This is a genomic window from Vibrio wakamikoensis (assembly GCF_050337275.1).
Lineage (GTDB): Bacteria > Pseudomonadota > Gammaproteobacteria > Enterobacterales > Vibrionaceae > Vibrio > Vibrio chaetopteri.
Genome location: NZ_JAKJST010000026.1, coordinates 1 through 57,671 on the forward strand (window position 1 = coordinate 1; position 57,671 = coordinate 57,671).

Here is a 57,671-nt window from a genome sequence, read left to right on the forward strand (position 1 = left end):
GTATTAGTGGCTGGGCTACCTGGATTCGAACCAGGGAATGCCGGCATCAAAAGCCGGTGCCTTACCGCTTGGCGATAGCCCAACAGATTGTTTCAGATGTCAATCACATCACTCTATATTTCAAGAGAAATAATGGTGCGGAAGGAGAGACTTGAACTCTCACACCTTGCGGCGCCAGAACCTAAATCTGGTGCGTCTACCAATTCCGCCACTTCCGCATCAATTTTGTAGTCATAGTCGACGATTGGTGAGTCAACTAGACGTTGTATTAGTGGCTGGGCTACCTGGATTCGAACCAGGGAATGCCGGCATCAAAAGCCGGTGCCTTACCGCTTGGCGATAGCCCAACTGGATTGTTTGATATGTCAATCACATAGCTCTTTATTTCTAAAGAAAGATGGTGCGGAAGGAGAGACTTGAACTCTCACACCTTGCGGCGCCAGAACCTAAATCTGGTGCGTCTACCAATTCCGCCACTTCCGCATCAATTTTGTAGTCATAGTCGACGATTGGTGARTCAACTAGACGTTGTATTAGTGGCTGGGCTACCTGGATTCGAACCAGGGAATGCCGGCATCAAAAGCCGGTGCCTTACCGCTTGGCGATAGCCCAACAGATTGTTTCAGATGTCAATCACATCACTCTATATTTCAAGAGAAATAATGGTGCGGAAGGAGAGACTTGAACTCTCACACCTTGCGGCGCCAGAACCTAAATCTGGTGCGTCTACCAATTCCGCCACTTCCGCAACAAACTTTGTAGTTAAGAGAGTAATTGGTATAACTCAATCTTAACGTTGTACTTGAAGGCAAACCTACAAGTTGTAATAAATGGTGGCTACGACGGGATTCGAACCTGTGACCCCATCATTATGAGTGATGTGCTCTAACCAGCTGAGCTACGTAGCCACTCGAGGCTCTCGCCTTACTATTCTTTCAAAAGAAAGATGGTGCGGAAGGAGAGACTTGAACTCTCACACCTTGCGGCGCCAGAACCTAAATCTGGTGCGTCTACCAATTCCGCCACTTCCGCAACAAAACTTATAGCTAAGAGAGTAATTGGTAAAACTCAATCTTAACGTTGTACTTGAAGGTAAACCTACAAGTTGCAATAAATGGTGGCTACGACGGGATTCGAACCTGTGACCCCATCATTATGAGTGATGTGCTCTAACCAGCTGAGCTACGTAGCCACTCTTGAGAGCGAGAGAATATAATACAAACTCGTCTCTTGTGCCAAGGTTTTTTTCAAAAAAAACTTGCCACTTTAAAAATGGCTGGGCTACCTGGATTCGAACCAGGGAATGCCGGCATCAAAAGCCGGTGCCTTACCGCTTGGCGATAGCCCAACAGATTGTTTCAGATGTCAATCACATCACTCTATATTTCAAGAGAAATAATGGTGCGGAAGGAGAGACTTGAACTCTCACACCTTGCGGCGCCAGAACCTAAATCTGGTGCGTCTACCAATTCCGCCACTTCCGCATTATTTCCTAAAAACTCTAAAAAGAGTGCTTAGGAAATGGTGGCTACGACGGGATTCGAACCTGTGACCCCATCATTATGAGTGATGTGCTCTAACCAGCTGAGCTACGTAGCCATTTCCATATTGTTGATTCTCTTCGAAAGTTGCCTTATCGCTGAGAACGGGGCGCATTATGCGGAGTTGAGTGTGATGCGTCAACTTTTTTTGTGAAGAAATTTGCCAAAAAGTGCCGTTCGAACTTTTTTTAATCAAACAGCTCTGTTTATGATCTAAAACTGCTAAATAATTGTCGATTTTCTGAAGTGCTATTTGCTCTGAAGTAAGGTCTCATTGTGAGTTGATAGCCTTGTAAAACAACAAAAGCCAGCAACTGCTGGCTTTTTAAACAATAACGAGTATGTAGAAATTACACGTTGAAGCGGAAGTGAACTACATCACCATCTTTAACGATGTATTCTTTCCCTTCTAGACGCCATTTACCTGCATCTTTTGCACCAGATTCACCGTTGTATTGGATGAAGTCGTCATAACCAACGACTTCTGCACGGATGAAGCCTTTTTCAAAGTCGGTGTGGATCTTACCTGCCGCTTGCGGCGCAGTCGCACCAACAGGGATAGTCCAAGCGCGAACTTCTTTAACACCCGCAGTGAAGTAGGTTTGCAGAGTCAGTAGTTCGTAACCAGAGCGGATCACTCGGTTAAGACCAGGCTCTTCAATACCCATATCAGCTAGGAACTCTTCGCGATCTTCGTCGTCTAGCTCAGAAAGCTCAGATTCGATAGATGCACACACCGCAACAACAACATTGTTTTCTTTGTCTGCGTACTCGCGTACTGCATCAAGATACGGGTTGTTCTCAAAACCATCTTCATTCACGTTTGCGATGTACATGGTTGGTTTTAGCGTTAGGAAGTTTAGGTAACCAACGGCTGCTAGCTCTTCTTTTGCAAGATCAACAGTACGCGCCATACCACCTTCCGTAAGCACTGGTAGTAGCTTTTCAAGTACGGTGAGCTCGAATTTCGCGTCTTTGTCGCCGCCTTTTGCTTTCTTAGCATTACGTTGAATTGCGCGCTCACAAGAGTCTAAGTCAGCAAGAGCTAGCTCAAGATTGATCACTTCGATGTCTTCGATTGGTGACACTTTACCTGCAACGTGAACGATGTTTTCGTTCTCAAAACAACGAACTACGTGACCGATCGCGTCAGTTTCACGGATGTTCGCTAGGAATTTGTTACCCAGACCTTCACCTTTAGAAGCACCAGCAACAAGACCTGCGATGTCCACAAATTCCATTGTTGTTGGAAGGATCTTTTGTGGATTAACAATTTTCGCCAGCGCGTCTAGACGTAGATCTGGCACAGGTACCACGCCTGTGTTTGGTTCGATAGTACAGAACGGGAAGTTTGCTGCTTCGATACCAGCTTTAGTCAGTGCGTTAAACAGAGTTGACTTACCTACGTTTGGTAGACCAACGATGCCACATTTAAAACCCATGATTGTAAACCTTATTCAGCTTTGAAGGTGTGTAAGCGATTTTGTGCTTTTGTCAGGCCATCTTTAAGTAAGATGTCGAGACTGCGAACGGATTCATCGACAACAGCATCAAGGCATTCTTGCTCTTTTGCTGGCGCTTTACCGAGTACATAACCTGCTACTTTGTCTTTGTGCCCAGGATGGCCAATACCAATCCTTAGACGATAAAATTCTTTATTGTTGCCCAGCTTGCTAATGGTGTCTTTTAAACCATTGTGCCCGCCATGACCGCCACCTTTTTTGAACTTGGCAACGCCTGGAGGTAAGTCTAGCTCATCGTGAGCGACCATGATCTCTTCAGGTTTGATCTGATAAAACTTCGCAAGTGCAGCAATAGCTTTGCCAGACAGGTTCATAAATGTGGTGGGGATTAACAGTCGTAAGTCACTGCCATTCACCAGAATTCGACCCGTGAGACCGTAGAACTTTGGTTCGTTTTTCAAAGTGACGTTATGGATACGAGCGAGTTCCTCTACCACCCAAGCACCGGCATTGTGACGCGTACGAGCGTATTCAGGTCCAGGATTGGCAAGGCCTACAAGCAATTTTATCTGCTGAGTCAACGTTAAGATCTCTCTTGAATCTCAAAAGCGCGGTATGATAGCACACTAAATTGGCACAAAAAATGTGAATACAAAAAAACCACTTCGATGGGAAGTGGTTTTTTCATTTCTAGACGAGATTTACTTTGAAGTAAACATCGCAGAGATTGATTCTTCGTTGCTGATGCGACGAATAGCTTCAGCAAGCATGCTAGATAGAGTTAGCTGAGTTACTTTACCAGTCGCAGCCATCTCTTTTGTTAGCGTAATAGAGTCAGTCACGATAACTTGGTCTAGAACAGAGTTCTTGATGTTCTTAGCAGCGTTGCCAGAGAATACAGCGTGAGTTGCGTAAGCGAATACACGCTTAGCACCGCGCTCTTTAAGCGCTTCTGCTGCTTTACATAGCGTACCGCCAGTATCGATCATGTCGTCAACGATCACACAGTCGCGACCTTCAACATCACCGATTAGGTTCATCACTTCAGATACGTTAGCGCGTGGACGACGCTTGTCGACGATCGCGATATCGATGTCGCCTAGTGCTTTAGCTGTCGCACGAGCACGCACAACACCACCTAGGTCAGGTGAAACAACGACTGGATCTTCTAGACCACGCTCAGCCATGTCTTCAAGAAGCACTGGAGTACCGAAGATGTTGTCTACAGGTACATCGAAGAAGCCTTGAATCTGCTCTGCGTGTAGGTCGATAGTAAGAACGCGATCAACACCAACGTTTGAAAGGAAGTCTGCAACAACTTTTGCAGTGATTGGCACACGTGCAGAGCGCACACGACGGTCTTGACGAGCGTAACCAAAGTAAGGAATAACAGCAGTAATACGGCCTGCTGAAGCGCGGCGCATTGCATCAATCATTACCACTAACTCCATTAGGTTGTCGTTAGTTGGCGCACAAGTTGACTGAATGATGAATACATCACTACCACGAACGTTTTCGTTGATTTGAACAGCGACTTCGCCGTCAGAGAAACGGTCAACAGTAGCATCTCCTAGAGAGATGTATAGACGGTCAGCAATACGTTGGGCTAGTTCAGGTGTTGCGTTACCAGCAAATAGCTTCATATCAGGCACGGTGGAAACCTCAGGGTTGCGTCCAGTTTAAACAGATTGTAATAGGGCTAATTCATAGTTAGCCAGGGTCTCTAGTAAAGGAGAGCGGTTGCACCCTTTCGCCACATAAGCGGAGACGGTGTCAGGAAGCAGTTCTAGGACTTTTTGTGCATTTTCCTGAGTTTTAAACTCGGAAAACACGCACGATCCAGTCCCCGTCAATCTTGACGGCGCGTATTGTAGCAGCCATGAAAGTTGGTTATCAACCTCTGGATACAGCATTCGGACAATTTTTTCGCAATCGTTTCCGTAAGGGCTGTCTAAAAGCGTTGCCAGCTCTTGCTTCGGCGTATTTCGCGTCAGGTCAGGATGCGTAAAGATATCCACGGTCGCAATGCTCACTTTTGGTTTGACAACCAAATACCAAAGCTCTTCGGGTTCTGCCGCGCTGAGTTTTTCACCTACGCCCTCTGCAAATGCGGCGAAGCCACGTACAAATACCGGCACGTCTGCACCGAGCGCGAGGCCGATTTCTGCCAGTTCATCAATACTAAGCTGGGTTTGCCATAAGAAGTTTAGCGCCACCAATGTCGTTGCAGCATTCGATGAGCCGCCGCCAATACCACCGCCCATTGGAAGTATTTTATCGAGTTTAATATGGGCGCCATAAGAGCATTGGGCTTTCGCTTGAAGCGCGCTGGCCGCTTTCCAAATGAGGTTATCTTGTGTGGCTACCCCTTCGATCTCTGGCGACAGGGTAATGTCACCGCTGTTGTTGGCGGTGATTTCTAGTGAGTCGCAAAGATCAATGAATTGGAACAGGGTTTGCAGTTCATGATAGCCATTGGTCTGTCGCCCTGTGATGTAGAGAAACAAATTGAGCTTAGCTGGGCTTGGCCAAGTGGTGGTGTCGGTGATCATGGTACGTTCGGTCACTGTTTAATAGTCCATTTGGAAACAACGAGATTAAGTTTGGTATCGTCTTGCACTAACTGCATTCGAGTTGGCATCGGCAGTGTGCGGGTCTCTTCTTCGAGTGTGAAACTGCGATACTCGGTGTAGTTAAGCCGCCAAGCCTTCCTATTTAGCTGTTTGGTCAGGCTTGCTACTGTGTTGAACTCATTGAGCTGATAGCTATCAGCGGAGTTTGGCTGGCCAATGAGCCAGTCTGCCAGCTGCTCAATTGGAATGTTGAGCCCTGTTAACTGGTAGATAAGCAGGTTAGCGTCTTGGCCAGATAGCTTTTGGTCGTCATAGGTTTCAATAAACGCGCCATTAGGCGTTGACGTAAGGTTGAAGACCGTTTGGCCGAGGAAGGTGGTTAGGCGAACTTGAGTCAAATTGGCAGAGTATGTCCAATAGAAGTTCAGGGTTTGGCGCTGCTCTGGCGAAATGTAGCCAAGTTTGCCACTGGCCTTATATTGGGTAAGGGCGTTGAGCTCAGCTCGGTGAGCTTGCCATTCGACACTTTGTGGCTCGGGCGGCATTGTGCTACAGCCAAACAAAAACAGTGCCGTCAATGTGTAAAACAGGCGACGAAAAAGTCTGTGCATAGGAAACTACTTACGTGGTGGATTATTGTGCAAATTCAATACAATATTGACAGACTATAGCATCAATCCCACAAACTCAGGAAAACATATTGGTCAGAGTCTTTCAATAAGTGGTGCCATCAAGTAAAATTCTGCCCTATTTGTCAAATCTGTATCAGAGAATTCGCGTTACATGTCATTGCTTGCTATTGGTATTAACCACAATACAGCGTCAGTGGATCTGAGAGAAAAGGTGGCGTTCCCACCGGAAAAACTCGACCGAGCACTGAATGAGCTGAGAGACAATACCAAAGTCAATGGCTCGGTAATTTTGTCGACCTGTAACCGTACAGAAATCTACTGCGACACCGGTGATACCAATAAAGCACAACTCATTGATTGGTTGGTGCGCTTTCACGACGTGCCAGCTGAGGAGTTAAAGCCTTCTTTGTATGTGTACGAAGAGCAAGCGGCGATCAAACACTTAATGCGTGTGTCTTGTGGCCTAGATTCATTGGTACTGGGTGAGCCGCAAATTCTTGGTCAAGTTAAACAAGCTTATAGCGACGCTCGTGACCACCAATCGGTTGAAGGTGGTATAGAGAAGCTGTTCCAAAAGACCTTCTCTGTTGCGAAACGAGTTCGCACTGAAACCGAAATTGGTGGCAGTGCGGTTTCTGTCGCTTATGCGGCAACGACATTGGCAAGACAGATCTTTGAATCTTTGACGGACTCAACCGTGTTGCTGGTAGGCGCTGGTGAAACCATAGAATTGGTTGCTAAGCACCTCGAAGGACAAGGCTGTAAAAAGATGATCGTCGCCAACCGAACCAAAGAGCGCGCAGAAGTGCTCGCCACCCAGTTCGGTGCGCAGGTTATTGCACTCAATGATATCCCCGAGGTATTACCTCAAGCGGATATCGTGATCAGTTCAACAGCGAGCCCACTGCCTATTATTGGTAAAGGGATGGTAGAAACCGCGATTAAGAAGCGCCGTTTTCAACCGATGCTGCTTATCGACATCGCGGTGCCGCGTGATATTGAGTCACAAGTCGGCGAGCTAAATGATGCTTACCTTTACACCGTGGATGACCTACAGTCTATTGTCGATAGCAATATCGAGCAGCGTAAGGTAGAAGCCATTCAAGCTGAAGCGATTGTCAGCGAAGAGAGCGCGCTATTTATGTCCTGGATGCGCTCATTGCAGGCAGTGGATAGTATTAGGCAGTATCGCAAACAAGCGAATGACACTAGACAAGATATACTTTCAAAAAGCTTACAAGCATTAGCAGCAGGGGGAGACCCAGAAAAAGTGCTGTTAGAGCTCAGTAATAAATTAACAAACAAGCTTATTCACGCGCCGACCAAAGCGCTGCAAGATGCTGCTGAGCAGGGTGAACCTGCAAAACTGGCAGTTATCCGACAGAGTTTGGGTTTAGACCAAACGAAATAAGCCTCACCCCGAGAAAAGACGCAATTATGAAAGCCTCCATTCTAGTAAAATTGGAAACTCTGGTTGAACGCTATGAAGAAGTTCAACATTTACTTGGTGACCCTGGTGTTATCGGTGATCAAGACAAGTTCCGTGCTCTATCGAAAGAGTACTCTCAGCTTGAAGAAGTGACCAAGTGTTTCCAAGCCTACCAGCAAGCGCAAGACGATCTTGAAGCGGCTGAAGAGATGGCAAAAGAAGACGATGCAGAAATGCGCGAAATGGCTCAAGAAGAGATCAAAGAAGCAAAAGCATCGATCGAAACGCTAGCGGACGAGCTGCAAATTCTTCTTCTTCCAAAAGATCCAAACGATGAGCGCAACTGTTTCCTAGAAATCCGTGCTGGCGCGGGTGGTGATGAAGCGGGTATCTTCGCGGGCAACCTATTCCGTATGTACTCTAAGTTTGCAGAGAAAAAAGGTTGGCGTATTGAGGTGATGAGCTGCAATGAGTCAGAGCAGGGCGGTTATAAAGAGATGATCGCTAAAGTGTCTGGTGACGCAGTTTACGGCACAATGAAGTTTGAATCTGGTGGTCACCGTGTACAGCGTGTTCCAGAGACAGAATCGCAAGGTCGTGTTCACACGTCAGCATGTACTGTTGCGGTAATGCCTGAGATCCCAGAAGCGGATCTGCCAGAAATCAAAGCCGCGGATCTTAAGATTGATACCTTCCGTGCATCGGGCGCTGGTGGTCAGCACGTTAACACCACTGACTCTGCTATTCGTATTACCCACTTGCCAACAGGCACGGTGGTTGAGTGTCAGGATGAGCGTTCACAGCATAAGAACAAAGCGAAAGCGATGGCTGTACTAGCAGCACGTATCGTTCAAGCTGAAGAAGCTCGCCGTGCGGCAGAGGTTTCTGACGCTCGTCGTAACCTACTAGGTTCGGGTGACCGTAGTGACCGTATTCGTACTTACAACTACCCACAAGGCCGTGTGTCTGATCACCGCATCAACCTAACACTGTACCGTTTGAATGAAGTAATGGAAGGTGATATGGCAAGTCTTATCGATCCAGTACTTCAAGAACACCAAGCGGATCAGCTGGCTGCGCTAGCAGAGAACCACTAATTCATGTCGCTAGATATGTCTATAGAAGCGGTGCTCAAACGAGCATCGCTTGTTCTTTCTGAGTCAGGTAGCGACTCGCCAAGTCTAGATGCGGCAGTATTGCTCTGTCACGTCCTTGAAAAGCCGCGAAGCTACTTGCTAACTTGGCCAGAAAAAGAGCTAACCCCAGAGCAGGCAACTCAGCTAGATGCGCTAATGGCAAGACGCACCGCAGGTGAGCCAGTCGCGTATATTCTTGGCGAGCGAGAGTTTTGGTCATTGCCACTCAATGTTGCACCTAGCACGCTGATTCCAAGACCCGATACCGAGCGTTTGGTTGAGCTTGCCCTAGATAAAGCGATGCTTATCGATGGTGACCTGCTTGATCTAGGTACGGGTACGGGTGCAATTGCCCTTGCTTTGGCATCGGAGCTTCCAAGACGTCAGCTTCAGGGGGTGGATTTTCAGCATGAGGCGGTTGAGCTTGCCAAAAGTAACGCCGATAAACTGAATATTGGTAATGTTCGCTTTGCTCAAGGCAGTTGGTTTGCGCCGATTGACCAGGGTCACAAGTTTGCGATTATTGTCTCCAACCCACCTTATATTGACGAAAACGACCCCCATCTTTCTGAAGGGGATGTGCGTTTTGAGCCGTCGTCTGCATTAGTTGCAGAAAATAACGGTCTGGCCGATATAGAAACGATTACAGCAGCTGCACCCAGTTTTTTGCTTGATGGTGGCTGGCTTCTGTTCGAGCATGGCTTTGAGCAGGGAAGCGCGGTGAGACGCATCATGGAGCTCCATGGTTTTACCGAAGTCACCACAGAGAAAGATTACGGCAACAACGATAGAGTGACACTCGGAAAGTGGCACCCATAACAACCAAAAGAAAGTAAGAGAGACGCTCATATGTATGAAGGATTAAAGCATTTTCACTTGTTGACGATTGCGATTTCAGTGGCCTTATTGTCGGTTCGATACGGACTGATGATGATGAATTCTCCAAAAGTGAATTTACCGTTCCTAAAACGCTTCCCACACATTAACGACTCTCTGTTACTGCTTTCTGGTTTCGGCCTTATTGCATACACCGGCTTTGTCCCTTTTACTGATGCAGCGCCTTGGATGACGGAGAAAGTGACCTGCATTATGGCTTATTTTGCACTGGCCTTTTTCACGTTAAAGCTGGCAAAGAACAATTTATTAAGAACATGCGCCTTTTTTGGTGCGCTAGGGTGGCTATTGATGGCAGCGAAGATTGCCATGCTGAAAACGCCATTCCTAATGGGGTAAACCATGATTGAACTGTTTGACGAAGATTTTGATGCGATAGAGTTAGCGGAAGGTGCACTGATCTTAAACAAAGCAGTGGATCCTGAGACGCAGCAGCATTGGGCTGAACTTGAACTCGCGCGCTTAGCCAAAGAGGCTGAGCAGCAACTGTTTCACGAAGTTGATGATAAGCAGCGTTTAGATGCGCTGCTTCGCCTGTTTTATGCTGAATGGCAATTTAAAGGTGATGACGATGAGTATTTCTCATCGGACAATGCCTTCATAGACAAGGTATTAGAGCGCCGTAAAGGTGTGCCAGTGAGCCTTGGTTCTATTTTGCTCTACCTTGGCAGTAAGCTTGGCTTACCCATGGAAGCGGTCACTTTCCCGACTCAGTTTTTGGTGAAAGTGTGTTGGCCGAATGAAGCGCCAGTTTACATCAACCCCTACGATGGTGAGTACGTTAGCAAAAAACGTTTACAGGCATGGCTTATCGGTCATGAAGGTCCACTTGCCAAGCTCGAAGCTAAGCACCTTGACACAGTTGATAATCCAACCGTGATTGGTCGCTGGTTAGCACTACTGAAAAGTGCGCTGCTACGTGAAGAGAAATACACATTAGCTCTACAATGTACCGATTTGGCTCTGACGTTTGTACCGGACGATCCATACGAAATTCGCGATCGCGGCTATATTTATCAACAGCTAGATTGTCATCAAATTGCGGCAAGTGACTTTCAATACTTTATTGACCAATGCCCAGATGACCCTGCAATCGAATTACTGAAAACACAGGTGACTGCGATTAGCCGCACCCCTGTGACCCTTCACTAAACTCAGAGAATAACAACATGGAAATGAAAACCGTACACGTAGGCGATATCCCAGTTGCGAATGACAAGCCTTTCACGCTATTCGCGGGTATGAACGTATTGGAATCACGTGATCTTGCGATGCAGATCTGTGAGTACTATGTGAAGGTAACAGAGAAGCTGGGTATTCCTTACGTATTCAAAGCTTCATTTGATAAAGCAAACCGCAGCTCTGTGCACTCTTATCGTGGTCCAGGCCTTGAAGAAGGAATGAAAATCTTCCAAGAGCTGAAAGACACCTTTGGCGTGAAAATCATCACTGACGTTCATACAGAAGCGCAAGCTCAACCTGTCGCAGACGTAGTGGATGTGATTCAGTTACCAGCATTCCTAGCTCGTCAAACGGATCTTGTGGAAGCGATGGCTAAGACAGGTGCTGTGATCAACGTGAAGAAACCTCAGTTCATGAGCCCAGGTCAAGTTGGTAACATCGTGGATAAGTTTGCTGAGTGTGGTAATGAAAATATCATCCTTTGTGAGCGCGGCTCTTGCCACGGTTACGACAACCTAGTGGTTGATATGCTTGGTTTTGGTGTAATGAAAAAAGCCTCAAATGGTAGTCCAATCATTTTTGATGTGACGCACTCACTGCAAATGCGTGATCCATCTGGCGCGGCTTCTGGCGGTCGACGTGAGCAGACGGTTGAACTTGCGAAAGCAGGCCTTGCGACGGGCATTGCTGGTCTATTTATCGAGGCGCACCCAGACCCAGACAAAGCACGTTGTGACGGCCCATCGGCTTTGCCACTCGACAAACTAGAGCCGTTCTTAGCTCAAATGAAAGCGCTGGATGATTTGATTAAAGGATTCGATCATATCGACATCAAATAGTCTCTAGCGACTCAATAGAAAATAGAAAGCCAGCTTGTTATCAAGCTGGCTTTTTTCATGTTAACTAATCCTGTTGGGCAATCGTTTCTTCGCAGAAAAATTGATCTTAACTGGTTGAATAACTCGCTCTGTAGCGTCTCTATCCAGTACAGTTTCCAAGCAGCAACATATATTACTGACTATTATGCCAACGAGTTTATATCAACTTGTGATATAGATTACATAAAAGTGAAATCAGAATGTTATGTTTGGTAGCTTACTTTAAACTAACGCAAATTTTGTCGATGTTTTTCTTGGCATTTTAAAATGCTTATCGGCAAAAAGTGAGCTATTTCAATATGCTCTAGGCAGTGGATCCCCAAAGTTCAAAAGGTATGACAATGAAAAAAAGCCTTATGTTTAAGTCCGTACTCAGTGCGGCTATCATCGCGTCACTAGCAGGATGCGCAACTCAACCCGAGCAAGAATGGAATGCTGATGAAACGTATAAGCTAACCATCCTGCATACCAATGACCATCACGGTCGCTTCTGGCAAAACAAATATGGCGAATATGGTATGGCAGCGCGTAAGACGCTGATCGACCAAATTCGTTCAGACGTGGAAGCAGAAGGCGGTAGCGTATTGCTACTTTCTGGTGGTGACATCAACACGGGTGTACCAGAGTCTGATCTTCAAGACGCTGAGCCAGACTTCAAAGGTATGAGCATGATTGGTTACGATGCGATGGCGCTAGGTAACCACGAATTTGATAACCCACTTGAGGTTCTGTTTAAACAGAAAGAGTGGGCAAACTTCCCAATGTTGTCTGCCAACATCTACGACAAAGAAACCGGCGAGCGCCTGTTTGATGCTTACCACATGTTTGATAAGCAAGGCATTAAGATCGCGGTTATCGGTCTAACGACAGAAGATACGGCAAAAATTGGTAACCCTGAGTACATCGGTGGTATCGAATTCCGCGATCCAAAAGTAGAAGCGAAAAAGCTTATCGCTGAACTAAAAGAGACAGAAAAACCCGATCTTATTTTCGCCGTTACTCACATGGGTCACTATGAAAATGGTCAACGCGGTGTTAACGCACCAGGTGACGTAGCACTCGCACGTTACTTGAATGAAGGCGAATTAGACATGATTGTGGGTGGTCACTCACAAGAGCCTGTATGTATGGAAGGGCCAAACGTCGTTAAGAAGAACTTCAAGCCGAGCGATGAATGTAAGCCTGATATTCAAAACGGTACTTGGATTGTTCAAGCGTACGAGTGGGGTAAATACGTCGGCCGTGCGGATTATGAGTTCAAAAACGGCGAGCTGAACATGGTGAGCTACGATCTTATTCCTGTGAACTTGAAGAAAAAAGTCAAAGTTGATGGTAAGAAGCAGCGCGTATTGGTTGAAGATGAAATCAAGCAAGATGCAGAGCTACTCGCTTTCCTATCACCATTCCAAGAAAAAGGCCAAGAGCAGCTAGGTGCTAAAATTGCTGACACAAACGGCAAGCTTGAAGGTGACCGTAATGTCGTTCGCTTTAGCCAAACTAACCTAGGTCGTTTGATTGGTACTGCACACATGGAACGCGCAAAAGCGGACTTTGCAGTGATGAACTCGGGTGGTGTCCGTGATTCTATCGCTGAAGGCGATGTGACTTATAAAGATGTACTGATCGTTCAGCCATTTGGCAACATCATCACTTATACAGACATGACAGGTGCAGAAGTTCTTGATTACCTAAATGTTGTTGCGACAAAACCAGTCGACTCAGGTGCTTACGCTCAGTTCGCGGGCATTGAAATGACAGTGGGTAAAGAGTCGGTTTCTAACGTTGTTATCAACGGCAAAGCGCTGGATCCTAAAGCGACTTACCGCTTTACCGTACCAAGCTTTAATGCGGCAGGTGGCGATGGCTATCCAAAACTGACAGGTCACGCAGGTCACGTCAACACAGGCTTTGTTGATGCAGAAGTACTAAAAGAGTACCTAGAAGCGAACAGCCCAATTGATGTGAACAAGTATCAGCCAAAAGGCGAAATTGTTTATAAAAACTAGACTTTAACTGGTTTTTATTCAATAAATAGAACGGTGCCGAAAGGCACCGTTTTTTTGGTCTGCGAGTTTTGGAGTAAGCAATGACCCCGGCAATCAACCTAACAAAAAAGAAAAAAATCACTCACACCGTTCATCAATACGATCACGATCCTCGCCATGAGAGTTATGGTTTGGAAGCGGTAGAAGCACTAGGGCAAGATCCCGCCACTGTATTTAAAACCTTACTGTTTGCTATCAACGGTGAACCGAAGAATTTAGCCGTTGCCATTATTCCTGTGACAGAAAAGCTCAATTTGAAGTTGGCAGCGAAAGCCGCTGGTGGTAAAAAGGCCGACATGGCAGATAAAGACATTGCCCAGAAAACAACAGGCTATGTACTTGGTGGTATTAGCCCTTTAGGCCAAAAGAAAGCATTGCCGACGTTTATTCACAGCTCCGCAGAGAGCCTAGAAGCGATGTGTGTGAGCGCGGGAAAACGCGGGTTAGAAATTGAGTTAGCACCCACCGACTTGGCGGCACTAACTCGAGCGAAATTTGTCAATTTATGTGAGGCATAGTTTTTATGTGAGACAGAGTTTGCTGCCAAACTGAAATACTATTTTTTCAGCGACAACGTCCCACCAAGACGCGGCTTACGTTGCCCCGAATCTGACTGACCGGATTTCGGGTTAACTGGCCTTTTAGCTGCAGGTTTGGCTGGACGAGATTTATTACCAGAATGGCTCGGTTTGCGCTGGCTAGAGTTGCCACCACGGCCACCTTCACTGTGTTGGTTATCGGAATCAGAATGACGACGCTTGCTTGGGCTACGGCGGTACTCATCTGCACCGTGACCTGAGTACGTTTTCATGTTGTCACGGTTATTGCGACTAGCCGAGCGCGGGTTTTTGCCATCACGTTGGTTCTTCTCAAACTCAGCTTCTCGACGCGCATCATGCAGTTTAGCATCGGTAGCCTTAGTGATGTGACGACCCTTAGCGTCTTTGCGTGAAGCCTCTTCTGTAGTTACAGAACCCTCACACATGCGCAGAATTTCTGCGACTTCTTCATCGCTTAGGTAGCGCCATTTGCCGTTAGGAATACCATCAATAGAGATATTCATAATGCGCACGCGGCGCAGCTTTAGAACGTCATAACCTAGCGCTTCACACATACGACGGATCTGACGGTTGAGGCCTTGTGTCAGGGTAATACGAAACGAAAACTTGGTTTCTTGCTCAACTTTACACGGCAAAGTGACGGTATCAAGGATTGCCACACCTGCGCCCATCTTTTTGATGAAGTCTTTGGTGATCGGCTTATCGACGCGAACGACGTACTCTTTTTCGTGGTTGTTGCCAGCACGAAGGATCTTATTCACGATGTCGCCGTCATTGGTTAAGAAGATAAGACCATCAGAAGGTTTATCCAAACGACCAATAGGGAAGATACGTTTATGGTGACCAACAAAGTCGACAATGTTTCCAGGTACATCACGCTCGGTAGTACAGGTAATACCCGTCGGCTTGTTGAGCGCGATGTAGATTGGCTTTTCCTTGCTACGAACAGGTTTACCATCAATCTCAACATTATCTCCAGGTAGCACTTTTGTGCCCATTTCCGGCACCTTGCCATTGATCGTTACACGTTGCTGCTCAATGAGCCTATCCGCTTCACGACGCGAGCAAAAGCCCGTTTCACTGATGTATTTGTTGAGACGTTTTCCGTCAGCAGGGTTCGACATGTGAGGCTATCACTCTATGTTGGTCAGTTTTAAAGGTCGCGTATTTTATACCCAACCCAGCGTTAAGTCACTTAACTCGTGCGTTTTTGATGGCGTTCGCGGTTCTCTAGCTTCTTTTCTTGGCTCTTTCGAAGCATGACATACACTGCACCACTACCACCATGAAAGCGTTGGGCGCTATGAACACACTGGACATCTTTGATTTGTGTTAACCAGTTTGCCAAGTAGCTTTTCATAAGAGCGGGCGGGTTTGAGCGCTCCCCACGACCATGGACAATGATCACAGTGCGAATGTCCATGCGCATACATTGCTGCAAGAATTTAATCACTTCATCACGAGCTTCTTTCAGTGTTCGCCTGTGTAAGTCGAGTTTAGCTTGAAGTGGGTACTTGCCTAGTCTGAGCTTGCGATACACCCCCTCCTGCACACCATCACGCTTGAACTCGATAATGTCGTCAGGCTTGACCATAGGTGCATAGTCGATGGAGAGATATTCAGGGTCTTGCTCAGATAGCCAAAGTGCGGCTTGGCGCTTTGCTATTTGTGCGTCAGAAACCTGATGGGACTTTTTCAGTTCGACGGTGTCGTGCTGGATAGGCTTTACATCGCCCATCATTTGTTGAAATAGGTCTAGGTCATCGTCTTGAGACATAACTGCATCTCGAAATAAGCCAATTTAATGGCAGTATATACGAAGTCAGCACAAAAGTGAGAGCATAAAAAACCGGAGTGAACAGGCGATCCACTCCGGTGCATAGCAGTTATCTATTTACATAGACGCTAAGCGATTCTAGTGAGGAGATTTGTCATTCATTACTTTATATATGAAGAAAGCACCGTAAAACAGCATCAGACCAAACGCCCCAAAGATGACAATCATCGAAGACAAGCCCACTGCATTACCAAATAGGAGATCAAGCCAAAAGTCCATGTTTCCTCCAAAAAGTAGTGAAGACAGAGTTACGTTAACGTTTGGTGCAAAAACGAACACTGATCTGGATCAATTGTACCCAGACTGTTAATGACCTGTATGTTGGTGTGTGTATTTGGTCACATTTTTCGTGCTTCTGGCTAGTTGCTGACCAAACAACTCGGTTTTAGTAAAAAGATGCCATAAAAGCCTTGCACGCCTCAGAATTATCAGTAATATACGCATCCGTTGACAGGCAATAAGCCACTCAGCAATCTCGGTGAATAGCGCAGCTTGGTAGCGCATCTGGTTTGGGACCAGAGGGTCGGGGGTTCGAATCCCTCTTCACCGACCACTTTTAGAAAAGCCTCGCTATTTAGCGAGGCTTTTTGCGTTTTGGCGAAAGCAATTTTGTAAATGATGTGCCTGGTTTGTATAAGATCGCAGTGAGCAGGCGATGCGACGTTAGGAGCGAATAAGTTAAGCCGAAACCGCACGGCGGGCCATCACCTTACCCACAATCCCTTCAACACCCAACACAGCAAAAATAATCGCAAAAAACGCCACAACACCACCGAACGCACCAGTAAATGCCACATGCTGACCAAATAGCATCGCAATCACGCCCATGGCCACAAACTTAGAGCCAACCAAAATAATGTATGAAGACACGCCGCGTTTGAGCTTTGGCATCGTTTTGTGCGTCAGGAAATAAGCCGCCATCACTTTCTCCAAAGACATCGCCCCTTTTAGCATTCCCGCTAGGATGACCGAAGCCAGTACCGCCACTTCAAGACTGGCAATAAATACCCAGTCCCAAGATGCGTTTAAGACCAACATAACGATAGTCGTAATAACAGAGCTGATGACGATATCTTTAAGTATTTTCATTGATTGATTCCTATATGAGTTGTTCTTGCTGACGTGCTTAAAGTACCAATTACGGGAGGTCTACTTTTACCATTTTGCGCCATCGGGCGATGCATAATATGTGTTATTGTCACACATTTTGTGGGTTTATTTTGACCTTTAAATGTGTGTGGTTATACTAGAGGCAGTTATGCTCCTATTTGTAAATCCCCCTTTGCGGTGGACCCCCTGAGAGCGAAAAAAATTCTCATTTTAGATTTGTTCTACCACTGTGACGACGTTCACAATCAGCTTGGTTGCTGACGATTTGCTGTACCTGCCACATCTTTATTGATTTGCCTGTTAAATAGATTGCGCAAACTTATTGGTGTTGATTTTGGGTACGATCCGTCTTGATGCCACTCGGCATTCACAGTGGGCTAATAACCATCTGTTTAAAAAGAGATAGCTCTATGAATGTAATTATCAATGGTCAGTCTTACTTACTGCGTGACAGCAAGAGCATTCTTGATGTGGCCAAAGATATCAAAGTGGATGTTCCGTCACTGTGCTCAATCAGCAGGCATGCAGAGAAACAATCGTGCGACATGTGTGTGGTCGAAGTTGTCGGCCAAGGGGTGGTCAAAGCTTGTGAAACCCAAGTGCAAGATGGGATGACCATCGTTACCGAATCCACCCAACTCAACACATTGCGCCGTCAAGCTCTCAATAAAATATTCGCGGATCACAATGCCGATTGTGAAGCGCCATGCAAAGTCGCTTGTCCTGCGAATGTTGATATTCAAACTTACCTCTATCACATCGCCGAGGCCGATCATCATCAAGCAGTGAAAGTCATCAAAGACACACTGCCTATGCCCATCTCCATAGGCCGAGTCTGCCCTGCGTTTTGTGAGCACGAATGTCGCCGAAGCTTAGTCGATGAGCCGCTGGCCATTCGTCAGCTTAAGCGCCACGCTGCCGACATTGACTTATCCCTTGCGGAACAGTTCGAGCCACCAAAGCTGCCTTACAACGGCCATCGAGTCGCCATCGTTGGAGCAGGCCCTGGTGGTCTAGCTTGTGGTTACTATCTCAGTTACCAAGGTTTCGCTGTCGATGTGTTTGAATCTATGCCGCAAGCGGGCGGTTGGCTGCGTTACGGGATCCCAGAATACCGTCTGCCTAAAGATATCCTAGACAAAGAAATTGAGCTGATGTGTCGAGGTGGGATGCAAATTCGAACCAACACTGTGCTTGGCAAAGACGTCACTCTTGATGATCTGACCGCCAATTATGAAGCGGTTTGCCTTGCTGTTGGCGCAACCAAAGCGGTGAACATGCCTTATCCAGGCTCAGATTTGGATGGCTGTATTCTTGGTGTTGATTATCTTAAAGATCATATGACCGACAAGCACTTTACTATGGGGCGTAAAGTGGCGGTGATTGGTGGCGGCAATACTGCGATAGACTGTGCGCGTACCGCTATCCGTGAGGGGGCAGACACCACAATTATTTATCGTCGTACTCGCAACGAAATGCCTGCCGAGCTACATGAAATTGAAGCGGCTGAACTTGAAGGCGTGAAGTTCAAGTTTCTAACCAACCCGAAGAGCAACGTAGTTGATGAAAAGGGTAGAGTTAAGGCCATTGAGCTGGAAGTTATGGCGTTGGGTGAACCTGATAGTTCAGGGCGCCGTCGCCCAGTGTCTACTGGTGAAACCCAGACTCTTGAGTTTGATACCGTTATTTCTGCTTTATCACAAAAGCCGGATGTGGAGTTCCTAAAAACTGCCCGCCAATCTCTCCCGCTGACCGATTGGGGAACGGCATCCGCCGATGGTGATTCCATGCACCATGGCTACAACGTCTATAGCATCGGTGATTTTAGGCGCGGCCCTGCGACGGCCATTGAAGCCATTGCCGATGGTAAAAAAGCCGCCGACGCCATTGAGCGCTACATTCTCGAAGGGCATTTTAAACCGGAACCTGCGCCGTTTAATAGCCGAAAAGCTGAGCGATTAACCGAAGTTCGCCAAGCGGAGTATTTGCAAGAGCGCGCCAAGTCGAGAGCCAAAGCGACTCATCTCGATGTCGAACTGTGCCAAACCAGTTATCAAGAAGTGGAACTGGGAATGACCGATGCGGACGCAATCGCAGAAGCTGCTCGCTGCTTAGAATGTGGCTGTCAGGCGAATACTCAATGTGATTTACGCGATTATGCCAGTGAATATCAGGTGGATTATCGAGAAATTGATACCGAAGATCGCAAGATGTTCCCGGTGGACAAATCCAGTGAGTTTATTGTGTTCGATGCTAACCGCTGTATTAGTTGTGGTTCGTGTGTGCATGCTTGTCAGACTGAATCAGTACATGGCATTTTAAACTTCTCTGAATCCGCACATAGACCCGCCTTCCCAGATGGCGCCACAATGGGGGACAGCAACTGCGTTCAATGCGGTGCTTGTGTTCAGGTATGTCCAACAGGGGCGCTGGTGGATAAGCGAGATAAATCCCACAGCCGCATAGAAATGCTAACACCAGTCAAAACCATCTGTACCTATTGCGGCGTGGGTTGCCGCGTTGAAATGTACGTCGATGCGGCAAACAACAAAATTCGTTATGTGAAAGGTGACCCTACGTCACCGGTCAATCAAGGTATGCTATGCGTGAAAGGTCGATTTGGTTTTGATTTCATTCATAGCGATGAAAGATTAACCACGCCTCTGATCAGAAAAGCTGGTGAGCTTGTGCCAGCGTCTTGGGATGAAACCATTAGTTACGTGGCGGACAAACTGACCAAGATTAAGTCGATGTATGGCAGTGACAGTCTAGCCGGGTTCTCATCAGCTAAAACCACCAACGAAGATAACTACGCGTTTCAAAAACTGTTTAGACGAGAGCTGGGTACCAACAACATTGACCACTGTGCAAGGCTTTGTCACTCATCGACGGTGACCGGCCTTGAAGCCTCATTTGGTAGTGGTGCAATGACCAATGACATTCCAAGTATCGCGTACTCCGATGTCATTTTTATCATCGGCTCGGACACCAGTGCAGCGCACCCAATTATCGCGTCACATATCAAACAGGCAATTGCTGGTGGCGCTCGCCTTCTTGTCGCGGATCCGAAACGCATTGATATGGCCGATCATGCTGAGATCTACGTGCGCCATCGTCCAGGTACGGATGTCATGCTGCTCAATGCCATCATGCATGTTATCGACAAAAATGGCTGGCACGATCAAGCGTTTATCGATGAACGCACCGAGGGGTATGAATCGTTTGTCACTGAAATCCGCAAACCAGACTACAGCCCAGAAAATGCGGCGCTCATTACCGGTGTGGCCGCGTTTGATATTGAGCGTGTTGCCGAACTTATCGGTACTGCTAGAGTAACATCTGTGTTCTATTCGATGGGCATCACTCAGCACACAACGGGTCATGACAATGTACGTTCCATTGCTAACTTGCAAATGCTCTGTGGCAATGTTGGCGTTGAAGGTGGCGGTATTAACCCGCTTCGTGGTCAATCAAACGTACAAGGCTCTTGTGATATGGGGGCGCTGCCAACCGACTTCCCAGGCTATCAAAAAGTCACCGATCCAGAGGTGCAAGCGAAGTTTGCCAAAGTATGGAACAGTGACAACCTGCCAACCGAGCGCGGTAAGACGCTGACAGAGATCATCGACGGAGCCTGTGATGGCGACATCAAAGCCTTGTACGTGATGGGTGAGAACCCAGTGTTGAGCGATCCAGATCAAGCACACGCGGTGCATGGTTTAAAATCTTTGGACTTCTTGATAGTGCAAGATATCTTCCTCACCGAGACCGCGCAGCTAGCCGATGTCGTATTGCCGTCTTATTCCTTTGCCGAAAAAGCGGGGCACTTCACCAATACCGAACGACGAGTACAACGTTTGGTACCGGCTGTACAAGCCCCGGGCGAGGCGCGTGAAGATTGGCAAATTATCCAATCTATCGCTAATGCGATGGGTAGCGATTGGCAATATGAGTCGGTTCAGGACATCACCGAAGAGATCGCTGATGTGACGCCGCAATACCACGGTATTCGCTGGCAGTCAGTGGGTAAAAATGGATTACAGTGGCCGTGTAATAACGTTAAGCCATTTGGTACTCGCATTATGCACCAAGACCAGTTTATTCGTGGTAAAGGTGCAATGGCAGCGATTCCATTTGAGTATGCGGCTGAGCTGCCGGATAAAGAGTTCCCTATGGTGCTCACCACAGGTCGCTTGCTTGAGCAGTTCCACACTGGAACCATGACGCGTAAAACCAAAGGGTTAGATAACCTTGCGGGGCCGCGCATTATGATGAGTGTAGAAGATGCCGAGGCGATGGGCGTCGCGAATGGCGAGCCAGTTAAGCTAGTGTCACGCCGTGGTGAGATCTCCGCGCCAGCGTTTGTTACTAAACGTATGCAGCAAGGAGTAGTGTTTGTCCCCTTCCATTTTGCTGAATCGGCGGCAAACAAGCTCACCAATACTGCGACCGATCCCCACGCTAAGATACCCGAGTTTAAGGTATCGGCTGTACGTTTAGAGCGAGTTGATCAGCCAGTGGTGTAGCGCTATTCAAGCCATCGAAATATCGAAAAGAAGCAAGCCAGTTGGCTTGCTTCTTTATTTTTAGGCCATGTTTTAGGCTAAATACAACTTGCGATCATGTTATGGCTATTTTTGTAATCAAATGGCGGGAAGGAACAATTGAATTACCCTGTGACAGTACGTATGACGGGGTTAGCTCCGCGACACTATTGTGACGGTACTTATTGAATAAACCATTTTTTGGTGAAAAAAGTTGGCTCAATTTCAAATAATTGTGCGATGTATGTTGTGAAAACACCCATTTCGGCCTACATTGTAATCGTAGTGTAATAAAAAGGAGATATTGCCTATGCATCAAGAAATGATTCAACCTACCAACCTTGGCGTTATTAGTCGCACTTGCCTTTTCTCTCTAGGTACAGTGATCGCAATTCTTGCGATGCTCTAATAACAATACTTCTTAGGGGACAGCCCAAACGCTTCGATTCACTGCATTCTCTGTATTTAGTAGTTACTGCAGACAGCAATCTTCGCAAATGGGCGTTCCTCTAGGCGAAGCTACACACAATACCCACACTTTTCGTTTCTTTTTTAAACCCTTCTAGTCGCTATACTCATATCAATTGTCTTTGATATCTCGTAATGAGACCGATATGCCGCTGTTAGATCGAATCGCGATTACTCACCGATACACAACGTTGCCTTCCGGCTTCTATCGCTATGTTTTGCCTACTCCCCTCGACAATCCAAGATGGGTGATTTGGAATCAACCACTTGCTGAACGGTTTGGCTTTCCCGGTAACGCTAATCAATCCTCTGAGCTTTTAAAAATTTTGTCTGGCACCTCCCTCGCTGAACAATTTAAACCATTAGCGATGAAATACGCTGGGCATCAGTTTGGCATCTACAATCCAGATTTAGGTGATGGACGAGGACTATTGCTTGGGGAGCTGATCTCGGACTCTGGCAGCGTATTCGATCTACATTTAAAAGGGGCAGGGCAAACGCCTTACTCACGCTCGGGAGACGGACGCGCAGTGCTGCGTTCAACCATTCGTGAGTATTTGTGTAGCGAGGCCATGGCAGGATTGGGTATTCCAACCACTCGTGCCCTTGGCATGATGGTTACAGATACGCCTGTGTATCGAGAGAAGGTTGAATCAGGCGCCTTACTACTTCGTCTGGCAGAGACCCATATTCGTTTTGGCCATTTTGAACACTTCTTTTATACCGAGCAGCACGATCACTTACAGCATTTAGCAGATAAAGTGATTGAGTGGCACTTCCCTCAATGCCAGCACACGAAGCAGCCATATCTTGCGATGTTCGAATGTATCGTTGCATTAACAGCCGACATGATAGCCCATTGGCAAGCAAAAGGATTTGCTCATGGGGTGATGAATACCGATAACATGTCGATACTCGGCCAAACCTTTGATTATGGCCCATTCGGATTTATGGACGATTATGAGCCAGGTTATATTTGTAATCATTCAGACTATCAAGGGCGTTATGCGTTCAATAATCAGCCCTCTATCGCACTGTGGAATTTGACCGCTTTAGCGCAGGCGCTCACTCCTTTTATCGTGCGTGCAGATTTAGAGCAGGCACTTGAGCAGTTCACTCCAAGGCTTCAAAGCCAATACAGCGCCTATATACGCGCTAAGTTTGGCTTAGTTGAAAAATACCCAGAGGATGGTGCATTTTTTAATGATAGCTTCGCGTTCATGGAGTCGGAAGGTGTCGATTACACTCGTTTTTTTAGAGCTTTATCTTGTCTAGATAGCCATGATAGCGCTTCGATCATTGATTTGTTTGTAGATAGAACCAAGGCAGAGAAATGGCTCAGTGAGTACTTATTGCGCTGTGAAAAAGAGGCTCTCAAAACACCTGAGCGCTGTGAGCAGATGCGCAAAGCAAACCCGAAGTACATCCTGCGGAATTACTTGGCTCAGCAGGCTATCGATAAAGCCGAACAGGGGGACTTTTCACTCGTTCTTACACTCGCGGATGTGTTAAAAACGCCTTATGATGAACAGCCTGAGTACAACCATTTGGCAAAGATTCCGCCTGAATGGGGCAAGAGAATGGAGATTAGCTGCTCTTCTTAATGTAGGTAAACGTTCAAATTGGGCACTTCCATGTCATTTTTGTGACCTTGAGCAAAACTAAGTAGCAAAATTTATAAACGAATCAATAATAACTCCTAGCTAAAACCCTTACACTGTAGAGATCGCAGTGCAGACTTAAGGGAACATAATGCAGGCTAAGACGCACATTTTAGTTGTGGATGATGACGAGGAAATCCGTCTATTGCTTGAAGAGTATCTGACCAAAGCAGGCTTTCAAGTTTCAGGGGCGGAAGATGGCGTAGAGATGGAGCTGTTCATCAAAGCCAAGGGTTATCCGGATCTCATTTTGCTAGATGTGATGTTACCTGGTGATGATGGTTTTACGCTATGCCAGCGAGTAAGGCGCGAGTCTCAAGTGCCTATCATCATGTTGACCGCAGTATCCGATGAAACCGATCAGATTATTGGCCTTGAGATTGGTGCCGATGACTACATCGCTAAGCCGTTCAGCCCAAGGCAGTTAATGGCCCGCATTAAAGCCTTGCTACGCCGCGCACATATTCATGAAGATAAGCATGATGATACGCCGCCAAGAACCATAGACTTTGGTGATTGGCACCTCGACACTATTGCTCACCGAATGACGAATAGAGCTAATGGGCGCAGCCACGATCTTTCCGGTAGTGATTTTGCGCTGTTGATGCTATTTCTATCGCGTCCGAATGAAATTCTTGACCGAGATACCATCTCTTTTGCCACGCGCGGCCGTGAAGCGCTGCCTTATGAACGTGGGATTGATGTTCAATTGAGCCGTATTCGTAATCGTCTTGGAACCAGTAAAGCGTTTCCTCACTATATCAAAACCATGCGTGGTAATGGTTACATCCTTTCAGTGCCTGTGGAATACGGTCAATAATTCATGTCTAGAACACGCTGGTTCAAGCGATTGAGCCCGAACTCTCTGGTTGCTCGAACGCTACTGCTGACTCTGCTTGCAGTTTTTTGCTCTCAGAGTGTTCTGACTGCCATTTGGTATCAGAAAACCAAGCAGGATGAACTCTCTGGTATTCGCGATACGTCAGCCAGCATGGCGACTATGTTTGCTTCTACCGTGACCTTTTTTCAAAAGTTACCGATTAAGTACCGTCATATCGTGCTGGATCAAATCCGTAATATGGGGGGTACTCGTTTCTTTGTTTCCTTTAATCATGAAGAGCTGTTGGTTGAGCCCATTCCAGATACGCCGCTAAAAGAAGCGGCGATGATGTCGGTGAAAAGGGTGCTGATTGATAAGCTTCCAACCATCGAAGCGGTCAAGGTGGATTTCTCAAAGGCTGAGAATCTAAGGTTACTTAAAAACGATATTTTTCTTAATGATTTACCCAGGTCGTGGGCTCACCATACGTTGACCTTGGGACCGCTAGATCCACCGATTTTGGTGGTACAGCTCAAGCTCAAGCAAGGGGAGTGGATTTATATCGCTGCTTTGCTGCCTTCTCCTTATATGCAGCTCGATGATCAGTTTTTCTCTAAAGACCAGTTGGTGTTTTTGGTTATTTTTACCTCACTGATGCTGCTACTGACATTTTTGCTTGTACGAGCACAAGTGAAACCACTGAAACGTTTGGCGAAAGCCGCCAATGAAATGAGCATGGACATTGATCAGTCGCCACTAAAAGAAGAAGGGGCAACGGAGCTAGTGACCGCAACGCGGGCATTCAACCGCATGCAAACTCGAATTAGAAAGTATGTGTCTGATAGAGAACATTTATTTTCTTCCATCTCTCATGACTTAAAAACACCTATCACCCGACTGAGACTGCGTGCTGAATTACTTGACGATGACGCTAGGCGTTACAAGTTCAACCAAGATCTCGATGATCTAGAGATGATGGTTAAAGGCGCATTGCAGTGTGTACGTGATACGGATTTGCATGAGAATAATGACTTTGTCGATCTCAATGAGATGATCAGAAACGTCTCGGAAACCTACAATCAGGTGCACACGCAAGTGAGTTTTACAGCGCTGCAAATGGAGCCAGTGGTACTTAAACCTTTGGCGATTAAGCGTGTGTTAACCAACCTCATCGACAATGCAGTGAAGTACGGTAAGCATGCTTTTGTATCCATCGAAGAGAATCCGACATGGATCGTTGTCACAATTCTAGACAAAGGTAATGGCATTCCAGAAGCGCAATTAGAAGCGGTTTTTGAGCCTTATACTCGTCTCGCGAATGATAAAGATGGGCACGGTTTAGGTCTTGGAATTTGCCGCAGCATCTTGCACGGCCTGGGCGGAGACCTTGTGCTACAAAATTCAGAGCAAGGTGGTTTAGAGGTGAAAGTCTATATTCCACCTAATTTAGAAGCTTAGTGATAGATTTCACAGTGTAACATCTCTGTTACCTTGAGTTAACAGTTTGTTGCAATGAGGATTGCTGGTTTTTTCTACACTATGTATCGAACAGGGGCAAGAATAGCCCTTTGTCTAATCCAATACATGGAAGATAACAATGAAAATGAATAAAACCCTACTGACTCTATCCCTCGCTGCTGCCACCCTACCTTCGCTGTCTAGTGCAGGTGAAGTGGAAGTCCTTCACTGGTGGACCTCTGGTGGTGAGGCGAAATCCGTACAAGAACTGAAGGCGATGTTAGAAGAGCAAGGTCACTCTTGGAAAGACTTTGCTGTTGCAGGCGGTGGCGGTGAAAGTGCGATGACAGTACTAAAAACGCGCGCAGTGTCTGGTAATCCACCTTCTGCGGCACAAATCAAAGGTCATGATATTCAGGAGTGGGGCGGCTTGGGCTTCCTAACTAACCTTGATAGCGTGGCACAATCTGGCGGTTGGGATCAAAGTGTTCCTAGCATGGTGACTGACATCATGAAATTCAACGGTGAGTACGTGGCAGTGCCCGTCAACGTGCACCGTGTTAACTGGCTTTGGGCTAACCCAGAAGTTCTGAAAAAAGCCGGTGTTGAAGTTCCGAAAACGCTGGATGACTTCTTTGCCGCAGCAGAGAAAATCAAAGCAGCAGGTTTTATCCCTCTCGCACACGGTGGTCAACCATGGCAAGACGCAACGGTATTTGAAGCGGTTGCTCTGGATGTACTAGGTTCAGATGATTATCGTAAAGCATTCGTCGACCTAGATATGGACACGCTATCAGGTGACAAGATGGTGGAAGTCTTCACCAAGTTCCAAAAAGTGCATGACTACATCGATGCGAACTCTCCAGGCCGTGACTGGAACGTTGCAACCTCGATGGTGATCAATGGTGAAGCGGCAATGCAGATCATGGGTGACTGGGCGAAAGGTGAGTTCACTGCTGCTGGTAAGGTACCGGGCAAAGACTATATCTGTGCTCCAGCTCCGGGTACAGATGGCCAGTTCACGCATAACGTTGATAGCTTCGCGTTCTTTGAAATCAAAGATGAAAGCAACGTAGCAGCGCAAAAAGCGTTAGCAGCAACTATCTTGGATAAGAAATTCCAAGAAGTGTTCAACCTCAACAAGGGTTCCATCCCAGTTCGTACCGATATGGACATGAGCGCGTTTGACCAATGTGCTCTGGACTCAATGGCGAGCTTCAAAGCAACGGCGAAAACCGGTGATCTTGTACCGAGTATGGCTCATGGCATGTCGACGACCAGTTACGCTCAAGGTGCCATCTACGACGTAGTCACAAACTTCTTTAATGATCCAAAAGCGGATCCAAAAGAAGCAGCACAAAAGCTAGCGAAAGCAGTTAAAGCGGCTATCTAGTCACTTCCTCCTAAACTAAGCGTTAAAGCTGACTCTCTCCCTTGAATTAGGGAGAGAGCGGTGCCTTGCACCCTTAGCGCTTGCTCAATTCCGAAAGCAGTTATCAGTAAGGAAAAGTTATGGAGCAGGCTTTGAATGCACAAGACTCGAATAAGCAGTCCGCGCCAAAACTCAGCTTGGTAGATCGCCTTCAACATTGGCTACCCAAAATAGTCATGGCACCCACCATGCTGGTTACCGTAGTGTGTATCTACGGGTTCATCTTTTGGACCGCGGCGATCTCATTAACCAACTCGCGTTTTCTCCCTTCGTTTAACTTTGTCGGCTTTACTCAATATGAGAAGCTGATGGAGAACGACCGTTGGATCACTTCTATTACCAATCTTGGTATTTTTGGCGTGTTGTTCATGCTAATTGCGATTGTCCTCGGTGTGGGACTCGCAATATTGCTTGACCAAAATATCCGCCAAGAAGGCGCAATTCGTACTATCTATCTCTACCCGATGGCACTCTCTTTCATTGTCACAGGTACGGCGTGGAAATGGATCTTAAACCCAGGTCTCGGCATCGAAAAGCTCATGCATGACTGGGGTTTCGAAAACTTTAAGTTTGATTGGCTGGTCAACTCCGATATGGCGGTTTATACCCTAGTGATAGCGGCGGTTTGGCAATCATCTGGCTTTGTGATGGCGATGTTTCTAGCCGGGCTTCGCGGTATTGATTCGTCGATCATTAAAGCGGCGCAAATCGATGGTGCAAATTTGCCAACTATCTATTGGAAAATCATTCTGCCTTGTCTGCGCCCGGTGTTCTTTAGTGCAGTCATCATTACGTCTCACATCGCCATCAAGAGTTTCGACTTGGTGACAGCGATGACCGCAGGCGGCCCTGGTTACTCCTCTGACTTACCAGCGCTCTTCATGTACGCACACTCATTTACCCGTGGTCAGGTTGGTCTCGGCGCAGCGAGTGCCATGATGATGCTCGCAGGGATATTGGCGATTTTGGTTCCGTACTTGTACTCAGAACTTAGGGAGAAGAAATCATGAATACGTCGATGAATCTCTCAAGACTTTTTATCTACTCGGCGTTGACCTTCTTCTGCTTGGTATACCTGATGCCACTGTTTGTTATGGTCATCACCTCATTTAAGACGCTGCCTGACATTAAGGCTGGCAACCTGATGTCGCTACCAACAGAGTGGGTATTTGACGCATGGAGCAAAGCATGGAGTAGCGCTTGTACTGGCGTTAAATGTGAGGGGGTAAAGAGCTATTTCTGGAACTCATTCCAAATGGTGATCCCGGCCGTGGCAATTTCAACCTTGCTTGGTGCGTTCAACGGTTATGTGATCACTAAGTGGAAGTTCCGAGGCTCAGATCTGTTTTTTAGCTTGCTACTGTTCGGATGCTTTATTCCATTTCAAGTCATCTTGCTACCTATGGCAGCACTACTTGGCAAACTAGGTCTGGCGAACACAACTGCGGGTTTAGTCGCGGTACACGTTATCTATGGTATGGCGTTTACGACACTGTTTTTCCGCAACTTCTACATTGCGGTGCCGGATGAGCTCGTCAAGGCGGCCAAACTCGATGGCGCAGGCTTCTTCACCATCTTCTTTAAAATCCTGCTGCCACTCTCGACACCTATCATCATGGTGACAGTGATTTGGCAGTTCACCTCAATTTGGAATGACTTCTTATTCGGGGTCGTCTATTCAGGCTCAGAGACGCAACCAATAACGGTCGCACTCAACAACTTGGTCAACACGAGTACTGGCGTCAAAGAGTACAACGTTGATATGGCCGCTGCGATCATCGCTGCGTTGCCAACGCTGGTGGTCTACGTACTGGCAGGGAAGTATTTTGTTCGCGGTCTCACTGCGGGTTCAGTAAAAGGATAATCAACATGGCAACATTAGAACTTAAACAGATCCGCAAGACCTATCGCAATGCGGACAACGAAACCCTCAAAGGTATCGATATCAGTATCGACTCCGGTGAGTTCCTTATCCTTGTTGGGCCATCGGGCTGCGGCAAATCGACTTTGATGAACACCATTGCGGGTCTTGAGGATATCAGCGCAGGTGAAATCGTGATTGATGGTCGTGATGTCGCTCAGGTACAGCCAAAAGATCGTGATATCGCTATGGTGTTTCAATCTTACGCCCTTTATCCAAACATGACGGTACGTGGCAACATCGCCTTTGGTCTAAAAATTCGCAAGATGCCCCAAGAGCAAATTGATGCCGAAGTCAATCGCGTTGCTGAGATGCTACAAATCGACCATCTTCTCGATCGCAAACCATCGCAGCTCTCAGGCGGTCAAAGACAAAGGGTAGCAATGGGCCGAGCGCTGGCGCGACGTCCTAAGCTTTACTTGTTTGATGAGCCGCTGTCTAACCTAGATGCGAAGCTGCGTGTTGAGATGCGCCATCAGATAAAGCGCCTCCATCAGCAGTTAAATACGACGATTGTGTATGTAACGCATGACCAAATCGAAGCGATGACGCTCGCTGATCGCATCGCAGTCATGAAAGACGGTGAGTTGCAGCAATTGGGCACACCCAAAGAGATCTATAACGAGCCAAACAATATGTTTGTCGCAGGCTTTATGGGCTCACCATCGATGAACTTCATCAAGACACGTGTTGATTTGGATGAGAATGATAAGCCGATTATTCGTGTGTTCTCTGGTGACAATCAGCAGCACGTCGTTGCTCTGCCTGACTCATTACGTCCACAAGACGGCAATGAGATTGTGATTGGTCTGCGCCCTGAACACATCACTGAAAAGCTGGAAGAAGAGACGGCCGTTGCGACTCAAGTGAACCTTAAGTTGGAAGTACTTGAGCCAACAGGGCCTGATGTCATCGCTATGGTTAAGGTCAATGACCAAGAAGTAGCGTGTCGTTTGTCTCCTGAGTTTGATGCCAGTGTGGGTCAAGTAGCGCCGCTGTACTTTGACATGTCTAAGGCGGTGTTTTTTGATGCTGTGACTGAGGAGAGGTTGTTGGTGTAGGGCTGTGGGGCTTGATGCTTCGCGTTTTTAAAGAGCTTTACCCCTCCTAGTCTCCCCTTATAACGGGGCGCGCAGCCGGGGGAGCTAGAGGGGGTGCTCTTCTTTTTCCTCTACTCTCCCAACAAAACTTTTCGGCCATTTCCCACCAATCCCCCAACTCCCCATGTGTCACTTTCCACCCATTATCTAACCCCAAACTCGAACCTATCAAGTGATAATGATCCTATTTGATTGAAAAGTAACAACTATTTAACACTGGCACCCTTATTGCTCCTTAATACCCATCAGTACCCATAGACGGGACTGCATCAATCCAAAGGAGAATAATAATGTTAAAGCCTCTATCCCTACTGTCTGCCTCTGCTCTTGCTCTTGTTAGCTTCAATGCCGCTGCGAACTGTGACCCGGGTGAAATCGTCATCAAGTTCAGTCATGTAACCAATACGGACAAGCACCCGAAAGGTATCGCTGCGTCATTGCTCGAAGAGCGTGTGAATACTGAGATGAACGGTAAAGCGTGTATGCAGGTATTCCCCAACTCGACACTGTACGATGACAACAAAGTTCTCGAAGCCCTTTTGAACGGCGATGTTCAACTTGCCGCTCCTTCACTTTCTAAATTCGAGAAGTTTACTAAGAAATACCGCATCTTCGATTTGCCATTCCTGTTTGAAAACGTGGAAGCGGTGGATCGTTTCCAAAACTCAGAATCGGGTGAACAACTGAAAAATGCGATGAAACGTCGCGGCCTGCAAGGACTTGCGTTTTGGCATAACGGCATGAAACAGATGTCGGCGAACAAGCCGCTTTTGGTACCGGGTGATGCGAAAGATCTGAAGTTCCGTGTTCAAGCATCAGACGTACTGGTTGCGCAGTTTGAGCAGCTCGGTGCTAACCCTCAGAAAATGTCGTTCAAAGAAGTGTATGGCGGCCTACAAACTAAGGTTATTGATGGTCAGGAGAATACTTGGTCAAACATATACGGTAAGAAATTCTTCGAAGTACAGGACGGTGTTACAGAAACCAACCACGGCATTCTTGATTACCTAGTCGTGACTTCTCGCGAATTCTGGGATGGTATGCCAGAAGACACCCGTAAGCAGTTTGCACAAATCCTAAAAGAAGTGACTGACACCCGTAATGCTGAGTCAACCAAGGTAAACCTAGCCAACAAGAACAACATTGTTGAGTCGGGCGGTGTGGTGCGTACTCTGACGCCAGAACAACGTCAGCAGTGGGTAGAAGCGCTTCAACCGGTATGGCAGAAGTTTGAGAAAGACATCGGCTCTGATCTCATCGAAGCGGCGCTAGCGTCTAACCAACAATAACCATTAAGCCGTACATGGCCTCACCGGATGTGAGGCCATCTCCCTGTCCCAATTATTACAAAAGCGATGTATCACATGGAACAGTCTCTTATTTCTCGTATTGGTAAGGTCACCGATGCCTTTGAAGAAACGCTGATCGCGTTCTTTCTTGGTGCGATGACGCTGTTGACCTTTGCCAATGTTATTTCTCGTTATGTGTTTAACGACAACATTTTGTGGGCACTTGAACTGACCGTCTTTATGTTCGCCTGGATGGTGCTGGTTGGTGCGTCCTACGGTGTGAAGAAACACTTTCATATCGGTGTGGATGTGGTGATCAATATGGTGTCGGAGAAGCACCGTAAGCTGTTTGCTATCTTGTCTGTTTTGGCTTGTCTAACATTCTCTGTCCTACTTCTCATCGGCTCATGGAACTATTGGTATCCGTTTGTCACCGAGAGAGCTTGGTATGAAACCGATGATATTCCCATGCCTGAAATGCTGCAGTTTTTATCAGATTGGCTCAATGAAGGTGAGCGCTATGAAAAAATGCCGCGCTTTATTCCTTATATGGCACTGCCTATTGGTATGTCGATGCTGACATTTCGATTTACCCAGGCAGCGTACCAAATTATCACCGGAAAACTGGATCGCTTAATTGCCGGCCATGAAGCGGAAGAAGATCTGGAAGCGCTGAAAGCTGAAATGCAAGATAACGCGTTTGATAACGTTAAGGACAAGGATAAATAAGCATGGACATTCTATTACTCTTTTTGATGGTGATAGGCTTTATGCTTATCGGGGTGCCGATCGCGGTATCACTTGGCCTATCGAGTATTCTATTTCTTTTGATGCATTCAGACGCATCATTGGCGTCGGTGGCGCAAACCCTGTTTAATGCATTTGCCGGTCACTACACACTTCTGGCGATTCCCTTCTTTATTTTGGCATCAAGCTTTATGTCCACGGGCGGTGTAGCGAAGCGAATTATTCGTTTTGCGATTGCAATGGTAGGCTGGTTCCGTGGTGGTCTTGCGATGGCATCGGTAGTGGCGTGTATGATGTTTGCGGCTCTGTCTGGCTCGTCGCCAGCGACGGTGGTTGCCATCGGTAGTATCGTTATCGCAGGTATGATCAAAAACGGCTACACCAAGGAGTTTGCCGCAGGGGTTATCTGTAACGCGGGCACTTTAGGCATTCTTATTCCACCTTCCATTGTTATGGTGGTCTATGCGGCTGCAACTGATGTGTCAGTCGGCCGTATGTTCCTTGGCGGCGTTATTCCTGGGCTACTAGCGGGTCTCATGCTGATGATCGCCATTTACATTGCCGCAAAAGTAAAAGGGCTTCCCAAGCAGCCATTTGTGGGCTGGAAAGAGGTGTTTGATTCTGCCCGTGAGGCGAGTTGGGGTTTGCTGCTGGTAGTCATCATTCTAGGTGGTATCTACGGCGGGGTATTCACCCCTACGGAAGCAGCGGCAGTGGCAGCGGTTTACTCGTTCATGATTGCCAATTTTATCTACAAAGATATGGGGCCGTTTGCGGATAAAGAAAATACTAAGCCAGTGCTTATTAAAGTGTTTGAGACCTTTGTACACAAAGATACCAAGCACACGCTTTTTGAAGCGGGTAAGCTCACCATCATGCTGCTGTTTATCATCGCTAACGCACTGATCCTTAAGCACGTGCTGACTGAAGAACGTATTCCACAGATGATCACCGAATCCATGTTATCTGCGGGTTTGGGGCCTATTACCTTCCTGATTGTAGTGAACGTTCTGTTGCTTATTGGTGGTCAGTTTATGGAACCGTCAGGCCTACTGATTATTGTGGCACCCTTGGTGTTCCCAATTGCTATCGCGCTTGGCATCGACCCTATTCATCTAGGGATTATGATGGTAGTGAATATGGAAATAGGCATGATAACGCCACCTGTTGGGCTCAACTTGTTTGTGACGGCGGGTGTGGCGAAGATGTCGATGATGGGCGTAGTGAAAGCCGCACTGCCATGGGTGGCCGTGATGTTCTTGTTCCTGATCATCGTGACTTACGTGCCTTGGGTGTCAACTTGGTTACCAACGACCTTGATGGGCCCGGAAATCATCACCAAATAAATAAGCGCAAAAAAGCAAAAGGAGGTCGTTAGACCTCCTCATCAATATGCTTACCGTAATTCTCGCGCGGATCGGATTGAAAACGTCTTTCATACAGAACACGTTTTGACTTTATCTTGCGTCTTTCCCCAGTAGCGACACGTTGCTCAACGTAAAAAATGCCATCTATCTCAACTGTGTCAGAAATGAAGGGCACTTTGGTTTTTTCCCCCATAACGACTCCTTATTAATAATCTTGTATGCAACTCTTTGGCTACACTTTCAAGTATAGGAGATATGTATCACAGTTCTACCTTATTTTAGCTGTCGCTTTTGTAGGACTCCTTAATAAGCTGATATTTCTGCATTTTATCGTACAATGTTTTTCTCGGGACATTGAGCTTTTCCATGGTTTGCTTAATGCTGCCATGGGTGTCAACCAGAGCCTGCTCAATGACACTTTTTTCAAACAATCCCACCTGTTCAGCGAGGCTTTGGCCACGCTCTTGGTCATCATTTTGGGCATTACCGGCTTGAATTTTACCAAGCAGGACAAAACGCTCGGCACAGTTTCTCAGCTCTCTAACATTACCAGGCCAATCATGGCTGATTAATTGGCTGAGTTCTGCCGCGGAGAGTGCGTTGGCGGTTTTGCCATAACGCGATGCTGCGACCAGTTGAAAGTGGTGAAAAAGCGCTGCGATATCATCTTTTCGGTCTCGAAGCGGGGGGAGGTCAAGCGTGACGATATTCAGGCGGTAATAGAGATCTTGGCGAAAATCACCCTTTAATGACGCTTGGTTGAGATCGGCTTTGGTTGCTGCGATGACGCGAATATTTAGTGGGATGAGGGTATTGGAGCCTACTCGCTCGATAGCGCGCTCTTGTAATACACGCAGCAAGCGGATCTGTGCCTGCATTGGCATTGACTCAATTTCATCAAGAAATAGTGTGCCCCCTTGGGCATGTTCAAACTTACCAATCCGAGTATTCTCTGCACCAGTAAATGCGCCTTTCTCATGACCGTACAGCTCGCTTTCAATTAAGTTTTCAGGCACTGCACCACAGTTGACGGCGACAAAGTTAGCATCGCGCCTACTGCTTTGCTCGTGCAGCGAACGGGCGACCAACTCTTTCCCTGTTCCCGTTTCACCAAAGAGCAGAATATCGGCATCAGTATCGGCAATCATTCCAATCGTCTCACGCAGAGTTTGAATTACAGGGGTGTCGCCAATGATCCTCGGGCCTAGCGTTTGGCTTGCCTTTAGAGAGCGCTTTAGCTGTTCGTTCTCTAAGGTAAGGTGGCGCTTTTCAATTGCTCTTTGGGTAGTCTCAATCAAGCGTTCAGCGGAAAACGGTTTTTCAATGAAATCGTAAGCACCATCTTGGATTGCCTGAACGGCCATGGAAATATCGCCATGCCCAGTAATCAAAATTACAGGAATACCATCGTAATGATGACTGATGGTGTTGAGTAGATCTAAACCTGACAAACCGGGTAAGCGAATATCGGAAATTATGGCCAAGGGCGTTTCTTGCTTGAGAACGAGTAGGGCATCCTCAACACTGGCAAAACACCTTGCGTCGATATCGGAAAGCTCGAAGCTTTGTTCCAAGGCGATTCGAATATCAGATTCATCATCAATAAAAAACACTTGGCTCATACAGGCTTCCTTGTGGATGTTTTGGCGGGTTGATTGGATGCTTTTATAGATTGAGAAAAAGGTAGCTCGACGCTAAAGCGCGCGCCACCAAGAGCGGACTCGCTCACATGGATGTGTCCATCGAGGTTGTGAATAATTTGCTGTGAGATCGAAAGCCCAAGCCCTAAGCCGTTTTCTTTGGTGGTGTAAAAAGGCTCAAACAGGGTTGGCGAGGAGTAATCGGCCAGTCCCGGGCCAGAATCGTCAACATGGATCATGACTGCCGAATCTGTGAGCTCTATAGTTAAATTTAACCGCTTTTCGGTGCAACTCTCCATCGCTTGCATGGCATTGGTCATTAGATTGATCAGCACTTGTTCAAGTTGAATTGGGTTGATGAGGACTAGGATATCTTGCTGATCGACGACGCAATCCAGTTTAACCTGATGGCTCTTAAGCTGCGGTTGGATAAGCTCAATAGTCGAAAACACCACGGGCGCCAATTTCACTTCACTAAGTTCATTGGCATCACTGCGTCTGGCAAAGGATTTGAGCTGCTGACTGATCTTGGCCATTCGCTCGGTAAGGGCAACAATACGGCTAAGGTTATCTTTAGCTCGATCGACCTTGTGTTTGTCGATAAAGCGCTGACCATTTTCAGCAAAGCTGCGGATAGCGGCGAGTGGATTGTTAAGCTCATGGCTAATGCTGGCCGACATCTGCCCTAGCACCGCCAGTTTGGCTGCTTGAACCAACTCATCTTGAGCTTGTCGAAGCGCTTTTTCGGTTTTGACACGCTCATCAATTTCTACATGTAACTTCGCTGTTCTTTCCATCACTTGAAATTCAAGTTTTTGCTTCGCTTCTGCTTGCAGTTGCTCGATTTGCCTGTGGCGGTACCGGCGATTTTCGGCAAGGGCAACGAACAGATAGATTGAAATAAACACCAAAGCTAGCACGCTGATAAAACCGATCAGGTCGACGTAGAGCGCAGATAGTGGCGTCAGCACGCGCAGTATCAGATTGGGAATCCCAGACTCCCGTTGAGTGGCTAAGTAGTGCTTAGTAAAGAGGTTCCCTTTGGGATTGGTAAGCAAGGTAGTGCTTGCCAACAGGTCACCTTGAAAGCCGAGGCTTTTGATATGGGTTTGCAGATATTGTCTAGAGTCTCGGACGGTGGTGAGTGTGTCTTCGTCAATATTCGTTAGGCTGTTAAATAGCCACTCAGAGTCGCTAGACATAAACACAATGTTGTTGCTATCGGTGGCCACGTAAATGCTGGTGTCGCTTTGCCAACTTCGCTCAATGGAAGAGAGATCCATTTTCACCACGACCACGCCGATGTGGTCTGCGGCATAAGTTACGGGAAACGAGTAATAGTATCCTCTCTGTCCTGAAGTAGAACCTAGCGCAAAGTAGGCGCTCTGTTTGCCTTCAATCGCATATTGAAAATAAGGGCGAAAAGCAAAGTTCTTGCCGACAAAGGAATGGGGAAGATTCCAGTTACTCGAAGCGATAGTGTTGCCGTAGCGGTCTAGCAGGTAAGTGTCGGAGGCAAGAATGATTTTGTTCGCTTGCTGCAGGTAACGATTGGTCACTTCAATTTGAGCCGAGTTATTGGGCGCTTGCAATGCATCGACTAACTCTTTGTCTTGAGACAAAAGTTGGGGAATATGACGGTATTTGTCGAGCTTGCTATCTATGGTTTCAACAAAGCGATTGAGCCAGTTTTGATGCTGTAATTGCATCGTCTCTAAGCTGTGATGCCAGTACCAATGCCCCGCAGCAGTGGAGATAAAAACAAACAGCGCTATAAAGCTCACTAAAATTCGTTTTAATCGCATGAAACTACCTCTACAGCCTAACACCTATAGGTTAACGAATATGACTAACTTGTGGCGAAAAAGTTATGAATTCTGAGAGGTGGAAAAGCTGCAAAACAGGAGCAAGATCTCTTTTTTAGTCTTTCACTAAAAAAAGCCCTTCAATCTCTTGAAAAAGACGATATTGTCCCCATTTCAATGTGGACTTGGGAGAAAACAGCAATGATTCCCCAATTCTTTGAGTAATTAGCGACAAAAGCGTCGATTGACCCGACTTCGACTCGACAGGGTAGGTGGAGATCGCTAGAATGTCGCGTCTGAAATTTTGTCCTGAGACTAATCAGAGATGCCTTTAAGTTGACCCGTTCAGCATGACGAAGACGTCACTCATTAGTCCGATAACCAAAGCAAGGTGCTCTATAAAGTGCCGCTGACTGGTTATCGATGCTCATTTTAAAGAAGTACCTTTGGGTACTAACAAGGATGAAGCGGAAATATCTTTGAGATATTGACGCTCATACGCTCAGCCAACACTGAGCCAAACTGAGGTTTATACAATGCAAGTTACTGTTGAAACTCTAGAGGGCCTAGAGCGCCGTCTAAACATTACTGTTCCTGCTGCTAACATCGAAGACGCAGTGACAGCTGAACTACGCAACATCGCGAAAAACCGTCGTTTCGATGGTTTCCGTAAAGGCAAAGTGCCAATGAAGATGGTTGCTAAAATGTACGGCCAAGCAGTACGTCAAGACGTGATGGGTGAAGTTATGCAACGTCACTTCATCGAAGCAATCGTTTCTGAAAAAATCAATCCAGCAGGTGCACCAACTTTCGCTCCTGTTGAGAACGAAGCTGGTAAAGATCTAGTATTCACTGCAACTTTCGAAGTGTACCCAGAAGTAGAACTTAAGGGTCTAGAGAGCGTTGTTGTTGAAAAACCAACGACTGAAGTACAAGACGCAGACGTTGAAGAGATGATCGAAACTTTACGTAAGCAACAAGCATCTTGGACTGACGTTGAAGAAGCTGCTGAAGACGGCAAGCGTGTAACTATCGACTTCACTGGTTCTATCGACGGTGAAGAGTTCGAAGGCGGTAAAGCTGAGAACTTCCCACTAGAAATGGGCGCTGGTCGCATGATCCCAGGCTTCGAAGACGGTATCCAAGGTAAGACTGCGGGTATGGAATTCGAAATCGACGTAAACTTCCCAGAAGATTACCACGCTGAAAACCTAAAAGGTAAAGCGGCTAAGTTCCTAATCAAAGTGATCAAGGTTGAAGCTCAAGAACTACCAGAAATCAACGACGAGTTCGTTGCTAAGTTCGGTGTTGTTGAAGGTGGCGTTGACGCTCTTAAAGCAGAAGTTCGCAAGAACATGGAGCGTGAGCTTAAGCAAGCAATCAAGAACCGCATCAAAGAGCAAGCTCTTGACGGTCTAGTTAAAGAGAACGACATCGACGTTCCTGCTGCGCTAATCGATCAAGAAATCGGTGCTCTACGTCAGCAAGCTGCACAACGCTTCGGCGGCAACCCAGAAGCTGCTGCACAGCTTCCACGTGAGCTATTCGAAGAGCAAGCTAAGCGCCGCGTAGTGGTTGGTCTTCTTCTAGGTGAAGTGATCAAGTCTGAAGAGCTAGAAGCTAGCGATGAGAAAGTGAAAGAGCTTATCTCTGAAATGGCAACAGCATACGAAGATCCATCAGAAGTTATCGCTTACTACGAGCAAAACGAGCAAATGATGAACAACATGCGCAACGTTGCACTAGAAGAGCAAGCGATCGACGCGATCCTAGCTAAAGCACAGGTTTCTGACAAAGAAGTTAGCTTCAACGAGCTAATGAACCAACAGCCTGCAGCTTAATAAGCAATATCTTGTATAGAAGGTTGACTTAGAGTCGACTTCTCTGCTAACAATGGTCCGTATGATGTTTATCATCCGGGCCATTTATTTTAGGGACATAAGAATATGAGCTACCAAGAAAAAAATGCAATGTCGCCAATTATGAACGCGCTAGTACCTATGGTGGTTGAACAAACTTCCCGTGGCGAACGCTCTTACGATATTTATTCGCGACTTCTAAAAGAACGAATCATTTTCTTGACTGGTCAAGTGGAAGACAACATGGCGAACCTCATCGTCGCCCAAATGCTTTTCCTAGAATCAGAAAATCCTGACAAAGATATTTTCCTTTACATCAACTCACCAGGCGGCAGTGTTACTGCGGGTATGTCTATCTACGATACCATGCAGTTCATCAAGCCTAACGTCAGCACGCTATGTACTGGTCAAGCATGCTCGATGGGTGCTTTCCTACTTGCTGGTGGTGCGCCAGGTAAACGCTTTGCGCTACCAAACTCTCGCGTAATGATTCACCAACCACTTGGTGGTTTCCAAGGTCAGGCGTCAGACATTCAGATCCACGCGCAAGAGATCCTGACAATCAAAGAGAAGCTAAACAAACTTCTTGCTGAGCACTCGGGCCAACCAATCGAAGTGGTTGAAAAAGATACTGACCGTGACAACTTCATGTCAGCGGCTCAAGCAGCTGAATACGGTATTATCGACGAAGTTTTAACCCATCGCGGTTAACCCGTCATCGTTTGAGTGAAATAAGACTGGATTGCGGCCCTTGAAAAATGAATTCTCGGGCGCAATATAGTCTAAATTGATATACACTCAAAACATAGAAAGTAAAGGCTAAGAGGTTAGCGAATGACAGATAAAAGCAAAGAGGGCGGTAGCGGTAAACTGTTGTACTGCTCTTTCTGTGGTAAAAGTCAGCACGAAGTTCGCAAGCTAATCGCAGGTCCGTCTGTTTACATTTGCGATGAATGCGTTGATTTATGCAACGACATTATCCGTGAAGAAATCAAAGATGTGCTGCCGAAGAAGGAATCTGAAGCGTTGCCAACGCCAAGAGACATTCGCGCGCACCTAGACGATTACGTAATCGGTCAAGACTATGCGAAGAAAGTTCTCTCTGTTGCCGTGTACAACCATTACAAGCGCTTGCGCAATGGTGATACAACGGCTGACGGTGTTGAACTCGGTAAGAGTAACATCCTTCTTATCGGTCCAACGGGTAGTGGTAAAACGCTACTTGCTGAGACGCTTGCACGTTTCCTTGATGTTCCATTCACTATGGCCGACGCAACAACACTAACCGAAGCCGGTTATGTTGGTGAAGACGTAGAAAACATCATTCAGAAACTACTGCAAAAGTGCGACTACGACGTAGCAAAAGCAGAGCGTGGCATCGTTTATATCGATGAAATCGATAAGATCTCACGTAAGGCTGAAAACCCGTCAATCACACGTGATGTGTCTGGCGAAGGTGTTCAGCAAGCACTACTTAAACTGGTTGAAGGTACTATCGCTTCTGTACCACCTCAAGGTGGTCGTAAGCATCCACAGCAAGAGTTCTTGCAAGTGGACACGTCTAAAATCTTATTTATCTGTGGCGGTGCGTTTGCCGGCCTAGATAAAGTGATTGACCAACGTGTAGCGACAGGTACGGGTATTGGCTTTGGCGCGGAAGTTCGCTCTAAAGACGAATCTAAAACCGTTGGTGAGCTATTCACTCAAGTAGAGCCAGAAGATTTGGTGAAATACGGCCTTATCCCTGAGTTCATTGGACGTCTTCCGGTCACAACGACCCTGACGGAACTTGATGAAGATGCACTTATCCAAATCCTAAACGAGCCTAAGAACGCCCTGACTAAGCAGTATGGCGCGTTGTTCGAGCTTGAAGGTGTTGAACTTGAGTTCCGCGAAGATGCATTGCGTGCCATTGCTGCCAAGGCAATGGAGCGTAAAACAGGTGCTCGTGGCCTTCGTTCAATCCTTGAAGGCGTGCTTCTAGAAACCATGTATGAGCTACCATCGGCAACCGATGTGAGCAAAGTGGTTATCGATGAAAGCGTGATAAATGGCGAGTCAGAACCGCTACTTATCTACACCAACAACGACAATCAAGTGGCAAGCGCAGAGTAATTTGCCAAGTTCACTCAAAAAGGAGGTATTGATTACCTCCTTTTTTTATTTTCTTTATTGAATCCAACGATTACGCCCCCATATACTGAAAATAATACTAAGCGGAAGAGAGAATAATATGAACTTGGAACGTTCCGAGCGTATAGAAATCCCGGTATTGCCTCTGCGCGACGTTGTGGTTTACCCACACATGGTGATTCCTTTGTTTGTTGGCCGCGAAAAGTCGATCAGCTGTTTAGAAGCTGCGATGGACAATGACAAGCAAGTACTCCTAGTAGCTCAAAAAGAAGCAGATACTGAAGAGCCAAAAATTGATGACCTGTACACTACAGGTACAGTGGCGACGATTCTACAGCTGCTCAAATTGCCTGACGGTACAGTGAAGGTACTGGTTGAGGGTCAGCAACGAGCGAACATCAGCAGCTACCGTGACGAAGACTTTTTTGTTGCGGATGCAGAATTCCTAATTACTCCTGAACTTGAAGAGCGTGAAGAAGAAGTTATTGTGCGCAGCGCGATTGACCAATTCGAAGGCTTTATCAAGCTCAACAAAAAAATCCCACCAGAAGTGCTCACCTCTCTGGGTGGAATTGATGAAGCAGCGCGTCTTGCAGACACCATCGCTGCACATATGCCATTAAAACTTGCTGACAAACAGCAAGTGCTTGAGCTACTTGATGTGACTGAGCGTCTCGAGTTCTTGATGGGGCAAATGGAATCTGAAATCGACTTGTTACAAGTTGAGAAGCGAATTCGCGGCCGCGTTAAGAAGCAGATGGAGAAATCTCAGCGCGAGTACTACTTGAATGAGCAAATGAAGGCTATCCAGAAAGAGTTGGGTGACCTTGATGATGCGCCAGATGAGTTCGAGACGCTAAAAGCGAAAATCGAAGAATCAAAAATGCCGGCGGAAGCAAAAGAGAAGACAGAACAAGAGCTGCAGAAGCTTAAGATGATGTCTCCTATGTCAGCGGAAGCAACGGTGGTTCGCAGTTATATCGATTGGATGGTAGGCGTACCGTGGGCGAAGCGCTCTAAGGTTAAGAAAAACCTCGCTAAAGCAGAAGAAGTACTGAATGAAGACCACTACGGTCTAGAGCGCGTGAAAGAACGCATTCTGGAGTACTTGGCGGTACAAAACCGTATCAACAAGCTTAAAGGTCCAATCCTTTGTCTTGTCGGTCCTCCAGGCGTAGGTAAGACTTCTCTAGGTCGCTCTATTGCAGCTGCAACGGGTCGTAAGTACGTTCGTATGGCGCTTGGCGGCGTGCGTGATGAAGCGGAAATCCGCGGTCACCGTCGTACCTACATCGGCTCTATGCCCGGTAAGCTGATTCAGAAAATGTCGAAAGTGGGTGTTAAGAACCCGCTGTTCCTCCTTGATGAAATCGATAAGATGTCATCGGATATGCGTGGCGACCCGTCATCTGCTCTGCTTGAGGTTCTAGATCCAGAACAAAACAATGCCTTTAACGATCACTACCTTGAGGTGGATTACGATCTGTCAGACGTTATGTTTGTGGCGACGTCGAACTCGATGAACATCCCTGGCCCTCTTCTAGACCGTATGGAAGTGATTCGTCTGTCAGGTTATACCGAAGACGAGAAGCTTAACATTGCAACGCGTCACCTTGTATCGAAACAGGTACAACGCAATGGTCTGAAGCCGCACGAGATTGAAATTGAAGACTCTGCGATCATCGGCATCATCCGTTACTACACTCGCGAAGCGGGCGTACGTAGCCTAGAGCGTGAAATCTCGAAGATTTGTCGTAAAGCGGTGAAGAACATCCTACTTGACCCAGCACTGAAGAAGGTGACGGTCAACCAAGACAATCTGAAAGAATATCTTGGCGTACAGCGCTTCGACTACGGCAAAGCTGATGACAGCAACCGTATTGGTCAGGTGACTGGCCTCGCCTGGACAGAAGTAGGCGGCGACTTACTGACTATCGAAACAGAAGCGATGGTTGGTAAAGGCAAGCTAACGCAAACGGGCTCACTTGGCGACGTGATGCAAGAGTCTATTCAAGCAGCGATGACGGTAGTTCGTTCTCGCGCTGAAAAGTTAGGTATCAATACCGACTTTTACGAGAAGCGTGATATCCACGTACACGTACCAGAAGGGGCAACACCTAAAGATGGCCCAAGTGCGGGTATTGCGATGTGTACCGCGCTGGTTTCTAGCTTGACGGGTAACCCAGTGAAAGCAGAAGTGGCGATGACGGGTGAAATCACCTTGCGTGGCGAAGTACTGCCAATTGGTGGCTTGAAAGAGAAGCTGCTTGCTGCACACCGCGGTGGTATCAAAACCGTGTTGATTCCAAAGGACAATGAACGTGATCTAGAAGAGATTCCTGATAACGTCATTGCTGATTTGAAGGTGATTCCTGTTCAATGGATTGACGAAGTTCTTGAGGTAGCACTTGAGCGAGCACCGCTTGGAGCGGCGTTTGAGCCTGTAAAATAGTGATGTGCCCCAAATTTAGCTAAAAGAAATACGCTGATAAGTAAAAAAAGCTTGTCAGCGTTTTTTTGTGGCACTAACTTTAGCTATGTAACTCTGAAGCCCTTGTTGGACAAGGCTTGGAGTCTTTAACTACGAGAATGGAACTAACGTTACCTTTAAAAAATAATAATTAGGTAACAGAAAGGGGAAACACAGTGAACAAAACACAATTAGTGGAAAAAATCGCAGAAAACGCAGATCTATCTAAAGCTTCAGCTGGTCGTGCACTAGACGCTTTCATCGAAGCAGTTAGCACTACTCTAGAAGAAGGTGATCAAGTGGCTCTAGTTGGCTTTGGTACATTCAGCGTACGTACTCGTGCTGCTCGTACTGGTCGTAACCCAAAAACTGGCGAAGAGATCCAAATCTCTGAAGCTAAAGTTCCTGCATTCAAGGCGGGTAAAGCGCTTAAAGACGCTTGTAACTAATCTTTTGTTGCAGTTAGTCGTAAATCTTACATTGACTGCACAAAAATTAAGCTTTCAACAAGCTTGATCGACAAATAAAGTCGAACCTTTTTTAAATATGCGCATCTTACTGATGCGCATTTCTTTTTCTGATATTATCCCATGCAGTTGAAGATAACCCTTCCTTTCTGGAGAGTAATAAAATTATGATGGAGCGAATTCGCGAGGGCGTGAATAGCATCGCGGTTAAAATTATCTTAGGACTCATTATTTTGTCTTTTGTGTTTGCAGGTGTTGGCAGCTATATCGCTGGCGGTATCGGTAACACAGCTGCCAAAGTGGGTAATGTTGAGATCGGTCGTGGCGAGTTTGAGCAGGCGTATCAAAACGAGCGTAATCGTATGCAGTCGCAAATGGGCGAGTACTTCTCGACTCTACTTGGCGACCCAAGCTATGTCGCTTCTTTCCGTAAATCGGTACTCGATCGCATGATCGACGATGTGCTCATTGAGCAACACGCGGAATCTCTAGGTCTTCGCATCAGCGATTCTCAAATTCGTACTATGATGCTTGAAATGCCGCAGTTTCAAAACGACGGCAAATTTGACTCAGAACTTTACCAAGCAACGCTACGTCGTGCTGGTTTCACTGCTGACAGCTTTGCAGAATACCTTCGTCGTGACCTAGTGCGTAGCCAATTGCTAAGCGCACTTCAAGGCAGCGAATTCACATTGCCAAGTGAAATTGAAACACAAGGCAAACTGCTGACTCAAACACGTGACATTAAAACTCTTACGCTATCGCTTGAAGAGTTTGCTAACAAAGCCGTGATTACAGACGAAGAAGTCCAGCAGTACTACCAAGAAAACCCTGCTCAATTTACTCGCCCAGAGCAAGTAAAAGTATCTTACATCGAGCTATCAGCACAAGCGCTTAAAGACAGCGTAACAGTGACAGATGAAGATGTTACGCAATACTACGATGAGCACCTAGATAAGTACTCGACGGATGAGCAACGTGAAGTTAGCCACATTCTTGTTCAAGGTGATGATGAAGCGAAAGCACAAGCTATCCTTGATGAGCTAAATGCAGGCGCAGACTTTGCAACGTTAGCGCAAGAAAAGTCTGAAGATATCGGCAGTGCTGAAGAAGGCGGTTCACTAGGTTGGATTGAACGTGACGTTATGGATCCTGCGTTCGAAGAAGCCGCATTTGCACTGGTTAACGTTGGCGATCGCACTGGTCTGGTTAAATCTGACTTCGGTTACCACATCATTCAATTGGACGCGGTTAAAGCATCAGAATCTAAGCCACTTGCTGAAGTGAAAGCTGAGATTGTTGCTGAGCTTAAAGACCAAGTTGCGATTGATGAGTTCTACAGCCTGCAAAATGAGCTAGAGAAAGTCGCGTTCGAATACCCAGATTCATTGGATGACGCAGCAGAGGCCGTTAACCAGAAGGTGGTAACGACTGACTTTATCTCGCAAATCGATGCACCTGAAATCTTGAAGTCAGCGACAGTGATGCAAGCTATTCAATCACCAGAAGTGAAAGAAGATGGCCTGAACTCTGAAGTGATGGAAGTGGCTCCTGAGCACATCATTGTGGTTCGTGTTGACGACCTTCGCGAGCAAACTGTACTTCCTATCGAAGAGGTGCAAGAGCAAGTTGAAACTCAGCTAGCGAAAGTGAAAGGTGAGCAAGCGGCAATGGAACTTGGTGTTCAACTGGTTAATGAGCTTAAAGAAGGCATATCGGATGCGCTTAACGCAAACGGTCTAACCTTTGGTGAGCTAGAAACTATCGATCGCAGTTCACCTCTAGCAGGTACTGTGTTCGCAATGTCTAAACCAGAAGAAGGTGCAGCAAGCTTCGCTCAAACTAAAGACATGCAAGGCAATGTTGTTGTCGTTGAACTGAACAAAGTGATGTCAGATTACAACAGTGCTTACAACGAGCAAATTGGTGCACAGATGATTCGTGAGGCGACTCAGCAAGACATCAGCTCTGTGATTGCTATCCTACGCAGTAACACTGAAATTGAGTACTTCCTAGACGCTCAATAATCAGGTGCTCAGCTATTACCAGCTCGGTAAGCTGAGACAGTATTAGTTCATTCACACTTGAATGTAACTGATAGTTCAATAATAACGGACTGCTTATGCAGTCCGTTATAGTTTCACCCTGTCAGACTTCCATCCAAATTCGCTTCCATTATGTTGGCTCACTCCTAAACCAACTACAAATAGGGACAATCATGAAATTACTCACAACACTTTGGCTTGCAGTTATGTTGCTAGCGGCGCCTACCGCCACTGTATGGGCCGCTGACGGTGACAAACTGGAAGGTATAGACATTACGGTAAATATTAACCAAGCCGAGCCAGAGGAGCTGGCAGAGCTCTTAAAAGGAGTCGGTATTGAGAAGGCGCAAAAGATTGTTGATTATCGCAAGCAGCACGGTAAGTTCACGTCTGCTGATGATTTAACCCAGGTCAAAGGCATCGGCGCAGCGACGGTAGAAAAAAACCGCGACCGAATTACCCTTTAACGGCTGCGCTGCGATAGTGGTAGAGTAGTGCCAATCCAAAGCCCGCGGCTAATCCAATAGCGTGGGCTTGTACTGCCACATTAGCTTCAATTAACGCTGATGTTGCCGCCGACCCACCAAAATACAGCTCCCATCCTACTTTCACCCCCCCACCAATCACCAACAGCCAGCTTGATTTTCGACTCTCAAGAGACTCTTTAAGCGCCCAAAACGCGAAGATAGCGTGCAAAATGCCAGAGAGTCCCAAATAGTAGCTGAGTGAACTAAGGAGCAGACCAGTGCCAATTACAGCGGCGCTGAAAAGGGTGACTGACATTAGGAGGCGCCAGTTGGGACGAAACAGATAACAGATCACCCAGAGAGCGGCTAGGTTCATGCCAAGGTGTGCTAAGTTGGTGTGTGAGAAATTTCCTGTTACTATCCGCCACCACTGGCCGGAGTATATAGCCAGTTTGTTCCATTCAACCCAGTTCTGTAGCGCAGGGATTTGCAGTAATGCGCACAGTAAACTAAACAGCGATAGCCTTATGACGAAAGAAGTGTCCATGTCTCGTTATTGTCCAAAATGCCTCAAAGCTAAGCGGGCATGTATTTGTCAGTGGATAGAACGCATCCACTGTGACACACAATTGATCATTTTGCAGCATAGCAGTGAAGAAAAGCGGCCACTGGGTACGGCACGCATTCTGTCGCTTTCCCTTAAGAATGCACGTTTGTTTATTGGCGAAGATTTTAGTCTGCATGACGAGCTCAATACGTTACTGGACGATAAGCGCTATCAAAGTGTGGTTCTCTATCCGGGAGAGGGTGCGCGAACAGTGTCTGAGGTGAAAACTAAGGCGGGGCATAAACCGCTCCGCGTCATACTGCTTGATGGTACGTGGAAGAAAGCCTTTAAAATGTGGAAGCTATCGACCAACTTACATTCGCTAGCTCTTGTAAAACTTGCCGATGATTTGATAGGTGACTACCGTATTCGAAAAGCCCCATCAAGTAATGCGCTGTCGACGGTTGAAGCAGGCTTTCATCTGCTTGAGTCGATTGAACCTAATGTCGACTTTACGCCGTTAATTACAGCGTTCAATGAGATGATCGGCTTTCAAATCGACAATATGCCAAAAGGTGTGTTTGAGCGAAATTATTCAGGGAAGCGTTAGTTCAGGGAAGCGTTAGTGGCGACTTAACGCTTCCCTGGCTTATCTTAGCTTGCCGCAAATAATTGCTGATGCATCTTCTGCGCATAGCCATCGGTCATGGCCGAGATGTAGTCGGCGATGACGCGCATGCCATCGTCATGCTGGCCACAGGCTTTTCTCCACAGCTGACACGTCGACTCAGGCAACAGTCTCTCAGGATCGGCGCTAAAGGCTTCAAACAGATCCATAATGATTTGCTGCCCCTTATACTCAAAAATTTGAACCCTTGGCACTTGAATCACATACTGACTAACGAACTGTTTGAGCACATCAAGCACTGCAGCCATCCCTTCTTCAAGGTAGGCGTTATATGCCAGTAGCGGACTCTCAAATTGGCTGTCTGGTATTGGCTCGACTCTAATACTGGTCAATAGCGCATTGACGATACCGCCAATGGCGTCCTTGCGTTCATAGTGCTTACCGGAGAATAACAGCTCAGAGATAGAATCAATATTTTGGGTTAACCAGTTTGGTTCTAGATTTCTTAACGCTTCTGCCGCACTTTGCTGCCATCGCTGCTCATCAATAAGCTCCAGCACAATCGCATCTTCCAAATCATGGACGCCATAAGCGATGTCATCAGCAAGCTCCATAATGGAGCAATCGAGCGATTTAAATCGAGTTTTGCGATGTCCTAGAGGTGATGTTTGCTGTGCGCGCATGGTCTGAAATAGCGCCTTGTCGGGCGGGGTTAACGGCTGCAGTACCCAATCGAACTGCACCGAGTCTTTATCGTAGATACCCTTTGCTGGCGACCAGTCTTTGGCTTTCAACTGACGCTGATTGGCCACAGCATGAGGCTGCTTGTCCGTGCGCGTTTGGCTAATAAATGCAGGGTATTTCAAAAGCCCTAACAAGGCTCTTCTAGTCAAGTTCATCCCGTGGGCTTCAGTATAAGGCTCTAACTGGGTCACGATACGAAACGTTTGGGCGTTACCTTCAAAGCCACCATACTCTCGCATCATATAGTTCAGTGCTACTTCACCACCATGGCCATAGGGCGGGTGGCCAATGTCGTGCGCCAGACACAATGCCTCGATTAACGCATCACTTGGCAGTAACTCTGCGAATTGTGGCTGCTTTTGCTTGAGCTGGGCCACAATGCCAGAGCCGATTTGCGCGGCTTCCAGAGAGTGTGTCAATCGGGTGCGATGAAAGTCATTCACGCCCGTGCCATGAACCTGCGTTTTTGCTTGTAAGCGGCGAAATGCAGCAGAGTGAAGAATGCGTGCTCGGTCGCGCTGGTAAGGGTCGCGATGATCGTTGCGGCGAAGTTTGTGCTCGTCACTGTGCCTGACTTGCCAGATGTCTAATGGATCAAGAGAAATGGCGTTTGGAGTGCAGTTACCTAATGTCATTATCTCTCCTGGTGCTAGCTAATTTCGTCGAGTGACAGTTCGAAGCTTGGGGCGAAAGTGTGAAGGAAGTAATCCATCTCCGGTGTTTTTCGTTGTTGCAGCGTTTCATCCAAGCGTTTCTTGGCGAGCGCGTACTCATGATTGCCTGCGCTGAGTTCTTCAAGGCATTTGAGATACGCACAGATAGAGTCCGCCTGCTTCACTATTTGTGAGTCCTCTTCGTGAGCGGCGTTGGAGAGCAAAAATGGCTTAAAGTCTTCTTGAAACTCATCCGGCAGAAGTGACAAAAGTTTGTGCTCGGCAGCGGCTTCTATCTTTTTGTATTCTTTGGCGATTTCTGGGTTGTAGTATTTAACTGGCGTAGGTAAATCACCGGTCAATACTTCGCTGGTGTCGTGGTACATCGCTAAAATCGCAATGCGTTCTGGATTGGTATTGCCACCGAACTTCTTGTTTTTGATGATGGCAAGGGCATGAGCGACAAACGCGACTTGCAGGCTGTGTTCGGAGATATTTTCGGTAGAGACTGAGCGCATGAGAGGCCAACGTTGGATCAGTTTCATGCGAGCGAGGTGAGCGAAAAAGTGACTTTCTTTCATACAACGTTTTCCCCTTAATCCGCGCCCAGTAAAGGTTGGGCGCGTATTAAGAATAGGCTTTATTGTATCAATATGAAAGAGTTACTGACTGTAGGTAGACAGGAACTTCTCAAATCGGCCAATCGCCATTTCCAAGTCTTCCACATGTGGAAGAGTAACAATTCTAAAGTGATCCGGCTTCGGCCAGTTAAAGCCAGTGCCTTGTACCAGCAACACTTTTTCCTGCTTGAGGAAGTCGAGTACCATCTTTTGATCGTCTTTGATGTTGTACATCTTAGTGTCGATTTTCGGGAAAAGGTACATTGCGCCTTTTGGTTTGACGCACGATACACCAGGGATCTGAGTGATCAACTCATACGCTTTATCGCGCTGCTCAAGTAAGCGGCCACCCGGTAAGATAAGCTCATTGATACTCTGATAACCCCCTAGCGCGGTTTGAATAGCATGCTGCATAGGTACGTTGGCGCAAAGACGCATCGAAGCCAGCATTTCAAGGCCAGCGACGTAGCCTGTTGCCATTTCCTTTGGTCCGGTCATGAACATCCAGCCGCCGCGAAAGCCACAAACGCGATAAGACTTGGATAGGCCGTTGAAGGTCATCACAAGTACATCTTCTGTTAATGTTGCGACTGAAGTGTGAGTGGCACCGTCATAAAGAACTTTGTCGTAAATCTCGTCAGCAAAGATAATCAGTTTATGCTGGCGTGCAATTTCGATGACTTCTAGCAGGAAATCACGACTGTAGACTGCGCCGGTAGGGTTGTTCGGGTTGATAAGAACAATGCCGCGCGTTTTTGGCGTGATTTTCTTCTTGATGTCATCAAGATCCGGATACCAGTCCGCTTCTTCGTCACATAGGTAGTGCACCGGGTTGCCACCAGAAAGTGACACCGCTGCAGTCCACAGTGGGTAGTCAGGAGCGGGAACTAACATTTCATCGCCGTTGTTTAACAACGCTTGCATCGCCATTACAATAAGCTCAGAAACGCCGTTGCCAATGTAAACGTCTTCAACGTCGAGGCTGTGAATGCCCTTGCGTTGGTAGTGTTGAACTACAGCTTTGCGAGCGGAGTATATACCTTTAGAGTCACAGTAACCTTGTGAAGTAGGCAGGTTTCTGATGACATCGACTAGAATTTCATCAGGGGCGTCAAAACCAAACGGGGCTGGGTTACCGATATTGAGTTTCAGTATTTTATGTCCCTCTTCTTCCATGCGCTTAGCATGTTTGAGTACAGGACCCCTAATGTCGTAGCAGACATTATCGAGTTTTGACGACATCCCGATATTTTTCATTGTTTAATTCCTAAAAATTCGATAATTTCTTTACTAAATTACACCAAAATGGCTTTTGAAAGAATAAAAATCTGATCAAAGTGGAAAATAAAGCACGCTGCCAAAAGGCGGAGATGTGAGCAGGTTGACATCATGAGCAATTAATCGCCTTGTGGCTTGATCTATAGGGTTGGTAGAAATAGAGTATTTCGTGTATATAGGAACAAATTTTAAGGTTATGAGGTTGATTTGTCTCAGTTAACAACAGCTATCGCTCAACTTGTCAGCAAACTTGAAAATGCCCCACAAGGTTGTAAACGACTGGAGCAAGGCATCAAGGGACGTCCCAAGTCTCACTGCATCGACTGGCTGGAAGCGCAACCTCATTATCCGAAGTTTTATTGGCAATCCCGCGACACTCGCGAAGAGGTAGTGGCGCTAGGTCAATTACACACATTCTCTGAAGCCGCTCCCGCTTACACTATCTTGGCAGAAAACCAGCGTGTATGGGGTGGGCGTTCCTTCGATGGCCATACAGACAAAAATCGCCGTTGCATGTCAGCCTTTTTCTTCTTGCCGCAAATTGAACTGATACGCTTCGATCAAAACTGGCGTATTGCCGTTAATATCAGTATGAGCGTCGAGAAAGCAATAGCAGCGCTCAAGCAGTTGGTAATAGATGTTGCCGAGTTGCCACCGCTTGCCACATCCATTTCGAGCCTAACTCATACTCCTAATGAGCAGCAGTGGCACCGACTCGTTGGTGACGTGCTAACGGGCATTGAAAATAATCAGTTCAAGAAGGTTGTACTCGCGCGCAAAACCACGGTTGATGTCAAACAGCCTATTTCACCAGCACAATTGCTCAAAGCCAGTTATCGAGAAAATCATCATAGCTTCCATTTTATGATGGTGCTTTCCAAAGAGTTGGCATTTGTTGGCTCGACACCAGAGCGGCTCTATCGCCGAGTGGGTCAACAGCTTGAGACGGAAGCCTTAGCGGGCACGATCGGTCGCGGTGATAATGCGGCGGATGATATGAAGCTGGCTAACTGGCTGACGCAAGATGTGAAAAACATCAACGAAAACCAATACGTGGTTGATGACATTTTGCAAAGCTTAGCACCTCATTCCGACGAGGTTCATTTAGAACAAGAGCTTCGTTTAGTACGTCTTCGAAAGGTGCAGCATTTAAAGCGCAATATTGTTGCTCAGTTAAACAAAGGCATAAATGCGGTACAGCTACTGCAAGCACTTCAGCCGACAGCGGCGGTCGCCGGTTTGCCTCGCAAAGAAGCGATGGCGTTTATTGAACAAAGAGAGCCGTTTGCTCGGGGCTGGTACGCAGGCTCTGTGGGTTATTTAAGCCATGAGCGCGCTGAGTTTTGCGTTGCCATTCGCAGCGCTTTACTAATGAAAGATGAGGTTCAATTGTTTGCCGGTGCGGGCATTGTTCCTGGTTCAGTTGCCGAACACGAATGGCAAGAGTTAGACAAGAAAATGTCGACATTGCTCAGCCTTATCTCTGATAACCCGTCTCTTGGAGTGGCTTCATGAGCAACCATCAAGCCGCGCTCAATCGTGTTTGGACACAAACATTACTGGAAGAGTGTTATCGCCAAGGCGTAAGACATGTTTGTATTGCTCCAGGCTCACGTTCAACGCCGCTTACTTTAGAGGCGGTTGAACATTCAGGGCTCACTCTTCACACTCATTTTGATGAGCGCGGCCTCGGTTTCTTTGCGTTGGGGCTGGCTAAACGTACGCAAAGCCCAGTGGCCGTTATCGTCACTTCTGGTACCGCTGTTGCGAATTTATTGCCGGCAGTGGCAGAGTCCAAGCTCACCAAAGAACCATTGATATTACTTACGTCCGATAGACCTGTAGAGCTTGTCGGCTGCGGTGCTAACCAAGCTATCGAGCAAACAGGCATATTCTCTTCGCATGTGAGTTACGCGCTTGATTTGCCTTCGCCATCGACACAAGTGCCTTTGCCATGGCTTCTCACCTCCATCGATTATGCTTTTGCTGAGCAAAGACTGCGTGGCGGTAGCATTCATATTAACTGCCCATTCCCTGAGCCTCTTTATGGCGGGGAAGATAAAACAGTATTTGCTGACTACCTAGCCAGCGTTAGTGCATGGCAAGCAAGCAGTGATTGCTTCTCTGGTTACACCGAAAACAGGCTGCATAATATCGCCCAAGACGCTGAGTCACTCGACCTTGTTTCGCGTAAAGGCGTTATCGTTGTTGGCAGCGTTCGCCTTGCTGAGGCAAAACAGGCGCTAGCGCTTGCTAATCAGCTTGGTTGGCCGGTGCTTTGCGATCCTCAATCGGGTGTGAGCGAGCGTTGGCAGCGCTATGATATTTGGCTGCAAAATAAAGCGGCCAATGCTGAGCTGGCGCAGGCTGATTTTATCTTGCAAGTCGGGTCAAGACTGGTGTCAAAGCGATTATTGAGCTGGATTGATCATCAAGCCGAAGCAGGGTGCGAGTACGTACTACTTACCCCTGTGCTCGATCGGCTAAATCCAAGTCACCTCAGACAAAAGCAGCTTTGTGTCAACGTTAAGGATTGGCTCAGTGCGGCATTAAAGGTGCTTTCACAAGCTCAACATTCAGGCTGGGCAGAGTCGCTCATTGATGCTTCAGAAGCGGTGAGGTCGAAATTCCTTAGCACGCCACATTTAACTGAATTTGATGTGGCGAGAAGTGTTGAGGCGCTGCCAGACAGTGTGGATTTGTTTATCGGTAACAGTTTGATTGTACGCTTGGTTGATATGCTGACGTCTCTGCCTGCGATTGAAACCTACAGTAATCGCGGAGCTTCCGGCATCGATGGTCTGGTGGCAACGGCAGCTGGAGTGCAAAAGGGGAGTGAACGCTCGTTAGTGTTGTACATCGGTGATACTTCACTACTTTACGATTTGAATTCGTTAGCTCTGTTCTCACGCTCTAATAAACCATGTGTGATTGTCGTGACCAACAATGATGGCGGCGCTATTTTTGACATGCTTCCCACGCCATCAGAGCAGAAGTCACAGTATTATCAAATGCCTCATGGTTACCAATTTCATCATGCAGCGGCGCAATTTGGTCTGCGCTATCATGCGCCACAAGACAAATCTGAATTAGAGTCTGCTGTGGCTCACCATCTCTCTCAGGGTGAAGGTACTTTGTTATTAGAAGTGACCACTCAACCTAACGAAGTTGGAGAGATGATTCGCCAGCTTGGGAGAAGTGTGGCTAATGATGTTAGTTATGCCCAATGACATCCGTTATGCCTACACCTGAACGGTTAGCGTATCGCTATACACCCGCCCACTCATCGCCCGAAGCGCCTTTGGTGGTGTTTGTTCATGGTTTTTTAGGGGCAGGTGATGACTGGGATGCGGTCAATCAAGTGTTACCTGAGTATCATCGGCTGACGATCGACCTTCCTGGTCACGGAAAAAGTTGCCCAGTTCAAGGCGTAAGTTTTGATCAAGTTTGCAGAATGATTACTGCGACAATACTAGACTGTATTCAAGCACATAAATTGAGTGCAACAATGCCGGTTTGTTTGGTTGGTTACTCACTTGGTGCACGCCTTTTGATGTATTTGATGACCAAGCACCGCGCGATACACGAAACAATTAATGAACTAAATGTTAATGGCTTAGTGATTGAAGGAGGCAATTTTGGCTTGCCTGACGATGAACAAAAAAACGCGCGTTGGCGTAGCGATAGCCTATGGGCTCAGCGCTTCAAGCAGGAAGAGATTGGCGCGGTTTTGGCCGATTGGTATCAGCAAGCGGTGTTTTCCTCACTAAATCATGAGCAAAGACAACTTTTGATTGCTAAGCGCAGTGTTAACCTTGGGAGTGCATTGAGCGACATGTTGCTGGCCACGTCATTGGCGAAGCAGCCTGACTTACTCCCGAGCGTGAAAGCATTGTCGTTCTCAGAACATCGCAAACCACTCTATATCTGTGGTGAGTTCGATAACAAATTTACTCAGCTTGCCATTGGCAGTGGGCTTGATTACGAACCTATTGCCAGTGCAGGCCACAACGTACACAAAGAGCAGCCACGGGCTTTTGTCTTGCGGCTGCGCACTTATCTAGAACAAATGAGCTTAGGCTCAGTAAAATAATTGGAATAGATCATGGCTAAAACCGTTGGATTAACAGAAGAAGAGCTATACGCACCCGTTGATTGGGCTGATGTAACGGGTGACTTTGAAGAGATCACCTATCACAAGTCAAAAGATGGCATTGCAAAAATCACCATAGCTCGCCCGCAAGTACACAATGCGTTCACGCCACGTACCGTCAATGAAATGATCAAAGCGTTAGCGGATGCACGCTACGATGAAGGTGTCGGCGTTATTATCCTAACTGGCCTTGGTGAGAAGGCGTTCTGCTCTGGTGGTGACCAAAGCGTTCGTGGTGACTACGGCGGCTACCAAGATGATTCAGGCACTCACCACTTGAATGTATTGGATTTCCAGCGTCAGATCCGTACTTGTCCAAAACCTGTCATTGCATCGGTAGCGGGTTGGGCCGTTGGTGGTGGTCACGTACTGCACATGATGTGTGATCTAACGATTGCTGCAGACAATGCGCAATTTGGTCAAACTGGACCAAAAGTTGGCTCGTTTGATGGTGGTTGGGGCGCGTCATACATGGCACGTATCGTTGGCCAGAAGAAAGCGCGTGAGATTTGGTTCCTATGTCGTTTCTACGACGCACAAGAAGCCGTGGACATGGGACTGGTTAACACCGTTGTGCCAATTGCTGATCTTGAGAAGGAAACCGTACGCTGGTGTCGTGAAGTACTTCAGCACAGCCCAATGGCGCTTCGCTGTCTGAAAGCGGCATTGAATGCTGACTGTGATGGACAAGCTGGTCTTCAGGAGCTTGCGGGTAACGCAACCATGATGTTCTACATGACAGAAGAAGGTCAGGAAGGTCGCAACGCGTTTAACGAAAAACGTCGCCCTGACTTTGACAAGTTCCCAAGAAACCCATAACACAATTGTAATGGCTGCCTTTTGGCAGCCTATTTACGTTTGGTAGCGGTTGGTTGAGAGAGCGCTCAATATAGTGCATGAATACAATTTTTGGGGAACTCTTAGCCCATGCCGCGGCCTAACCCGGTGTATTGTTCATAGTCACCGTTCTTCTCAAGGTGGCTGTGATGACTTCTTATGAAGTGGGAACGACCATGAGACAAGCAAAACTCTATCGCTACTGTCTGCCTATGGACAGCGGTGTTATTCTTCGCGAGCAAAAGCTCACTGCAAGGGAAGGGTGGGTTGTAGAACTCAGTGACAACGGCCGCGTTGCATTGGGTGAAATCGCCCCGTTACCTGGATTCAGTCAAGAGTCGCTAGAAGCGGCTGGCGTTCAAGCTCAAGCCCAACTCGAATTATGGGTACACAATCAACCTACCGATATCGAAAGCTGTTACCCATCGGTGGCGTTTGGTCTCTCGGCAGCATTGCTAGAGCTCGGCGGTAAGCTACCTGCGGAAGGTAACTATCGAGCAGCGCCACTGTGCAGTGGTGACCCAGATGAGCTGATCCCTAAGCTCAATAACATGCAAGGCAAGAAAGTCGCCAAGATTAAGGTTGGCCTTTACGAAGCTATTCGTGATGGGATGATTGTTAGCCTGTTGCTAGAATCCATACCAGACCTCACATTAAGGCTCGATGCGAACCGCTCTTGGACGCTAGAAAAAGCTAAACAGTTCGCTAAGTATGTCGCGCCATCGCTAAGGCAGCGTATTGCCTTTATAGAGGAGCCTTGCCAGCAGCCCGGCGACAGTGTGTCGTTCGCGATAGATACTGGTATTGCTATCGCTTGGGATGAGACCTTGCAAGCCGCGGTTCACCAGAGTGATTTTGCGGTCAAACACCTTACAGGCGTGAAAGCACTGATTATAAAACCGACCTTAGTTGGTAGTATCGACAAGTGCATGGCGCTGGTCGAAGAAGCAAAAGCGCACGCCATTCAAGTGGTGATAAGTTCTAGCCTTGAGTCGAGTGTCGGACTTGGGCAGCTTGCACGATTGACAAATTGGCTCAATCCAGAAGAAACACCAGGGCTGGATACGATGCAGCTATTTGGCGCTCAGCTTGAAACGCCATGGCCTGGATGTTTGCTGCCAGTACAAACGCTGGCAGAGCAAACCGTGTATTGGCAGTCACATGGCGATAATGAGGCTTAATGACGTCCGTTAATCCACCGCTCCCTCTTTGGGAGCATTGGGCGCAGCTCACTCCGA

49 protein-coding genes and 13 tRNA genes (1 of these 62 running past the window's edge) are annotated in these 57,671 nt (G+C 47.1%); 34 read left to right on the forward strand and 28 right to left on the reverse strand.

Annotation, left to right across the window (positions count from 1 at the left end):
- Window positions 1–7 precede the first annotated feature (7 nt).
- From L4C42_RS15565 to lolB, 17 genes are all read right to left on the reverse strand, one after another.
- Window positions 8–82, reverse strand: a tRNA-Gln gene (locus tag L4C42_RS15565).
- A gap of 51 nt (window positions 83–133) precedes the next feature.
- Window positions 134–218, reverse strand: a tRNA-Leu gene (locus L4C42_RS15570).
- Window positions 219–272: 54 nt separating this feature from the next.
- Window positions 273–347 (reverse strand) — tRNA-Gln (locus tag L4C42_RS15575).
- 51 nt (window positions 348–398) lie between these two features.
- Window positions 399–483 (reverse strand) — tRNA-Leu (locus L4C42_RS15580).
- Window positions 484–537: 54 nt separating this feature from the next.
- A tRNA-Gln gene (locus L4C42_RS15585) sits at window positions 538–612 on the reverse strand.
- A 51-nt stretch (window positions 613–663) separates the two neighbouring features.
- Window positions 664–748 (reverse strand) — tRNA-Leu (locus L4C42_RS15590).
- An 83-nt stretch (window positions 749–831) separates the two neighbouring features.
- Window positions 832–908, reverse strand: a tRNA-Met gene (locus L4C42_RS15595).
- Window positions 909–947: 39 nt separating this feature from the next.
- Window positions 948–1,032 (reverse strand) — tRNA-Leu (locus tag L4C42_RS15600).
- A gap of 83 nt (window positions 1,033–1,115) precedes the next feature.
- A tRNA-Met gene (locus tag L4C42_RS15605) sits at window positions 1,116–1,192 on the reverse strand.
- 81 nt (window positions 1,193–1,273) lie between these two features.
- Window positions 1,274–1,348, reverse strand: a tRNA-Gln gene (locus L4C42_RS15610).
- A 51-nt stretch (window positions 1,349–1,399) separates the two neighbouring features.
- Window positions 1,400–1,484: transfer RNA gene (locus L4C42_RS15615), tRNA-Leu, on the reverse strand.
- Between the two features lie 38 nt (window positions 1,485–1,522).
- Window positions 1,523–1,599, reverse strand: a tRNA-Met gene (locus tag L4C42_RS15620).
- Window positions 1,600–1,891: 292 nt separating this feature from the next.
- Window positions 1,892–2,983 carry a redox-regulated ATPase YchF gene (gene ychF, locus L4C42_RS15625; RefSeq protein WP_429761155.1) on the reverse strand — a complete coding sequence of 364 codons (1,092 nt, stop codon included), beginning with the start codon at window positions 2,981–2,983 and terminating at the stop codon, window positions 1,892–1,894.
- An 11-nt stretch (window positions 2,984–2,994) separates the two neighbouring features.
- The gene (gene pth, locus L4C42_RS15630; protein WP_353498081.1) at window positions 2,995–3,585 is read right to left on the reverse strand and encodes an aminoacyl-tRNA hydrolase; all 591 of its coding nucleotides are present in this window, start codon (window positions 3,583–3,585) and stop codon (window positions 2,995–2,997) included.
- Between the two features lie 120 nt (window positions 3,586–3,705).
- The gene (locus tag L4C42_RS15635) at window positions 3,706–4,656 is read right to left on the reverse strand and encodes a ribose-phosphate pyrophosphokinase (RefSeq protein ID WP_042503361.1); all 951 of its coding nucleotides are present in this window, start codon (window positions 4,654–4,656) and stop codon (window positions 3,706–3,708) included.
- 27 nt (window positions 4,657–4,683) lie between these two features.
- A complete protein-coding gene (gene ispE, locus L4C42_RS15640; protein WP_429761234.1) occupies window positions 4,684–5,556 on the reverse strand; it encodes a 4-(cytidine 5'-diphospho)-2-C-methyl-D-erythritol kinase in 873 nt (290 codons plus the stop codon).
- Window positions 5,557–5,567: 11 nt separating this feature from the next.
- Window positions 5,568–6,188 (reverse strand): lipoprotein insertase outer membrane protein LolB, encoded by a 621-nt coding sequence (lolB, locus tag L4C42_RS15645; protein WP_429761158.1) that lies wholly within the window; start codon window positions 6,186–6,188, stop codon window positions 5,568–5,570.
- 172 nt (window positions 6,189–6,360) lie between these two features.
- Here lolB and hemA point away from each other — a divergent pair, with 172 nt between their 5' ends.
- The 8 genes from hemA to ybaK all read left to right on the forward strand — a co-directional run bounded on the left by hemA (window position 6,361) and on the right by ybaK (window position 14,291).
- Complete coding sequence (gene hemA / locus L4C42_RS15650; RefSeq protein WP_429761160.1) at window positions 6,361–7,620, forward strand: glutamyl-tRNA reductase; 1,260 nt, start codon at window positions 6,361–6,363, stop codon at window positions 7,618–7,620.
- A gap of 26 nt (window positions 7,621–7,646) precedes the next feature.
- Complete coding sequence (gene prfA / locus L4C42_RS15655) at window positions 7,647–8,735, forward strand: peptide chain release factor 1 (RefSeq protein WP_429761162.1); 1,089 nt, start codon at window positions 7,647–7,649, stop codon at window positions 8,733–8,735.
- A 3-nt stretch (window positions 8,736–8,738) separates the two neighbouring features.
- On the forward strand, window positions 8,739–9,593 hold the full coding sequence (gene prmC / locus L4C42_RS15660) for a peptide chain release factor N(5)-glutamine methyltransferase (RefSeq protein ID WP_429761164.1): 855 nt from the start codon (window positions 8,739–8,741) through the stop codon (window positions 9,591–9,593).
- A gap of 30 nt (window positions 9,594–9,623) precedes the next feature.
- Window positions 9,624–10,007 (forward strand): SirB2 family protein, encoded by a 384-nt coding sequence (locus L4C42_RS15665; protein WP_112462325.1) that lies wholly within the window; start codon window positions 9,624–9,626, stop codon window positions 10,005–10,007.
- Window positions 10,008–10,010: 3 nt separating this feature from the next.
- The gene (locus L4C42_RS15670) at window positions 10,011–10,820 is read left to right on the forward strand and encodes a SirB1 family protein (protein WP_418641667.1); all 810 of its coding nucleotides are present in this window, start codon (window positions 10,011–10,013) and stop codon (window positions 10,818–10,820) included.
- A 17-nt stretch (window positions 10,821–10,837) separates the two neighbouring features.
- Window positions 10,838–11,689: a 3-deoxy-8-phosphooctulonate synthase gene (gene kdsA / locus L4C42_RS15675; protein ID WP_353498087.1), complete on the forward strand. Its 852-nt coding sequence runs from the start codon at window positions 10,838–10,840 to the stop codon at window positions 11,687–11,689.
- A 380-nt stretch (window positions 11,690–12,069) separates the two neighbouring features.
- A complete protein-coding gene (ushA, locus tag L4C42_RS15680; protein WP_353498088.1) occupies window positions 12,070–13,734 on the forward strand; it encodes a bifunctional UDP-sugar hydrolase/5'-nucleotidase UshA in 1,665 nt (554 codons plus the stop codon).
- An 80-nt stretch (window positions 13,735–13,814) separates the two neighbouring features.
- Window positions 13,815–14,291, forward strand: coding sequence for a Cys-tRNA(Pro) deacylase (gene ybaK / locus L4C42_RS15685; protein ID WP_429761168.1), 477 nt, complete (start codon window positions 13,815–13,817; stop codon window positions 14,289–14,291).
- A 38-nt stretch (window positions 14,292–14,329) separates the two neighbouring features.
- Here ybaK and rluF read toward each other — a convergent pair whose 3' ends face one another.
- From rluF to L4C42_RS15700, 3 genes are all read right to left on the reverse strand, one after another.
- Entirely contained in the window at window positions 14,330–15,457 is a 1,128-nt protein-coding gene (gene rluF / locus L4C42_RS15690; protein WP_429761170.1) for a 23S rRNA pseudouridine(2604) synthase RluF, read from the reverse strand.
- A 71-nt stretch (window positions 15,458–15,528) separates the two neighbouring features.
- Window positions 15,529–16,110 carry a DNA endonuclease SmrA gene (gene smrA, locus L4C42_RS15695; RefSeq protein ID WP_353498093.1) on the reverse strand — a complete coding sequence of 194 codons (582 nt, stop codon included), beginning with the start codon at window positions 16,108–16,110 and terminating at the stop codon, window positions 15,529–15,531.
- Window positions 16,111–16,248: 138 nt separating this feature from the next.
- Window positions 16,249–16,389 carry a DUF3149 domain-containing protein gene (locus tag L4C42_RS15700; RefSeq protein WP_042473952.1) on the reverse strand — a complete coding sequence of 47 codons (141 nt, stop codon included), beginning with the start codon at window positions 16,387–16,389 and terminating at the stop codon, window positions 16,249–16,251.
- 257 nt (window positions 16,390–16,646) lie between these two features.
- On the opposite strand from L4C42_RS15700, the gene L4C42_RS15705 reads away from it, so the two are divergent.
- Window positions 16,647–16,723 (forward strand) — tRNA-Pro (locus L4C42_RS15705).
- Window positions 16,724–16,848: 125 nt separating this feature from the next.
- Here the strand turns inward: L4C42_RS15705 and L4C42_RS15710 are convergent.
- Complete coding sequence (locus L4C42_RS15710) at window positions 16,849–17,259, reverse strand: hypothetical protein (protein WP_429761173.1); 411 nt, start codon at window positions 17,257–17,259, stop codon at window positions 16,849–16,851.
- A gap of 431 nt (window positions 17,260–17,690) precedes the next feature.
- On the opposite strand from L4C42_RS15710, the gene fdhF reads away from it, so the two are divergent.
- From fdhF to L4C42_RS15765, 11 genes are all read left to right on the forward strand, one after another.
- Window positions 17,691–21,806 carry a formate dehydrogenase subunit alpha gene (fdhF, locus tag L4C42_RS15715; RefSeq protein ID WP_429761175.1) on the forward strand — a complete coding sequence of 1,372 codons (4,116 nt, stop codon included), beginning with the start codon at window positions 17,691–17,693 and terminating at the stop codon, window positions 21,804–21,806.
- Between the two features lie 632 nt (window positions 21,807–22,438).
- Window positions 22,439–23,896: a protein adenylyltransferase SelO gene (locus L4C42_RS15720; protein ID WP_429761177.1), complete on the forward strand. Its 1,458-nt coding sequence runs from the start codon at window positions 22,439–22,441 to the stop codon at window positions 23,894–23,896.
- 148 nt (window positions 23,897–24,044) lie between these two features.
- Window positions 24,045–24,773 (forward strand): response regulator, encoded by a 729-nt coding sequence (locus L4C42_RS15725; protein ID WP_353498108.1) that lies wholly within the window; start codon window positions 24,045–24,047, stop codon window positions 24,771–24,773.
- Between the two features lie 3 nt (window positions 24,774–24,776).
- Window positions 24,777–26,231 carry an ATP-binding protein gene (locus tag L4C42_RS15730; RefSeq protein WP_429761180.1) on the forward strand — a complete coding sequence of 485 codons (1,455 nt, stop codon included), beginning with the start codon at window positions 24,777–24,779 and terminating at the stop codon, window positions 26,229–26,231.
- A gap of 139 nt (window positions 26,232–26,370) precedes the next feature.
- Window positions 26,371–27,624 carry an ABC transporter substrate-binding protein gene (locus L4C42_RS15735; protein WP_429761182.1) on the forward strand — a complete coding sequence of 418 codons (1,254 nt, stop codon included), beginning with the start codon at window positions 26,371–26,373 and terminating at the stop codon, window positions 27,622–27,624.
- A gap of 119 nt (window positions 27,625–27,743) precedes the next feature.
- Entirely contained in the window at window positions 27,744–28,673 is a 930-nt protein-coding gene (locus L4C42_RS15740) for a carbohydrate ABC transporter permease (protein ID WP_042499000.1), read from the forward strand.
- Complete coding sequence (locus L4C42_RS15745; RefSeq protein WP_042474016.1) at window positions 28,670–29,527, forward strand: carbohydrate ABC transporter permease; 858 nt, start codon at window positions 28,670–28,672, stop codon at window positions 29,525–29,527. Before L4C42_RS15740 ends, L4C42_RS15745 begins: the two co-directional genes overlap by 4 nt.
- Before the next feature lie 5 nt (window positions 29,528–29,532).
- Window positions 29,533–30,645 carry an ABC transporter ATP-binding protein gene (locus L4C42_RS15750; RefSeq protein ID WP_429761185.1) on the forward strand — a complete coding sequence of 371 codons (1,113 nt, stop codon included), beginning with the start codon at window positions 29,533–29,535 and terminating at the stop codon, window positions 30,643–30,645.
- A gap of 329 nt (window positions 30,646–30,974) precedes the next feature.
- Window positions 30,975–31,973, forward strand: a complete 999-nt coding sequence (locus L4C42_RS15755; RefSeq protein WP_429761187.1) for a TRAP transporter substrate-binding protein — start codon at window positions 30,975–30,977, stop codon at window positions 31,971–31,973.
- A 75-nt stretch (window positions 31,974–32,048) separates the two neighbouring features.
- Window positions 32,049–32,702, forward strand: coding sequence for a TRAP transporter small permease (locus L4C42_RS15760; protein WP_429761189.1), 654 nt, complete (start codon window positions 32,049–32,051; stop codon window positions 32,700–32,702).
- Between the two features lie 2 nt (window positions 32,703–32,704).
- Complete coding sequence (locus tag L4C42_RS15765) at window positions 32,705–34,066, forward strand: TRAP transporter large permease (RefSeq protein ID WP_429761191.1); 1,362 nt, start codon at window positions 32,705–32,707, stop codon at window positions 34,064–34,066.
- 28 nt (window positions 34,067–34,094) lie between these two features.
- Here the strand turns inward: L4C42_RS15765 and L4C42_RS15770 are convergent, their stop codons facing one another.
- The 3 genes from L4C42_RS15770 to L4C42_RS15780 form a co-directional block, all read right to left on the reverse strand.
- Window positions 34,095–34,280: a hypothetical protein gene (locus L4C42_RS15770; RefSeq protein WP_429761193.1), complete on the reverse strand. Its 186-nt coding sequence runs from the start codon at window positions 34,278–34,280 to the stop codon at window positions 34,095–34,097.
- 85 nt (window positions 34,281–34,365) lie between these two features.
- Complete coding sequence (locus L4C42_RS15775) at window positions 34,366–35,709, reverse strand: sigma-54-dependent transcriptional regulator (protein ID WP_429761195.1); 1,344 nt, start codon at window positions 35,707–35,709, stop codon at window positions 34,366–34,368.
- Window positions 35,706–37,532: a sensor histidine kinase gene (locus tag L4C42_RS15780; RefSeq protein ID WP_429761196.1), complete on the reverse strand. Its 1,827-nt coding sequence runs from the start codon at window positions 37,530–37,532 to the stop codon at window positions 35,706–35,708. Before L4C42_RS15780 ends, L4C42_RS15775 begins: the two co-directional genes overlap by 4 nt.
- Window positions 37,533–38,068: 536 nt before the next feature.
- On the opposite strand from L4C42_RS15780, the gene tig reads away from it, so the two are divergent.
- The 7 genes from tig (at window position 38,069) to L4C42_RS15815 (ending at window position 46,973) form a co-directional block, all read left to right on the forward strand.
- Window positions 38,069–39,373: a trigger factor gene (tig, locus tag L4C42_RS15785; RefSeq protein ID WP_429761198.1), complete on the forward strand. Its 1,305-nt coding sequence runs from the start codon at window positions 38,069–38,071 to the stop codon at window positions 39,371–39,373.
- Between the two features lie 105 nt (window positions 39,374–39,478).
- Complete coding sequence (gene clpP, locus L4C42_RS15790) at window positions 39,479–40,102, forward strand: ATP-dependent Clp endopeptidase proteolytic subunit ClpP (RefSeq protein WP_042499015.1); 624 nt, start codon at window positions 39,479–39,481, stop codon at window positions 40,100–40,102.
- A 123-nt stretch (window positions 40,103–40,225) separates the two neighbouring features.
- Window positions 40,226–41,506: an ATP-dependent protease ATP-binding subunit ClpX gene (gene clpX, locus L4C42_RS15795; RefSeq protein ID WP_429761200.1), complete on the forward strand. Its 1,281-nt coding sequence runs from the start codon at window positions 40,226–40,228 to the stop codon at window positions 41,504–41,506.
- A gap of 118 nt (window positions 41,507–41,624) precedes the next feature.
- The gene (gene lon, locus L4C42_RS15800; protein ID WP_429761202.1) at window positions 41,625–43,976 is read left to right on the forward strand and encodes an endopeptidase La; all 2,352 of its coding nucleotides are present in this window, start codon (window positions 41,625–41,627) and stop codon (window positions 43,974–43,976) included.
- A gap of 194 nt (window positions 43,977–44,170) precedes the next feature.
- Entirely contained in the window at window positions 44,171–44,443 is a 273-nt protein-coding gene (locus tag L4C42_RS15805) for an HU family DNA-binding protein (RefSeq protein WP_006075676.1), read from the forward strand.
- A 185-nt stretch (window positions 44,444–44,628) separates the two neighbouring features.
- Window positions 44,629–46,488, forward strand: coding sequence for a peptidylprolyl isomerase (ppiD, locus tag L4C42_RS15810; RefSeq protein ID WP_418641659.1), 1,860 nt, complete (start codon window positions 44,629–44,631; stop codon window positions 46,486–46,488).
- Between the two features lie 224 nt (window positions 46,489–46,712).
- A complete protein-coding gene (locus tag L4C42_RS15815; protein WP_418642294.1) occupies window positions 46,713–46,973 on the forward strand; it encodes a ComEA family DNA-binding protein in 261 nt (86 codons plus the stop codon).
- Here L4C42_RS15815 and rrtA read toward each other — a convergent pair.
- Window positions 46,963–47,520, reverse strand: a complete 558-nt coding sequence (gene rrtA, locus L4C42_RS15820; protein WP_353498129.1) for a rhombosortase — start codon at window positions 47,518–47,520, stop codon at window positions 46,963–46,965. The two genes, L4C42_RS15815 and rrtA, sit on opposite strands and share 11 nt — an antisense overlap.
- Here rrtA and L4C42_RS15825 point away from each other — a divergent pair.
- Window positions 47,519–48,130 carry a tRNA-uridine aminocarboxypropyltransferase gene (locus L4C42_RS15825; RefSeq protein WP_353498130.1) on the forward strand — a complete coding sequence of 204 codons (612 nt, stop codon included), beginning with the start codon at window positions 47,519–47,521 and terminating at the stop codon, window positions 48,128–48,130. The two genes, rrtA and L4C42_RS15825, sit on opposite strands and share 2 nt — an antisense overlap.
- A gap of 44 nt (window positions 48,131–48,174) precedes the next feature.
- Here L4C42_RS15825 and L4C42_RS15830 read toward each other — a convergent pair whose 3' ends face one another.
- The 3 genes from L4C42_RS15830 to L4C42_RS15840 form a co-directional block, all read right to left on the reverse strand.
- On the reverse strand, window positions 48,175–49,527 hold the full coding sequence (locus L4C42_RS15830; protein WP_418641658.1) for an anti-phage deoxyguanosine triphosphatase: 1,353 nt from the start codon (window positions 49,525–49,527) through the stop codon (window positions 48,175–48,177).
- 14 nt (window positions 49,528–49,541) lie between these two features.
- On the reverse strand, window positions 49,542–50,126 hold the full coding sequence (gene yfbR / locus L4C42_RS15835; protein WP_353498133.1) for a 5'-deoxynucleotidase: 585 nt from the start codon (window positions 50,124–50,126) through the stop codon (window positions 49,542–49,544).
- Between the two features lie 81 nt (window positions 50,127–50,207).
- Entirely contained in the window at window positions 50,208–51,422 is a 1,215-nt protein-coding gene (locus tag L4C42_RS15840) for a pyridoxal phosphate-dependent aminotransferase (protein ID WP_353498134.1), read from the reverse strand.
- Window positions 51,423–51,650: 228 nt separating this feature from the next.
- Between L4C42_RS15840 and L4C42_RS15845 the strand changes: the two genes are divergently transcribed.
- The 6 genes from L4C42_RS15845 to menE form a co-directional block, all read left to right on the forward strand.
- Complete coding sequence (locus tag L4C42_RS15845; protein WP_353498135.1) at window positions 51,651–52,958, forward strand: isochorismate synthase; 1,308 nt, start codon at window positions 51,651–51,653, stop codon at window positions 52,956–52,958.
- Window positions 52,955–54,673: a 2-succinyl-5-enolpyruvyl-6-hydroxy-3-cyclohexene-1-carboxylic-acid synthase gene (menD, locus tag L4C42_RS15850; protein ID WP_353498136.1), complete on the forward strand. Its 1,719-nt coding sequence runs from the start codon at window positions 52,955–52,957 to the stop codon at window positions 54,671–54,673. Before L4C42_RS15845 ends, menD begins: the two co-directional genes overlap by 4 nt.
- 8 nt (window positions 54,674–54,681) lie before the next feature.
- Entirely contained in the window at window positions 54,682–55,536 is an 855-nt protein-coding gene (gene menH / locus L4C42_RS15855) for a 2-succinyl-6-hydroxy-2,4-cyclohexadiene-1-carboxylate synthase (RefSeq protein ID WP_353498137.1), read from the forward strand.
- Window positions 55,537–55,548: 12 nt separating this feature from the next.
- A complete protein-coding gene (gene menB / locus L4C42_RS15860; protein WP_353498138.1) occupies window positions 55,549–56,415 on the forward strand; it encodes a 1,4-dihydroxy-2-naphthoyl-CoA synthase in 867 nt (288 codons plus the stop codon).
- Between the two features lie 194 nt (window positions 56,416–56,609).
- Window positions 56,610–57,614: an o-succinylbenzoate synthase gene (gene menC / locus L4C42_RS15865; protein ID WP_353498665.1), complete on the forward strand. Its 1,005-nt coding sequence runs from the start codon at window positions 56,610–56,612 to the stop codon at window positions 57,612–57,614.
- A protein-coding gene (menE, locus tag L4C42_RS15870; RefSeq protein WP_429761209.1) for an o-succinylbenzoate--CoA ligase crosses the window boundary here: on the forward strand, window positions 57,614–57,671 show its 5' end (the start). 1,385 nt of this gene lie beyond the right edge of the window; only the first 58 of its 1,443 coding nucleotides appear in the window; the start codon lies at window positions 57,614–57,616; its stop codon lies beyond the right edge, outside the window. Before menC ends, menE begins: the two co-directional genes overlap by 1 nt.

What these genes read in the sequence shown, in the direction of transcription:
- L4C42_RS15755 (WP_429761187.1), top strand. Translation starts at nt 30,975, where the DNA reads ATGTTAAAGCCTCTATCCCTACTGTCTGCCTCTGCTCTTGCTCTTGTT.
- hemA (WP_429761160.1), top strand. Translation starts at nt 6,361, where the DNA reads ATGTCATTGCTTGCTATTGGTATTAACCACAATACAGCGTCAGTGGAT.
- L4C42_RS15775 (WP_429761195.1), bottom strand. Translation starts at nt 35,709, where the DNA reads ATGAGCCAAGTGTTTTTTATTGATGATGAATCTGATATTCGAATCGCC.
- L4C42_RS15765 (WP_429761191.1), top strand. Translation starts at nt 32,705, where the DNA reads ATGGACATTCTATTACTCTTTTTGATGGTGATAGGCTTTATGCTTATC.
- L4C42_RS15745 (WP_042474016.1), top strand. Translation starts at nt 28,670, where the DNA reads ATGAATACGTCGATGAATCTCTCAAGACTTTTTATCTACTCGGCGTTG.
- L4C42_RS15780 (WP_429761196.1), bottom strand. Translation starts at nt 37,532, where the DNA reads ATGCGATTAAAACGAATTTTAGTGAGCTTTATAGCGCTGTTTGTTTTT.
- clpX (WP_429761200.1), top strand. Translation starts at nt 40,226, where the DNA reads ATGACAGATAAAAGCAAAGAGGGCGGTAGCGGTAAACTGTTGTACTGC.
- ppiD (WP_418641659.1), top strand. Translation starts at nt 44,629, where the DNA reads ATGATGGAGCGAATTCGCGAGGGCGTGAATAGCATCGCGGTTAAAATT.
- clpP (WP_042499015.1), top strand. Translation starts at nt 39,479, where the DNA reads ATGAGCTACCAAGAAAAAAATGCAATGTCGCCAATTATGAACGCGCTA.
- L4C42_RS15815 (WP_418642294.1), top strand. Translation starts at nt 46,713, where the DNA reads ATGTTGCTAGCGGCGCCTACCGCCACTGTATGGGCCGCTGACGGTGAC.
- L4C42_RS15665 (WP_112462325.1), top strand. Translation starts at nt 9,624, where the DNA reads ATGTATGAAGGATTAAAGCATTTTCACTTGTTGACGATTGCGATTTCA.
- ybaK (WP_429761168.1), top strand. Translation starts at nt 13,815, where the DNA reads ATGACCCCGGCAATCAACCTAACAAAAAAGAAAAAAATCACTCACACC.
- menD (WP_353498136.1), top strand. Translation starts at nt 52,955, where the DNA reads ATGAGCAACCATCAAGCCGCGCTCAATCGTGTTTGGACACAAACATTA.
- prfA (WP_429761162.1), top strand. Translation starts at nt 7,647, where the DNA reads ATGAAAGCCTCCATTCTAGTAAAATTGGAAACTCTGGTTGAACGCTAT.
- L4C42_RS15700 (WP_042473952.1), bottom strand. Translation starts at nt 16,389, where the DNA reads ATGGACTTTTGGCTTGATCTCCTATTTGGTAATGCAGTGGGCTTGTCT.
- L4C42_RS15725 (WP_353498108.1), top strand. Translation starts at nt 24,045, where the DNA reads ATGCAGGCTAAGACGCACATTTTAGTTGTGGATGATGACGAGGAAATC.
- rrtA (WP_353498129.1), bottom strand. Translation starts at nt 47,520, where the DNA reads ATGGACACTTCTTTCGTCATAAGGCTATCGCTGTTTAGTTTACTGTGC.
- L4C42_RS15670 (WP_418641667.1), top strand. Translation starts at nt 10,011, where the DNA reads ATGATTGAACTGTTTGACGAAGATTTTGATGCGATAGAGTTAGCGGAA.
- lon (WP_429761202.1), top strand. Translation starts at nt 41,625, where the DNA reads ATGAACTTGGAACGTTCCGAGCGTATAGAAATCCCGGTATTGCCTCTG.
- L4C42_RS15840 (WP_353498134.1), bottom strand. Translation starts at nt 51,422, where the DNA reads ATGAAAAATATCGGGATGTCGTCAAAACTCGATAATGTCTGCTACGAC.
- L4C42_RS15710 (WP_429761173.1), bottom strand. Translation starts at nt 17,259, where the DNA reads ATGAAAATACTTAAAGATATCGTCATCAGCTCTGTTATTACGACTATC.
- L4C42_RS15825 (WP_353498130.1), top strand. Translation starts at nt 47,519, where the DNA reads ATGTCTCGTTATTGTCCAAAATGCCTCAAAGCTAAGCGGGCATGTATT.
- ushA (WP_353498088.1), top strand. Translation starts at nt 12,070, where the DNA reads ATGAAAAAAAGCCTTATGTTTAAGTCCGTACTCAGTGCGGCTATCATC.
- L4C42_RS15770 (WP_429761193.1), bottom strand. Translation starts at nt 34,280, where the DNA reads ATGGGGGAAAAAACCAAAGTGCCCTTCATTTCTGACACAGTTGAGATA.
- ispE (WP_429761234.1), bottom strand. Translation starts at nt 5,556, where the DNA reads ATGATCACCGACACCACCACTTGGCCAAGCCCAGCTAAGCTCAATTTG.
- menC (WP_353498665.1), top strand. Translation starts at nt 56,610, where the DNA reads ATGAGACAAGCAAAACTCTATCGCTACTGTCTGCCTATGGACAGCGGT.
- rluF (WP_429761170.1), bottom strand. Translation starts at nt 15,457, where the DNA reads ATGTCGAACCCTGCTGACGGAAAACGTCTCAACAAATACATCAGTGAA.
- ychF (WP_429761155.1), bottom strand. Translation starts at nt 2,983, where the DNA reads ATGGGTTTTAAATGTGGCATCGTTGGTCTACCAAACGTAGGTAAGTCA.
- L4C42_RS15760 (WP_429761189.1), top strand. Translation starts at nt 32,049, where the DNA reads ATGGAACAGTCTCTTATTTCTCGTATTGGTAAGGTCACCGATGCCTTT.
- smrA (WP_353498093.1), bottom strand. Translation starts at nt 16,110, where the DNA reads ATGTCTCAAGACGATGACCTAGACCTATTTCAACAAATGATGGGCGAT.
- L4C42_RS15735 (WP_429761182.1), top strand. Translation starts at nt 26,371, where the DNA reads ATGAAAATGAATAAAACCCTACTGACTCTATCCCTCGCTGCTGCCACC.
- tig (WP_429761198.1), top strand. Translation starts at nt 38,069, where the DNA reads ATGCAAGTTACTGTTGAAACTCTAGAGGGCCTAGAGCGCCGTCTAAAC.
- yfbR (WP_353498133.1), bottom strand. Translation starts at nt 50,126, where the DNA reads ATGAAAGAAAGTCACTTTTTCGCTCACCTCGCTCGCATGAAACTGATC.
- L4C42_RS15720 (WP_429761177.1), top strand. Translation starts at nt 22,439, where the DNA reads ATGCCGCTGTTAGATCGAATCGCGATTACTCACCGATACACAACGTTG.
- menB (WP_353498138.1), top strand. Translation starts at nt 55,549, where the DNA reads ATGGCTAAAACCGTTGGATTAACAGAAGAAGAGCTATACGCACCCGTT.
- fdhF (WP_429761175.1), top strand. Translation starts at nt 17,691, where the DNA reads ATGAATGTAATTATCAATGGTCAGTCTTACTTACTGCGTGACAGCAAG.
- L4C42_RS15740 (WP_042499000.1), top strand. Translation starts at nt 27,744, where the DNA reads ATGGAGCAGGCTTTGAATGCACAAGACTCGAATAAGCAGTCCGCGCCA.
- L4C42_RS15830 (WP_418641658.1), bottom strand. Translation starts at nt 49,527, where the DNA reads ATGACATTAGGTAACTGCACTCCAAACGCCATTTCTCTTGATCCATTA.
- L4C42_RS15750 (WP_429761185.1), top strand. Translation starts at nt 29,533, where the DNA reads ATGGCAACATTAGAACTTAAACAGATCCGCAAGACCTATCGCAATGCG.
- prmC (WP_429761164.1), top strand. Translation starts at nt 8,739, where the DNA reads ATGTCGCTAGATATGTCTATAGAAGCGGTGCTCAAACGAGCATCGCTT.
- kdsA (WP_353498087.1), top strand. Translation starts at nt 10,838, where the DNA reads ATGGAAATGAAAACCGTACACGTAGGCGATATCCCAGTTGCGAATGAC.
- menH (WP_353498137.1), top strand. Translation starts at nt 54,682, where the DNA reads ATGCCTACACCTGAACGGTTAGCGTATCGCTATACACCCGCCCACTCA.
- L4C42_RS15730 (WP_429761180.1), top strand. Translation starts at nt 24,777, where the DNA reads ATGTCTAGAACACGCTGGTTCAAGCGATTGAGCCCGAACTCTCTGGTT.
- lolB (WP_429761158.1), bottom strand. Translation starts at nt 6,188, where the DNA reads ATGCACAGACTTTTTCGTCGCCTGTTTTACACATTGACGGCACTGTTT.